The sequence below is a fragment of the Corallincola platygyrae genome (assembly GCF_039544265.1).
Lineage (GTDB): Bacteria > Pseudomonadota > Gammaproteobacteria > Enterobacterales > Neiellaceae > Corallincola > Corallincola platygyrae.
Genome location: NZ_BAABLI010000030.1, coordinates 1 through 57,671 on the forward strand (window position 1 = coordinate 1; position 57,671 = coordinate 57,671).

The 57,671-nt window shown below is 49.5% G+C and carries 53 protein-coding genes, 2 tRNA genes and 1 pseudogene (1 of these 56 running past the window's edge); 18 read left to right on the plus strand and 38 right to left on the minus strand.

Going from position 1 to position 57,671, the window contains the following annotated elements; genetic code table 11:
• Positions 1–176: 176 nt before the first annotated feature.
• The 7 genes from gmhB to pspA form a co-directional block, all read right to left on the minus strand.
• A complete protein-coding gene (gene gmhB, locus ABEA14_RS16925; protein WP_345341717.1) occupies positions 177–731 on the minus strand; it encodes a D-glycero-beta-D-manno-heptose 1,7-bisphosphate 7-phosphatase in 555 nt (184 codons plus the stop codon).
• A 61-nt stretch (positions 732–792) separates the two neighbouring features.
• Entirely contained in the window at positions 793–2,355 is a 1,563-nt protein-coding gene (tyrR, locus tag ABEA14_RS16930) for a transcriptional regulator TyrR (RefSeq protein WP_345341622.1), read from the minus strand.
• A gap of 203 nt (positions 2,356–2,558) precedes the next feature.
• Positions 2,559–3,581 carry a YcjF family protein gene (locus ABEA14_RS16935; protein WP_345341623.1) on the minus strand — a complete coding sequence of 341 codons (1,023 nt, stop codon included), beginning with the start codon at positions 3,579–3,581 and terminating at the stop codon, positions 2,559–2,561.
• A complete protein-coding gene (locus ABEA14_RS16940) occupies positions 3,578–4,996 on the minus strand; it encodes a YcjX family GTP-binding protein (RefSeq protein WP_345341624.1) in 1,419 nt (472 codons plus the stop codon). The genes ABEA14_RS16935 and ABEA14_RS16940 overlap by 4 nt, the downstream gene beginning before the upstream one ends.
• Positions 4,997–5,389 (minus strand): envelope stress response membrane protein PspC, encoded by a 393-nt coding sequence (pspC, locus tag ABEA14_RS16945; protein ID WP_345341625.1) that lies wholly within the window; start codon positions 5,387–5,389, stop codon positions 4,997–4,999.
• A gap of 3 nt (positions 5,390–5,392) precedes the next feature.
• Positions 5,393–5,632, minus strand: coding sequence for an envelope stress response membrane protein PspB (gene pspB / locus ABEA14_RS16950; protein WP_345341626.1), 240 nt, complete (start codon positions 5,630–5,632; stop codon positions 5,393–5,395).
• A 30-nt stretch (positions 5,633–5,662) separates the two neighbouring features.
• Complete coding sequence (gene pspA / locus ABEA14_RS16955; RefSeq protein ID WP_345341627.1) at positions 5,663–6,355, minus strand: phage shock protein PspA; 693 nt, start codon at positions 6,353–6,355, stop codon at positions 5,663–5,665.
• Positions 6,356–6,527: 172 nt separating this feature from the next.
• Here pspA and pspF point away from each other — a divergent pair, with 172 nt between their 5' ends.
• From pspF to ABEA14_RS16985, 6 genes are read left to right on the plus strand one after another with little or no spacing between them, the layout of a single operon-like run.
• Positions 6,528–7,619, plus strand: coding sequence for a phage shock protein operon transcriptional activator (pspF, locus tag ABEA14_RS16960; RefSeq protein WP_345341628.1), 1,092 nt, complete (start codon positions 6,528–6,530; stop codon positions 7,617–7,619).
• Positions 7,620–7,639: 20 nt separating this feature from the next.
• Entirely contained in the window at positions 7,640–9,286 is a 1,647-nt protein-coding gene (gene sapA / locus ABEA14_RS16965; protein ID WP_345341629.1) for an ABC transporter substrate-binding protein SapA, read from the plus strand.
• Positions 9,287–9,289: 3 nt separating this feature from the next.
• On the plus strand, positions 9,290–10,321 hold the full coding sequence (locus ABEA14_RS16970) for an ABC transporter permease (RefSeq protein WP_345341630.1): 1,032 nt from the start codon (positions 9,290–9,292) through the stop codon (positions 10,319–10,321).
• A complete protein-coding gene (locus tag ABEA14_RS16975) occupies positions 10,308–11,198 on the plus strand; it encodes an ABC transporter permease subunit (protein ID WP_345341631.1) in 891 nt (296 codons plus the stop codon). Before ABEA14_RS16970 ends, ABEA14_RS16975 begins: the two co-directional genes overlap by 14 nt.
• Complete coding sequence (locus ABEA14_RS16980) at positions 11,195–12,211, plus strand: oligopeptide/dipeptide ABC transporter ATP-binding protein (protein WP_345341632.1); 1,017 nt, start codon at positions 11,195–11,197, stop codon at positions 12,209–12,211. Before ABEA14_RS16975 ends, ABEA14_RS16980 begins: the two co-directional genes overlap by 4 nt.
• A 47-nt stretch (positions 12,212–12,258) precedes the next feature.
• Positions 12,259–12,963, plus strand: a complete 705-nt coding sequence (locus tag ABEA14_RS16985) for an ATP-binding cassette domain-containing protein (protein ID WP_345341634.1) — start codon at positions 12,259–12,261, stop codon at positions 12,961–12,963.
• Between the two features lie 104 nt (positions 12,964–13,067).
• On the opposite strand, the gene ABEA14_RS16990 is transcribed toward ABEA14_RS16985, so the two are convergent.
• The 8 genes from ABEA14_RS16990 to ABEA14_RS17025 all read right to left on the minus strand — a co-directional run bounded on the left by ABEA14_RS16990 (position 13,068) and on the right by ABEA14_RS17025 (position 21,811).
• The gene (locus tag ABEA14_RS16990; RefSeq protein ID WP_345341636.1) at positions 13,068–14,972 is read right to left on the minus strand and encodes a SurA N-terminal domain-containing protein; all 1,905 of its coding nucleotides are present in this window, start codon (positions 14,970–14,972) and stop codon (positions 13,068–13,070) included.
• Between the two features lie 79 nt (positions 14,973–15,051).
• Positions 15,052–15,128 (minus strand) — tRNA-Asp (locus tag ABEA14_RS16995).
• Between the two features lie 69 nt (positions 15,129–15,197).
• Positions 15,198–15,470 carry an HU family DNA-binding protein gene (locus ABEA14_RS17000; protein ID WP_345341638.1) on the minus strand — a complete coding sequence of 91 codons (273 nt, stop codon included), beginning with the start codon at positions 15,468–15,470 and terminating at the stop codon, positions 15,198–15,200.
• Between the two features lie 182 nt (positions 15,471–15,652).
• Positions 15,653–18,007: an endopeptidase La gene (lon, locus tag ABEA14_RS17005; protein WP_345341640.1), complete on the minus strand. Its 2,355-nt coding sequence runs from the start codon at positions 18,005–18,007 to the stop codon at positions 15,653–15,655.
• A gap of 124 nt (positions 18,008–18,131) precedes the next feature.
• The gene (gene clpX / locus ABEA14_RS17010; protein WP_345341642.1) at positions 18,132–19,412 is read right to left on the minus strand and encodes an ATP-dependent protease ATP-binding subunit ClpX; all 1,281 of its coding nucleotides are present in this window, start codon (positions 19,410–19,412) and stop codon (positions 18,132–18,134) included.
• 88 nt (positions 19,413–19,500) lie between these two features.
• Entirely contained in the window at positions 19,501–20,103 is a 603-nt protein-coding gene (clpP, locus tag ABEA14_RS17015) for an ATP-dependent Clp endopeptidase proteolytic subunit ClpP (protein ID WP_377776254.1), read from the minus strand.
• A gap of 113 nt (positions 20,104–20,216) precedes the next feature.
• Positions 20,217–21,527, minus strand: coding sequence for a trigger factor (gene tig / locus ABEA14_RS17020; RefSeq protein WP_345341646.1), 1,311 nt, complete (start codon positions 21,525–21,527; stop codon positions 20,217–20,219).
• A gap of 207 nt (positions 21,528–21,734) precedes the next feature.
• Positions 21,735–21,811, minus strand: a tRNA-Arg gene (locus ABEA14_RS17025).
• Positions 21,812–21,975: 164 nt separating this feature from the next.
• Here ABEA14_RS17025 and folD point away from each other — a divergent pair.
• Positions 21,976–22,836: a bifunctional methylenetetrahydrofolate dehydrogenase/methenyltetrahydrofolate cyclohydrolase FolD gene (gene folD / locus ABEA14_RS17030; protein WP_345341648.1), complete on the plus strand. Its 861-nt coding sequence runs from the start codon at positions 21,976–21,978 to the stop codon at positions 22,834–22,836.
• A gap of 64 nt (positions 22,837–22,900) precedes the next feature.
• Here the strand turns inward: folD and cysS are convergent, their stop codons facing one another.
• Positions 22,901–24,280 (minus strand): cysteine--tRNA ligase, encoded by a 1,380-nt coding sequence (gene cysS / locus ABEA14_RS17035; RefSeq protein WP_345341650.1) that lies wholly within the window; start codon positions 24,278–24,280, stop codon positions 22,901–22,903.
• Positions 24,281–24,444: 164 nt separating this feature from the next.
• Here cysS and ABEA14_RS17040 point away from each other — a divergent pair, with 164 nt between their 5' ends.
• Both ABEA14_RS17040 and lpxH read left to right on the plus strand, forming a co-directional pair.
• On the plus strand, positions 24,445–24,936 hold the full coding sequence (locus ABEA14_RS17040) for a peptidylprolyl isomerase (protein WP_345341652.1): 492 nt from the start codon (positions 24,445–24,447) through the stop codon (positions 24,934–24,936).
• A gap of 6 nt (positions 24,937–24,942) precedes the next feature.
• Positions 24,943–25,686 carry a UDP-2,3-diacylglucosamine diphosphatase gene (gene lpxH, locus ABEA14_RS17045; protein ID WP_345341654.1) on the plus strand — a complete coding sequence of 248 codons (744 nt, stop codon included), beginning with the start codon at positions 24,943–24,945 and terminating at the stop codon, positions 25,684–25,686.
• A 30-nt stretch (positions 25,687–25,716) separates the two neighbouring features.
• Here the strand turns inward: lpxH and miaE are convergent, their stop codons facing one another.
• A complete protein-coding gene (miaE, locus tag ABEA14_RS17050) occupies positions 25,717–26,496 on the minus strand; it encodes a tRNA isopentenyl-2-thiomethyl-A-37 hydroxylase MiaE (RefSeq protein WP_345341656.1) in 780 nt (259 codons plus the stop codon).
• A 276-nt stretch (positions 26,497–26,772) separates the two neighbouring features.
• Between miaE and ABEA14_RS17055 the strand changes: the two genes are divergently transcribed.
• Positions 26,773–27,372 (plus strand): Yip1 family protein, encoded by a 600-nt coding sequence (locus ABEA14_RS17055; RefSeq protein WP_345341658.1) that lies wholly within the window; start codon positions 26,773–26,775, stop codon positions 27,370–27,372.
• A 69-nt stretch (positions 27,373–27,441) separates the two neighbouring features.
• Here the strand turns inward: ABEA14_RS17055 and purF are convergent, their stop codons facing one another.
• The 9 genes from purF to fabB all read right to left on the minus strand — a co-directional run bounded on the left by purF (position 27,442) and on the right by fabB (position 39,666).
• Positions 27,442–28,965, minus strand: coding sequence for an amidophosphoribosyltransferase (gene purF / locus ABEA14_RS17060; RefSeq protein ID WP_345341660.1), 1,524 nt, complete (start codon positions 28,963–28,965; stop codon positions 27,442–27,444).
• An 18-nt stretch (positions 28,966–28,983) separates the two neighbouring features.
• Positions 28,984–29,487, minus strand: a complete 504-nt coding sequence (locus ABEA14_RS17065; RefSeq protein WP_345341662.1) for a CvpA family protein — start codon at positions 29,485–29,487, stop codon at positions 28,984–28,986.
• 67 nt (positions 29,488–29,554) lie between these two features.
• On the minus strand, positions 29,555–30,166 hold the full coding sequence (locus tag ABEA14_RS17070; protein WP_345341664.1) for an SPOR domain-containing protein: 612 nt from the start codon (positions 30,164–30,166) through the stop codon (positions 29,555–29,557).
• A gap of 4 nt (positions 30,167–30,170) precedes the next feature.
• Positions 30,171–31,436 carry a bifunctional tetrahydrofolate synthase/dihydrofolate synthase gene (gene folC, locus ABEA14_RS17075; protein ID WP_345341666.1) on the minus strand — a complete coding sequence of 422 codons (1,266 nt, stop codon included), beginning with the start codon at positions 31,434–31,436 and terminating at the stop codon, positions 30,171–30,173.
• 33 nt (positions 31,437–31,469) lie between these two features.
• The gene (accD, locus tag ABEA14_RS17080) at positions 31,470–32,345 is read right to left on the minus strand and encodes an acetyl-CoA carboxylase, carboxyltransferase subunit beta (RefSeq protein WP_345341668.1); all 876 of its coding nucleotides are present in this window, start codon (positions 32,343–32,345) and stop codon (positions 31,470–31,472) included.
• A 183-nt stretch (positions 32,346–32,528) separates the two neighbouring features.
• Positions 32,529–33,311: a tRNA pseudouridine(38-40) synthase TruA gene (gene truA / locus ABEA14_RS17085; RefSeq protein ID WP_345341670.1), complete on the minus strand. Its 783-nt coding sequence runs from the start codon at positions 33,309–33,311 to the stop codon at positions 32,529–32,531.
• Between the two features lie 67 nt (positions 33,312–33,378).
• On the minus strand, positions 33,379–36,810 hold the full coding sequence (locus ABEA14_RS17090) for a FimV/HubP family polar landmark protein (RefSeq protein ID WP_345341672.1): 3,432 nt from the start codon (positions 36,808–36,810) through the stop codon (positions 33,379–33,381).
• Between the two features lie 281 nt (positions 36,811–37,091).
• Positions 37,092–38,222, minus strand: a complete 1,131-nt coding sequence (locus ABEA14_RS17095; RefSeq protein WP_345341674.1) for a 4-phosphoerythronate dehydrogenase — start codon at positions 38,220–38,222, stop codon at positions 37,092–37,094.
• 229 nt (positions 38,223–38,451) lie between these two features.
• On the minus strand, positions 38,452–39,666 hold the full coding sequence (gene fabB, locus ABEA14_RS17100; RefSeq protein ID WP_345341676.1) for a beta-ketoacyl-ACP synthase I: 1,215 nt from the start codon (positions 39,664–39,666) through the stop codon (positions 38,452–38,454).
• Positions 39,667–39,814: 148 nt separating this feature from the next.
• Between fabB and mnmC the strand changes: the two genes are divergently transcribed.
• From mnmC to ABEA14_RS17120, 4 genes are all read left to right on the plus strand, one after another.
• Positions 39,815–41,848 (plus strand): bifunctional tRNA (5-methylaminomethyl-2-thiouridine)(34)-methyltransferase MnmC2/FAD-dependent 5-carboxymethylaminomethyl-2-thiouridine(34) oxidoreductase MnmC1, encoded by a 2,034-nt coding sequence (gene mnmC / locus ABEA14_RS17105; RefSeq protein WP_345341678.1) that lies wholly within the window; start codon positions 39,815–39,817, stop codon positions 41,846–41,848.
• Between the two features lie 104 nt (positions 41,849–41,952).
• Complete coding sequence (locus tag ABEA14_RS17110) at positions 41,953–44,316, plus strand: diguanylate cyclase domain-containing protein (protein ID WP_345341680.1); 2,364 nt, start codon at positions 41,953–41,955, stop codon at positions 44,314–44,316.
• 259 nt (positions 44,317–44,575) lie between these two features.
• Positions 44,576–46,063, plus strand: coding sequence for a glutamate-cysteine ligase family protein (locus ABEA14_RS17115; protein ID WP_345341682.1), 1,488 nt, complete (start codon positions 44,576–44,578; stop codon positions 46,061–46,063).
• The gene (locus ABEA14_RS17120; RefSeq protein ID WP_345341684.1) at positions 46,060–47,103 is read left to right on the plus strand and encodes a M14 family metallopeptidase; all 1,044 of its coding nucleotides are present in this window, start codon (positions 46,060–46,062) and stop codon (positions 47,101–47,103) included. Before ABEA14_RS17115 ends, ABEA14_RS17120 begins: the two co-directional genes overlap by 4 nt.
• 46 nt (positions 47,104–47,149) lie before the next feature.
• Here ABEA14_RS17120 and ABEA14_RS17125 read toward each other — a convergent pair whose 3' ends face one another.
• The 6 genes from ABEA14_RS17125 to ABEA14_RS17150 all read right to left on the minus strand — a co-directional run bounded on the left by ABEA14_RS17125 (position 47,150) and on the right by ABEA14_RS17150 (position 49,923).
• Positions 47,150–47,857 (minus strand): L,D-transpeptidase family protein, encoded by a 708-nt coding sequence (locus tag ABEA14_RS17125; protein ID WP_345341686.1) that lies wholly within the window; start codon positions 47,855–47,857, stop codon positions 47,150–47,152.
• Between the two features lie 46 nt (positions 47,858–47,903).
• On the minus strand, positions 47,904–48,269 hold the full coding sequence (locus ABEA14_RS17130) for a hypothetical protein (protein WP_345341688.1): 366 nt from the start codon (positions 48,267–48,269) through the stop codon (positions 47,904–47,906).
• Positions 48,259–48,645, minus strand: a complete 387-nt coding sequence (locus ABEA14_RS17135) for a VOC family protein (RefSeq protein ID WP_345341690.1) — start codon at positions 48,643–48,645, stop codon at positions 48,259–48,261. The genes ABEA14_RS17130 and ABEA14_RS17135 overlap by 11 nt, the downstream gene beginning before the upstream one ends.
• A gap of 41 nt (positions 48,646–48,686) precedes the next feature.
• Positions 48,687–49,073 (minus strand): SpoIIAA family protein, encoded by a 387-nt coding sequence (locus ABEA14_RS17140; RefSeq protein ID WP_345341691.1) that lies wholly within the window; start codon positions 49,071–49,073, stop codon positions 48,687–48,689.
• 190 nt (positions 49,074–49,263) lie between these two features.
• Positions 49,264–49,575: a cupin domain-containing protein gene (locus ABEA14_RS17145; protein ID WP_345341693.1), complete on the minus strand. Its 312-nt coding sequence runs from the start codon at positions 49,573–49,575 to the stop codon at positions 49,264–49,266.
• Positions 49,576–49,923, minus strand: coding sequence for a winged helix-turn-helix transcriptional regulator (locus ABEA14_RS17150; RefSeq protein WP_345341695.1), 348 nt, complete (start codon positions 49,921–49,923; stop codon positions 49,576–49,578).
• 99 nt (positions 49,924–50,022) lie between these two features.
• Here ABEA14_RS17150 and ABEA14_RS17155 point away from each other — a divergent pair, with 99 nt between their 5' ends.
• Positions 50,023–50,811, plus strand: coding sequence for an SDR family NAD(P)-dependent oxidoreductase (locus ABEA14_RS17155; RefSeq protein WP_345341697.1), 789 nt, complete (start codon positions 50,023–50,025; stop codon positions 50,809–50,811).
• A 70-nt stretch (positions 50,812–50,881) separates the two neighbouring features.
• Here ABEA14_RS17155 and ABEA14_RS17160 read toward each other — a convergent pair whose 3' ends face one another.
• Entirely contained in the window at positions 50,882–51,127 is a 246-nt protein-coding gene (locus ABEA14_RS17160) for a Rho-binding antiterminator (protein WP_345341699.1), read from the minus strand.
• A 213-nt stretch (positions 51,128–51,340) separates the two neighbouring features.
• Between ABEA14_RS17160 and ABEA14_RS17165 the strand changes: the two genes are divergently transcribed.
• Complete coding sequence (locus ABEA14_RS17165) at positions 51,341–52,450, plus strand: hypothetical protein (protein ID WP_345341701.1); 1,110 nt, start codon at positions 51,341–51,343, stop codon at positions 52,448–52,450.
• Between the two features lie 173 nt (positions 52,451–52,623).
• Positions 52,624–53,805 (plus strand): annotated as a pseudogene (locus ABEA14_RS17170) (IS4 family transposase); the annotation flags it as partial.
• A gap of 120 nt (positions 53,806–53,925) precedes the next feature.
• Here the strand turns inward: ABEA14_RS17170 and ABEA14_RS17175 are convergent.
• The 5 genes from ABEA14_RS17175 to ABEA14_RS17195 form a co-directional block, all read right to left on the minus strand.
• The gene (locus tag ABEA14_RS17175; protein ID WP_345341703.1) at positions 53,926–54,387 is read right to left on the minus strand and encodes a hypothetical protein; all 462 of its coding nucleotides are present in this window, start codon (positions 54,385–54,387) and stop codon (positions 53,926–53,928) included.
• Positions 54,388–54,481: 94 nt separating this feature from the next.
• Positions 54,482–54,955 (minus strand): DUF4410 domain-containing protein, encoded by a 474-nt coding sequence (locus ABEA14_RS17180; protein ID WP_345341705.1) that lies wholly within the window; start codon positions 54,953–54,955, stop codon positions 54,482–54,484.
• 76 nt (positions 54,956–55,031) lie between these two features.
• The gene (locus ABEA14_RS17185) at positions 55,032–55,301 is read right to left on the minus strand and encodes a hypothetical protein (protein WP_345341707.1); all 270 of its coding nucleotides are present in this window, start codon (positions 55,299–55,301) and stop codon (positions 55,032–55,034) included.
• A gap of 128 nt (positions 55,302–55,429) precedes the next feature.
• Positions 55,430–55,954 carry a hypothetical protein gene (locus tag ABEA14_RS17190; protein ID WP_345341709.1) on the minus strand — a complete coding sequence of 175 codons (525 nt, stop codon included), beginning with the start codon at positions 55,952–55,954 and terminating at the stop codon, positions 55,430–55,432.
• 101 nt (positions 55,955–56,055) lie between these two features.
• Positions 56,056–56,469: a hypothetical protein gene (locus tag ABEA14_RS17195; RefSeq protein ID WP_345341712.1), complete on the minus strand. Its 414-nt coding sequence runs from the start codon at positions 56,467–56,469 to the stop codon at positions 56,056–56,058.
• 484 nt (positions 56,470–56,953) lie between these two features.
• On the opposite strand from ABEA14_RS17195, the gene ABEA14_RS17200 reads away from it, so the two are divergent.
• Positions 56,954–57,671 carry the 5' portion of an IS110 family RNA-guided transposase gene (locus ABEA14_RS17200; protein WP_345341714.1) on the plus strand. It continues 437 nt past the right edge of the window, so the window shows 718 of its 1,155 coding nt (coding positions 1–718); its start codon is at positions 56,954–56,956; its stop codon lies beyond the right edge, outside the window.

A 57,671-nucleotide genomic window follows, 5' to 3' on the forward strand; every position in this document is an offset into this window, starting at 1 on the left:
CCAACTCAGGAGAAAGATAAAAACAAAACCTGTTATTTCTTTCCGCTGCCTCGCCCTGAGCGAGTGAGGCGGCATTATAGGGAGCTTTCTCACAAACGCAAGGGTCGGATCACATATTTTAGTTCAAGTGAACAGATTTTGCTCAAATACGTTTTATGGAAGCGGAAAACTCTTATCTACTGCGCTTTTGAGATAGCAGAGGGAACATCGGCCAGGCTATCGACCACCTCAGATGCCAGTTCTGCTCCCTCTTTAGTTACGCTCTTTCCGGTACGCACTAAAAACTGGCCTTTTAATCCGGCAGCAATTGCTGCGCGCATATCATCTGCTTTATCTCCTACCATGTAGGAGCTACCAAGCGAGATATTATGTTCATCTGCCGCGCGCTTGAGCATTCCCGGCTCGGGCTTACGACACTGGCATTCAATGGCATATTTGGCAATTTCACCCTTAGGATGATGCGGGCAGCAATATACGGCGGTTAATGGAGCGCCAGCTTTCTGGAACTCACTTTTCATCCATTCAGTAAGCTGGTGAAACTGGGACTCGTCGTAATAGCCGCGAGCTATACCAGACTGGTTGGTAACAACCACCAACAAATAACCCTGCTGATAAAGATTGCGGGCAGCATCTAATACACCCTCAACAAACTCGAACGAAGCGATCTCGTGAACATAGCCATGATCGACGTTAATCACGCCATCTCGATCTAAAAACACCGCTTTTTGCATCATCTATCTTTCCAATAACAAGAAGGGCCTGAAAAGGCCCTTCTATTCATTAGCATCTAAACTAGGTGTTATTGATACTTTTCTTATTAATTCCATACTCGCGAAGTTTATTCGCAATCGCAGTGTGCGATACCCCTAGCTTACGGGCCAGTTGGCGCGTACTAGGGTACGCTGGATACAGACGTCTCAACAGATTACTCTCGAAACGTTTGGTTGCTTCCTCAAGCGAGCCTTCGAAATTGTCGTCATAGTATCCAAAGCCACTGCTATATGAAGGTAACTGCAGATCTTCAGCATCTATCTCGTGACCTTCCAATAAGGACACCGCTTGGTAAACAGAGTTCTCCAGTTGTCTGACATTTCCCGGCCATGGGTACTGTTGAACAAAGTCCTGGCATTGCTTAGTCAGATTTGGCGTCGGTCTACCCAACTGCCTGCTATATCGAGCAACGAACAACTCAGCCAAAGGCACGATATCAGCTTTACGCTCACGCAGCGCCGGCACACGCAGGTTTAATACGTTAAGTCGGTAATATAAGTCTTCGCGGAACTCGCCCTGTTGCACCATAGCGGGAAGATCTTTCTGCGTCGCACAGATAACTCGCACGCTGACTTTGACCTCTTCCTCAGCTCCAACTCGACGGAACGATCCGTCCTGGAGAAATCTTAAGAACTTAACTTGCAGGCCTTCCGACATATCTCCGATTTCATCTAAGAAAACGGTACCACCATTAGCTTGTTCAAATACGCCTCGCTTACCCTCGCCCGCACCCTCAAATGCATTAGCGGAAAACCCGAACAGCTCATGCTCTGCAACATTATCAGGTAAAGAGGCACAATTAAGCGCGATAAAAGGGCGATCGCCGCGGAAGCTAAACTCATGACAAGCACGGGCCAACAGTTCTTTACCTGTTCCTGTCTCGCCATGGATTAAAAGAGGTGCATCAAGCTGAGCCATTTTGCGAGCCTGACTCAATACTCGTTTCATATGTGCGCTGTCAGCAAAGATACGTGAGAAGCCGTCATCACTCTGGCGCTGGAAAGCGGTAACCTGCTCACCGAGGCGGTCGACTGATTTGAGAACGACCACGGCACCCGCCAGGATTGACTGCCCTTCTAGATCTGGTACCCGGATGGGAAGAATGTCAGCCAGATAAGTCTTACCAGCCATGGTAATTTTTGCCGCCTGGGCGATCACTTCATCGCCTTCCATCCAGCGTTGAAAGCTAAACCCATGAACCCACTGATTCAGGCCACCGTGAACAATCTTTTCAGTTTTTAGTCGCAGAGCAATAGCAGCAGCTTCATTTGCGACAACAATACGGCATTTGAGATCAATAGAGAAAACCGGGTCAGGCAGGGTTCTAAGCAGTGTTTCCAGCTCATAGTGGCCACGCTCAGAAGGTGTATACGGAACGGTTCTTACATCTTCTACGCCATTAATAAGGCGCAGAGCAGGCATCAGCTTCTGGAGGTCCTCAAATGCCAAGCCTGGAAAATTCAGAAAAATATTACGCTTCTGGTCAGTCTCAATACTTTTCAGATTAATACCGTGCTTTACGAGTATTACCAGTACTTCTTGGGCAATGCCCAGGCGATCTTCGCAAACGACTTCTAAACGCATATCTCCCCACCCGCGGTTATTATCTTATTGTCATTATTCAGGGTGTAAAAATAATAATACAGAGAAAGGAAAGAAGCTAGAACAGAACGTAAAGCAGAGAAGCAAGAAGCATTAACCCTTTAAATACAGTGCGTTGCACACATAAGAGATAGTAAAGATTGAGCTACAGGCGGCATTCTCGTACAGGAATACCGCCTAACAGCTTAACCGATAGCTCTTTTTTTCAGTGTCGCAAAGATTTCTCCAGCCACATTTCTAACTTTCAAAGGTTTCGCTTCAACGTATGGCAAGGCTCGACACACCTGTACTGACTTTATGCCTAAACGTGCAGTTAACAAGCCTGCTCCCATACCTTGAGCAACTCTACCCGAGAGCTTACCAGTCATATCAGCACCGATAGCCTGCAAGCCAACATCACTTAGTGTTTCACTTACGCCAGCATAGATAACATTAAGCATCACTGTCTTGATAAGCAGCCAGCGACTGAAGACTCCCAACTCAATTCCATATACAGCGGCAACTTCATCGACCATGCGCATGTTTCGCCAGGCGATAAGCAGCATATCAATTGCAGCAAGCGGGCTAAGCGCAATCAGCACCGCCGCCTCTGAAGACCAACTCGCGATCACTCGCTTAGCTTTGTCATCCAGTTTCTGCATTACCTGTTGCTCAAACAAAGTAATGACCTCTTTATCAGAATGATGGTCCTCGATTGATTCTTTCCACTCCGAAATGGCCTGAGACAGCTCTTCGTCTGTTTTACTTGGCAGAAGGCGAACACAAAACTGGACTACGTCATCAGAACTCTCGCCATCGAGTATCCGCTCAGCGACTTCACGCCTTTTACCTATACGAGTCAGCTGCGCGCTGCGGCGCCACGCGGTAAAAATCGAGATCGCAGCCCAACCACCTACCAAGGCAAATAAACTGCCGTAAAGCACTGCTAAAGCTGGAGCCTGATGCCATTGGGCATTAAAGAATTCAACCGCCTCTATAAGCGCAATAACCGAAGTCAGGAACAACGCTGTCCATAACATTGGATGACTTTTCTTGGAAAGCGTCGGGGAGGAAGTCTCACTATCATCTATCTCAAGCTCTGACTCGATAGACTGCCAGTTATCGGTTTCTTCTAGAATGATCGCCTGTTCCAGTTTGGATGGTTCAGCGTCTGCTTCCACTTCAAAAAGCTGCTGTTGCTGATAATCACTCTTCTTTGCTTTGCTCATTGTAATTTGTCCCCGAGCAGAAATTGCAGCACACGATCCATTGCAATGTGCGGAATAATATTTCCCTCTTTACCTACCATGGGCGGTGCAAAAGGTACAAAGGAGAATTGGTGCTGTTCAAAGATCTGTGAAGAAGGCAGAGAAGTTGGTAACTCCCCTGGATAAAAAAGAAACGGTTTACGCTCATCGAGAGACGTTGCCTTAAGCATGGTTCGGGCAACTCCCTGATATTCATGGTTGCCAACAGTACTCGCTTTTATCGCTGCAAACGCACAGGTTTCAACCTGCACATCGGCAAAGCCCCAAGGGCTATCTTCAGTAATCACCATCTGTCTAACCAATTGTGAAAGCTGATCCTGCTGCGCAGGCAGGACATGATCCGCCTTCGATGCAGCCAGTACTACTTTGTCGATGCGCGGATTAAACAGCCGACGCAATAACGATCTTTGCCCGTACTTAAAGCTTCCCAATACCTGTAACAAAGCCTGCTTCAAATCCTGAAACTGTGCATGGCCTGCCGCCATCGCAGTCAGTGGGTCGACCAAGACGATCTGTCTATCAAATTTGGAAAAATACTCTTTGTAGAATTTCTCAACTACCTGGGATTTGTAGGCTTCAAATCGTTTTGTCAGGCAATAGCCCCAACTGTTTTTCTTATACTTGTCCTGCAAAGAATCCAACAGTATGTATGGAAAGAATTGAAGAAGCGGAGTGCCTTCGTATTCACCAGGTAGCAAAAAGCGGCCTGGTTGCAGCAGATAAGCGCCGGCGCCTCGAAGGGTATGGAGTAAATCGGCGTACTGCTTAGCCAAATCAGCCAGAAGTAGTTCGTCTACTGGTGCATTCAAGTCGATCGATGCGATAGTTTCTCGCCACAAAACGAACTCGGGCAATTCAGCGTAGCCGGTCATCAGATGGCTATTGAGCTGGCACCACTCATTGTAATCAAGCGCCAGTAACGGCAGATCCAGCAGCCACTCACCGGGATAATCGATTATATCGACTCTTAGCTTTGCTCTGTCCGTCAGGCTGGCAAGCGGCTGTTTCGCTGGTCGATACAAAAGCTCCAGGCTAACCGTACTCACACCTCTTGTTGGTGCTGGCCACTGAGGAACTTGCTCGGATAGTCCGGCCACCGCAGTTTCGTAAGGGTAGCGGATCCAGTCCAGTCGTTGCTGTGGCACTCTCCTGACCCCCAGCAGCCGTTGCTCACTGGTGGGCTTAAAGAAAGGTAGGGAAGCATCTCTGTAGTGAATCAGTTGATGTAGCAAGCTGGTGATAAAAGCGGATTTACCAGCCCCTGAAAGCCCCGTAACGGCGAGAGTGATATGACTATCTAACGAGCGAGAGAGCACGTGATGTGCTCTCTCTTTGATATTGCTTACGATTCGATTGACTGTAGAAGACTTCTTCATCTATAGCTTGCTGATCTCATGCTTGAGTGAGAATTCGTTCGATGTCACTTCCTGTTCCAGTTTACGCAATCTGAACTCCAACTTTTCAAAGCGCGTAACTACTTCCTTAAACGCTTGACGCGGTGGCTCTCCTGCCTGCCAAACATGTGACTTAACAGTATGCACCTGGCCTGCTGACTTACCTGAGGGGGCTTTGTCTAAGACCAGCCATAAGATAACGTAAGCTAGCAGTGGTAACCCGAATATACCGGTCAGAATAATCGCCGACGCTACTACCACGCGAACCAACCAGGTCTCAAAGCCGAAATAATCTGCTAACCCCGCGCAAACACCTGCCAGCTTCTGGCGATCGGTAGACCGATAAAGTGTTTTCTTTTGTGGTGTTTCGCTCATATGTTAGCCCTCTTGACGCTTGTGTTCAGTACCTAAGATCCGCTCAAGCGTATCCAAGCGTTCAGCCATCTTCTCGGCGCGCGCTGCCAAATCATTTAGCAGCGCCATCTCTTCTTCCGTTAAGCCTTGGCTAACTTGGCGCTTGCTGCGGTAATGAAGGAACAACCAAATAGGCGCCACAAAAATCATAAATACTATGAATGGTGCGGCAACAATGCCTGCTATCGCTTCGTAATCAGCCACGCTTACTCTCCTTATCTACCGCCAGCCAAGTTAGGCGTCCTGTTTATCGCTTTTATTATCTGCGTTAAGTTTTTGCTTGAGCGCTTCCAGCTCACTATTAACTTTCTCTTCGGCTTCCAGTTCTGCAAACTGGTCAGAGAGTGAGCGTTGTGCCTTCTCTGCCAAATCGTAGGACTCCACTTCAGCTTCAAGATTGTCAATCTTGCGCTCATACTGCTCAAAGCGCATCATGGCATCCTGTACCTTACCACTGTCAAGCTGCTTCTTTACTTCCAGTCGTGAAGAGACTGTCTCGCGGCGCAAAAGAATGCTTTGCTGACGAGCTTTCGCATCTTTTAACTTTTCCTGTAGTTGCGAGATTTCATCTTTCAAGCGATTAAGTTGCTCGTCATGCTGTTGCAGGTCTGTTTCAACAGCTGTAATCACATCACTCACTTTCTGCTTCTCGATCAAAGCGCCTTTGGCAAGATCTTCGCGGTCTTTACTCAAAGCCAGTTCAGCGCGCGCCTGCCAATCGTTTGCATCACTACGCAGGCGATCAATGCGACGCTCCAGGTCTTTCTTTTCTGCAATCACACGTGCAGAGTTTGAACGAACCTCAACTAAGGTATCTTCCATCTCTTGAATAATCAGGCGAACCATCTTTTCTGGATCTTCTGCGCGGTCAAGCAAGGAATTGATGTTTGCATTGACGATGTCTGAAAAGCGGGAAAAAATACCCATAACACACCTCTTTGGCTCAATTAAAATGTTCTTGTCCAATAGGAAGGCAAGATGCAAGCCAACTTAAAAATTATTATTTTATTCAATAAATACAGAAAGATAGGAATATCCCTTGTCAATGGGGAAATCTCCTATAGTATAAATCACACCAACTCTTGGTGAAATTAACCACATGTCATCATTCAGTGCCAGCAAAAAAGATAACCTGATTGGCCAGTCCAATAGCTTTCTTCAGGTATTAGAGCATGTTAGGCAAGTTGCCGCGCTCAACAAACCGGTTTTAATCATTGGTGAACGGGGAACAGGTAAAGAGCTAATCGCTGAACGCCTTCATTACCTGTCACAGCGGTGGGACAAAAACTACCTGACGCTGAATTGCGCCACGCTGAACGAAAACTTGCTGGAGAGCGAGCTTTTTGGCCATGAGAGTGGCGCGTTCACCGGAGCAAGCAAAAGGCATCAGGGGCGTTTTGAGCGAGCAGATGGCGGCACTCTGTTTCTGGATGAACTTGCGAATACTTCGGGTATCGTCCAGGAAAAACTGCTGCGCGTTATTGAGTATGGCGAGTTTGAGCGTGTTGGCGGCACCAAGTCAGTAAAGATAGACACCCGGTTGATCGCAGCAACAAATGAGGACCTTCCTGAACTTGCAGAGCGAGGAGAGTTTCGTGCGGACCTTTTGGACAGGCTCGCGTTCGACGTGATCACGCTTCCTCCGCTGAGAGAACGCCCTGAAGATATCATGACCCTTGCCGAGCACTTCGCCATTAATATGGCAAGGCAGTTGGAGATGGAGCTATTCAGTGGCTTTACCCGGGCTGCCCAGGAAACCCTGATGGAACATCACTGGCCCGGCAACGTGCGAGAACTCAAAAATGCTGTAGAGCGAAGTGTATATCGACACAACAACGCCCATTTACCACTGCATCAAATCATTTTGGACCCATTTGAATCACCGTATCGACCCAAATCGATAGTGCGCACTAACGATAGAATTAAAACCAGTGGTTCTGAGCAAACTGCGCCGCCTCAGCCAACGAACTCTGAAAAACTTGAACCACAGCAAGCTTCACATAATTCAGCGGTAATAGAATTCCCCATCCAGCTAAAAGACAAGCTACGTGATATCGAAGTTGAAATATTGCGCAGCGCTATGAAACAAAGTCAGTACAACCAAAGAAAAGCGGCTGATAAGCTGGGACTTACTTATCATCAGCTTCGGGGCATTTTGAAAAAGTATGCCTTGCTCGATGAATTTAGATAATCACCATGGAAAGTGGACGTATGCCCATTAGGCGTCGACAAAGTTTTAGAGTTCGCCTGCGTCTCGCAGTGCTTGGTTCAATAACTCTAGTTACTCTCACTCTGGCCTGGATGCTAAAAGATTACGGCGATAATGTTCGGCCGCATCAAGGTCTGGTTTATTGCTCTGAAGCCAGCCCCGAGACATTTAATCCACAGTTGGGAAATTCCAGCACCACAGTGGATGCCACAACCCACCAGATCTATGATCGACTGGTCGATGTAGATGCAGAGGGGAATGTGCGCCCCGGGTTGGCATACAAGTGGCAGATAAGCAGGGATAAAAAGAGTTATAAATTCAGCCTCCGGCAAGGTGTTAATTTTCACCACACAGACTTCTTTCGCCCCAGCAGAACAATGACATCAGAAGATGTCGTTTTCTCTTTCTCCCGTATTCTTGATCAAAACCATCCATACCATAGTATTGGCGGCGGTCAATATCCCTACTTCCAGGGCGTAGGCTTAGGCAATTTGATCCGTTCGGTCGTTGCCGTAGACCCATTTACCGTTCAATTTGATCTGCTGAGACCTGATGCCAGTTTTCTCACAACATTGGCGACAGATTTCGCCGTCATTTTGTCTGCAGAGTATGGAGACTGGCTCGAGCGTAGAAGACAAAAACCTCTCATTGATACAAAACCTATCGGCACAGGCCCATTCCATTTTGTCTCTTACCGGAAAGACTCGTACATCAAATATCGTCGCCACCCAGCCTATTGGGGCCCACCAGCAAAACTCGAGCGTTTGGTGTTTGATATCACGCCACCACCGTCCGCTCGACTCGGCAAGTTGTTAACCGGTGAATGTGATGTAATCGCCCTGCCCTCGGCAAGTGAGATGGCGCTGCTAAGAAAAAATGAAAATGTGCGTCTGAGCATTCAAACAGGTTTGAATGTTGGATACCTCGCCTTTAATACCCAGCATCCTCCTTTGGATAACGTCAAAGTTCGGCGAGCCATTGCACACGCCATTAACAGGGATCGAATTATGGCGGCGGTATATTTTGGCACGGCAACCTTGGCCAACTCAGTATTACCTCCGGTCTCATGGGCATTCAATGATAGCCTGCCATTCGTTGACTATGACCCCGAAACATCGAAGGCCCTGCTGGCCGAAGCAGGGCTGGCTGAAGGGTTTGAGTTCGAACTCTGGGCTCCGCCAATTCAAAGGGTGTATAACCCCAGTCCACTGAAAATGGCGCAACTGATTAAAGACGACTTGGCCAAGGTGGGGATTAAGACGCAGATCGTAACCTACGATTGGCAAACATTCCGACGAAACCTGCAAGCGGGCAAACATGACGCAACCTTGCTGGGTTGGATGGCGGATACGGCAGATCCCGATAATTTTTTCAGGCCCGTGCTAAGTTGCCAAGCATTGTCCCATGGCACTAACCGTGCCCAGTGGTGTGACTTTGAGTTTGACCGCCTTCTCAACGACGCTCTTTCTTCCTCTGACCGGAGTGTAAGAAAGCACTACTACGAAGATGTACAAGAGATAATCTCAAAACAGTTACCCGTGTTTCCGCTGGCCCATGCTCTCCGCTTCCAGGCGCACAGAAGCAATATTAAAGGTATGGGTCTGAATCCTTATGGCGGCATACGCTTTAGCGAGGCTGAGCGAGAATAATTCATGCTTATTTATACGCTAAGAAAGATAAACCTATTTATCTTCACTTTTGTGGGACTGTCTCTGCTCTCCTTCAGCTTGATTCATATCGTTCCAGGCGATCCTGTTTACCTCCTGACCGGTCTTGAAAACCTGTCAGAGGAGCAGTATCAGACGTTAAGTCACCAGCTCTATTTAGACCGTCCCTTTATTCTCCAGTACTTCCACTATCTGGGCAATATATTCAACGGTGAGTGGGGCTACTCACTGACATCTGGTGAAAGTGTCTGGGTCGAGATCAAACAGACATTTCCAGCCACACTTGAGTTGGTGTTTTATGCATTGGTGGTTGCCATGCTTGTCGGTTTACCGATTGGCTCACTGGCAGCTCTGAAGAAAGAGAGCATCACTGACCATACGGTAATGACACTCAGCCTTCTTGGCATCTCCATTCCGGTATTCTGGTGGGGACTATTGATGATCATGATCCTGGCACTGACCCTTGGGTGGTTACCTATGTCAGGCCGGTTGAGTCTTCTCTACGACATTGAGCCGGTCACCAACCTGATCCTGATTGATATCCTACTGTCCAATCAAGATTACAAAGAAGCCGCATTCCAAAACGCACTGGCTCACCTGGTGATGCCAACGCTTGTTCTGGCGACAGTGCCAACCACCCAGGTTATTCGTACCACGCGTGCCACCATGCTTACCCTGCTTAAGAAAAACTTTATTAAAGCTGCTCAAGCAAGGGGGATTGGTCGTTGGAACGTATTAAGGCGGCATGCCTTGCCCAACAGCCTGTTGCCGGTGTCCAGGCAGTTAGGGCTCCAGATCAGTACCTTGATGACAGGCGCGATGGTTACCGAGAACATTTTTTCTTGGCCAGGCATTGGCAAGTGGTTGGTCGCCAGCCTGTACCAACGGGACTACCCGGCAATTCAAGGCGGACTGCTGGCAGTATCGACCTTCATCATTTTAGCTACGGTCATCAATGACCTGCTGCACACTGCGTCAGATCCTATCGCGAGGAAAACATATAATGCTGCGTCATGAGATATACGACGACGCCAGAATGCCCTCGCCCCTGGCTAGGGCTCTGGTCGAGTTCAGAAAACACCCTGTCTATATGGCGGCCTTTTATTGGTTGATGTTGCTATTTGCACTGTCGATATTCGCACCATTTGTCGCTCCCTATACCCCTGATACCCAGCATCTGGGTGAACTTTTAGTGCCACCATCCTGGTACAAGAATGGTCAGGTGGAGTTCTTTTTCGGTACCGACGACCTGGGTCGAGATATTCTCACCCGCTTAATCTACGGTGCTCGCTACTCATTTGGCATGGCACTGTTGATTATGACGGTGTGCGCCTTGCTCGGCACTATTATTGGTGTTTTTGCAGGAATGACTCGCGGCTTAAAATCGAGCATCTTGCATCATGTGCTGGATACGGTGCTGTCCATTCCATCGCTGCTGTTAGCGATTGTTGTTATTGCCATTCTTGGGCCTGGGCTTGAGCAGGTGCTTATCGCTGTGGGTCTCGCCCAAGTACCTCAATTTGTACGTACGCTGAATAATGCGATACGTGAAGAGCTCAGTAAAACCTACGTCACCGCCGCCACGCTGGATGGTGAAAAAGGGCCTCGCCTGTTTATATTCACGCTGTTACCAAACCTGCTCGAACCCATACTCGTCCAATTCACAACGTCTCTGTCGACAGCCATTCTGGATATCGCAGCACTTGGCTTTCTCAAATTGGGAGCGCAGGCACCCACCCCGGAATGGGGCACCATGCTGTCAGGCGGGTTGGAATTGATTTACCGAGCACCATGGACCGTGGCATTCCCTGGGTTTGCCATCTTGATAAGTGTCCTGTCAGTGAATGTTGTGGGCGAAGGGCTGCGTAACTCCATAGGCAAGGTGAAGCAATGAGCTTGCTGGATATTAAAAACCTATCAATCACCCTGAAAACTGAAAACGGTGAGATAACAGCTGTTGACCGCGTCAGCTTGTCACTGGCTGATGGAGAAATACATGCGCTGGCAGGCGAGTCTGGTTCAGGCAAAAGTTTGTTGGCTAAGGCTATCAGCGGGCTGCTTTCTGACGATTGGAGTGTAATTGCCGACCGTATGTTCTACAACGGTGAAGATCTTCAGGCAATGGACTATCAGGATCGTCGGGAGCTAATGGGCAGCGAGATCGCAATGATTTTCCAGGATCCGGAGAACAGCCTGGACCCGATTATGCGAATAGAAGAGCAGTTAATAGAGACACTACCGAAGCCCGATAGCAAAGGACCGTTCAGTTTCTTTCGAGCCCATAAACGACTCAGACAATCAGCAATTTCCCTGCTTCATCAAGTAGGTGTGAAAGACCACGAGCGCTTGTTAAAGGCGTATCCTCATGATGTTTCAGAGGGGCTATGCCAAAAGGTCGTGATCGCAATGGCGATTGCCCACAGACCTCGGTTACTTATTGCAGACGAACCTACCGCAACCATGGAGCCAAGGGCGCAGGGACAATTGTTCAGGTTGCTAAGGAAGTTCAATCAGCTACATAACATGAGCATCCTGTTGCTCAGCCATGACCTCTATACCGCCGCACAATTGAGTAATCGAATAACCATGATGTATTGTGGCCATGTGGTTGAATCAGGTCTAACCAAGCGAATGATTGCACACCCGGTACACCCTTATACAGAAGCCATGGTTAACAGTACCCCGAGTTTTTCGGGGCAACTGATACATAAATCTTCGTTGCCTGAGCTACGGGGTGGTGTACCAACGTTGCAGCACCTTCCTATTGGCTGTCGACTGGGCCCACGTTGCCCTTACGCCCAAAAGGAGTGTGTAGAAGTCCCTGCGCTGAAACGCTTCAAGGGGCGCAGCTACCGATGCCATTTTCCATTGAACCTGGAAGCGTTGCGTAAGAAGGACAAACAATGATCCTTGCCGCCAGATATTTAACCAAAATCTACAAACCAAGATTTGCAATGCCTTGGACTCCCGAGCCCGCCCCGGCGATAGATCGCATCTGTTTTGAGTTGGGTGAAGGCGAAACACTGGCGATTATAGGCGCCGCAGGCTCGGGTAAAACTACGCTGGCCAGAGTCTTGGCTGGGGCCGAAACACTGACAGAGGGAACTCTGCTAATGGAAGGCCAACGCGTTGACGCTGTCACCAGCGATGATTACCACAAAAACATACGTATGGTGTTTCAAGATCCCAGCGCTTCACTAAACCCCAACATCTCCATCGGCAAGCAACTAGACAGTACTTTGCGACTCTCCAGCAAACTGAGTGATGCAGAGCGCAAAAAGCGAGTAATGCAAACTCTGCAGGATGTAGGCTTGATGGACGAACATGCTGAATTTTATCCTGACCAACTTTCTACGGGTTTGAAGCACCGTGTGGCGTTAGCCAGAGCGCTCATCACGGAACCTAAGGTTATTATTGCAGACGAATCGCTCTCGTCGGTCGATGTGTCAGTGCGTGCAAAGCTGATCAATCTGCTACTGAAACTGCAACGAGAGCGCAACCTCTCCTACATCATGATCACTCACGACCGTGAAATCATCGAGCATATGTGCGATAAAATGATGGTTCTTCAAAGCGGACGCACCATCGAGTACGGGCAGGTAGAACAGATCCTAAATCAGCCTAAAGAAGCCTATTCAAGGCAACTACTTGCGTTGTAAATACTAAAAAAACGCTACTACCAGCGATTGTTAGGTTGTAAAAATCTAAAATTTAGGGCAAAAAAAAAGAGAGGCGAAAGCCTCTCTTTTTTTTCTAAAGCCTACTATTGAACGTCATCACTCTGGTTAGCCGCTGCTGCCGGGTACTTAACCTCAGCACGCTCTCTAAGCATGGCGATAACGGGCTGGTAAGCCTGCTCAATCACCTGAGGCGCCAGCTGTGCATTCAATGCCTCAAGCTGAGACGCTTGAGGCTCTGCAGCAGGGTTAACCTTAACCAGCTCGACCACTGCATACTTGCCACCTGGAATGCGCGCTTGCTCAGCACTAACACGTTCAACAGATGGGGCAAGGCTGAAGGCAACATCACGTACACCCGGTGCAACTTCGTTACCGAAGCGTGTAATCGCCAGCTTTTCTTCGAAAGCCAGGCCATTGCTAGTGAGCACTTCTGTCAGCTCTTCACCAGCTTCGAGTTTAGCCACCAGTTCAGCACTCAATGCTTCTGCTTTCTCATTAGCCAGTCGCTGCTTAACCTGCGTTTCCAGCTGAGACTTAACATCTTCCAGTGTAAGTTGTGATGAAGGCTTATGCTCCTTCAGGCGAACAATAAACACTTGTTCAGCACCTACTTCAACTGGATCACTGTTCAGGCCTTCGATTAACACTGTATCGCCGAAAGCTGCAGTCAACAGGTCAGGGTTATTGAAAGGCGCTGGAGCAGCATTCTGACTGAAAAGCTCTGTTGACTTAACTTCAACACCCGCTGCATCAGCTGCATCGACCAGAGTGTCTGGAATCTCAAATGCCATGTTGGTCATAGCACTTTGCAATTCAACGAACTCTTCTTCGGCTTTCTGCTTTTTAATCTGCTGCGCAATGGCGTCTTTGACATCATCCAAAGGCTGTTTTTGGCCTTTCTCTAGTGCCAGTAGCTTGATCAGGTGGATGCCGTTTGATGTCTCAACGGGTGCGGAAACATCACCCACATTTGCCAGCTCGTAGGCTGCATCATCAAACTCTTCACCATAAGTTCCACGCTCAAACCAATCCAGCTCACCACCATTTTCACCACTGAAGGTGTCGATAGAGTTAGTCTTGGCAAGTTCGGCAAAATCGGCACCCGCAGTCAGCTCAGACAACAGCTGTGCAGCTTTTTCACTTTCGCCTGCTGGCAGCAGAATATGTGCGACCTTACGTCTCTCTGACAGCTGATAGAGTGCGCCATTCTCTTCGTAATAAGCCAGCACTTCGTCGTCAGACGCAACTTTATCCTTTGCCAACTCAGCGACATTCAGCTCGACATATTCCAGAGCTACCTGCTCTGGATTAACGAAGCGGTCAGCCTGCTGGACATAGGTCTCTTGCAGAAGCTCTTCTGTCACCTCGACGCTATCCAGGAAACTGGCTGAGTCGACGGTAAGCAAACGAATATCGCGAGTTTCATTATCCAGTGCGTAGCGTGTTTTCAACTCTGCATCGGTAACAAAATCGGTACCGATAAGTGCCTGAAGCAACTGGCGACGAGTCATTTCGCGGCGCAGATACTCACGGAACTGAGAAGTAGACATGTTCTGGCGACGAACCACACTCAGGTACACATCATTTGAAAACTGACCATTCACCTGGAATTCAGGCATGCTGGTGATAGCATCTTTAATTGCTTCATCACTGACACGCAATCCAAGCTCATGTGCGGTCTGGTCTGTCAGCACTTCGTCAACCAAGCGGTCAAGTACGCTGCTGCGAAAACGCTGCATATAGGCACTGTCGCTTGCCAGTTGACCAAACAGTTGGCCGAACTGACGCTCCATACGCGCACGTTCGTTTTGGTATGCGGCCTCAAATGCCTGAGGGCTAATCTCTTCGCCGTTCACAACAGCAGCGGGCTGAATGTTGCTACCGCCGATATAACTACCTACACCGGCCAGGGCGAATGACAAAATAATCAGGCCCAGAACAATCTTGGCGGCGGTGCCGTGAACTCCTTCACGGATCGTATCAAGCATTTTCTCGTCTCTCGTTAGCGCTAAAACAAAAATTCAAAATAAAAGGCGCATCTGATGTTAGATGCGCCTTTCGATAATTTGGCGGAGTGGACGGGACTCGAACCCGCGACCCCCGGCGTGACAGGCCGGTATTCTAACCAACTGAACTACCACTCCTTGACTGCAGGCGAACACCCGCAGTGATTTTAACGCGCAAAACCGATTAAGCCGCCTTAGCGGCTTAAATTAGTTTACAGCGTCTTTCAGAGCCTTACCGGCTTTGAATGCTGGCACTTTGGCAGCAGCAATATCGATAGTTGCACCCGTTTGTGGGTTGCGACCAGTGCGAGCAGCACGCTCACGTACAACAAAAGAACCGAAACCAACCAGAGCAACCTGGTCGCCTTCTTTCAGTGCAGCAGAAATAGCGTCAACAAAGCTATCCAGCGCACGGCCAGCAGACGCCTTAGAAATGTCTGCTCCTTCAGCAATTTTATCAATAAGTTGAGACTTATTCACGGTGTCATCCCCTTTCTTATTTTAATCATCTGCCACGGTTTGTTTAGGTATGTACACCGTAGCTGCGACGTTTTATATCAGGCTTGAAATCGTCACGCAAGGCGCGAAGCCTTGTTTTATGCGGGATTCAGCGAGATCCGCGGGCTCGATCACCGAACCCGTATTATTTTCGTTACCAAGATCTAATTCTTGGCAATCGCAAAACCTTCTGCAGGCTCCTGCAACGCCAGTTCAAGTACATCTTCAATCCAGCGAACCGCATGGATCTCCATGTCCTGTTTTACGTTTTCAGGGATCTCTTCGAGGTCTCTTTCGTTTTCATGAGGGATCACAACACGTTTAATACCGCCCCGGTGTGCTGCAAGTAATTTCTCTTTCAGACCACCAATGGGAAGTACTTCACCACGAAGCGTGATCTCACCGGTCATGGCAACGTCAGCTCGCACAGGATTACCCGTGAGCGCAGAAACCAATGCCGTGGTCATTGCGATACCGGCACTCGGACCATCTTTAGGTGTTGCACCTTCAGGAACGTGGACGTGAATATCACGTTTCTCGTGAAAGTCCTGATTGATTCGCCACTTGTCGGCACGGCTGCGAACAACAGTCATCGCCGCTTGAATCGACTCCTGCATCACCTCGCCCAGCGAGCCGGTGAAAGACAACTTACCTTTGCCCGGTACAGACATAGCTTCAACAGTTAGCAGATCGCCGCCGACTTCGGTCCAGGCCAAACCGTTCACAAGGCCGATACGGTTGCTCTCTTCGGCTTTACCAAAGTCAAAACGCTGGACACCCAGGAACTCTTTCAGGTTGTCCTGAGAAATCTTAATAGGTGCTTTCTTTTCACCCAGCAGCAGTTGCTTAACGGCCTTCCGGCATAACTTTGAAATCTCTCGCTCAAGATTACGCACGCCAGCTTCACGAGTGTAGTAACGAATAATGCCGATAATTGCACTGTCTTCGATCTCTACTTCGCTCGCTTTCAGACCGTTGCGGCTAATCTGCTTATTCAGCAGGTGATTACGCGCAATGTTGAGCTTCTCGTCCTCGGTGTAACCCGCTAGGCGGATCACTTCCATACGGTCGAGCAATGGGCCAGGAATGTTCATCGAGTTTGAGGTCGCCACAAACATCACATCGGAAAGGTCATAATCCACTTCCAGATAATGGTCGTTGAAGCTATTGTTCTGCTCAGGATCAAGCACCTCCAGCAGTGCTGAGGCTGGATCACCGCGCATATCGCTGCCCATTTTGTCAATCTCATCGAGCAGGAACAGTGGGTTCTTCACGCCGACTTTGCTCATTTTCTGCAGCAACTTACCCGGCATTGAACCGATATAAGTACGGCGGTGACCACGGATCTCAGCTTCATCACGAACGCCACCTAATGCCATACGCGTATACTTACGCCCCGTCGCCTTCGCAATAGATTGTCCCAGTGACGTTTTACCAACGCCCGGCGGTCCAACTAAGCAAAGGATTGGCCCCTTGAGCTTGCGCACACGGTTCTGTACGGCGAGATACTCGAGAATACGCTCTTTGACTTTTTCCAGGCCAAAGTGGTCTTTATCCAAGGTCTCTTGAGCGCCAGAGAGGTTCTTTTTAACCTTGCTGCGTTTGTGCCAAGGCAGACCTACCATCCAGTCAATATAGCCACGAACAACCGTTGCCTCTGCTGACATTGGCGACATCATGCGCAGCTTCTGAAGCTCGGCTTCTGTCTTCTCTTTGGCCTCTTCAGGCATTTTCGCCTCTTCGATACGCTGCTTGAGCATCTCGAATTCATCAGGTCCCTCTTCCAGCTCACCCAGTTCTTTCTGAATCGCTTTCATCTGCTCGTTCAGATAGTACTCGCGCTGGCTTTTTTCCATCTGCTTCTTAACACGGCCACGGATCCGTTTTTCAACCTGCAGCAGATCAACTTCAGACTCCATCATCGCCATCAAAAACTCGATGCGGTCACTGACGCTGATGACTTCCAGCACACGCTGTTTGTCTTCGAGCTTCAATGGCATATGCGCCGCCATGGTGTCGGCCAGGCGTGTAGGTTCTTCAATGCCCTGCAGTGATGTGAGAACTTCAGGTGGGATCTTTTTATTCAGCTTGATGTAACTTTCAAACTGAGAGATCGCTGAACGAACCAACACATCCAGCTCACGCTCTTCCATCTCAACTTGCGTCGCCAGGTACTGAACCTGTGCTTCGAAGTAATCTTCAGAGCCGGTGAACTGTTCGATACGAGCGCGCTGACTACCTTCAACCAGCACTTTGACTGTGCCATCTGGGAGCTTAAGCAGCTGCAGAATGGTCGCCACTGTACCGACGTCATAAACATCGTCAGTACCCGGTTCTTCGACAGACGCGTCTTTCTGTGCGACCAGGAAAATCTGCTTGTCATTTTCCATCGCCGCTTCAAGGCATTGGATAGATTTTTCTCTTCCGACAAACAGGGGGATCACCATGTGCGGATACACAACAACGTCGCGCAGTGGCAATACGGGGATCTCAATGCGTTCTAAACGCTCTTCGGCCATGTAGGGTGCTCCGTGGGAGGACTGACATATATCACCAGTATATGGGGGCACAAATTACTGATTCAATCGACAAATACGCAAAAAGGGGCCGAAGCCCCTTTGCATGTTCATTATCTGACCGATTCTAGTCGCCAGAAGCGACTTGTGGCTCGTTTCCACGATAAATCAGGATAGGATCTGACTCACCGGTCACTACGGTTTCATCAACCACAACTTTGGAAACGTTATCCATTGATGGAAGATCATACATGGTATCTAGAAGGATCTGCTCAACAATAGAGCGCAAACCACGAGCACCGGTTTTACGTTCCATGGCACGACGAGCAATCGCTCGCAACGCATCATCACGGAATTCAAGGTCAACCTCTTCCAACCGGAACAATGCACCATATTGCTTGGTTAACGCATTCTTCGGCTCTTGCAGGATCTCAACCAATGCGTCTTCGTCCAGCTCGTCCAAGGTCGCTACCACAGGTAGACGGCCGATGAACTCTGGGATAAGACCGTATTTAACCAGATCCTCAGGCTCTACCTGGCGGAACATGTCGCTGATAGACGCATCTGCGTCCACCGAACGTACTTTGGCACCAAAACCGATACCAGTACCGATGTTAACCCGCTGCTCGACCACTTTATCCAAGCCAGCAAATGCACCACCACAGATAAACAGGATCTTGGAGGTATCAACCTGCAGAAACTCCTGCTGTGGATGTTTACGTCCACCTTGAGGAGGAACTGAAGCAACAGTACCTTCAATTAGCTTCAATAGCGCCTGCTGAACACCCTCACCACTCACGTCACGTGTAATGCTCGGGTTGTCAGACTTACGTGAAATCTTATCGATCTCATCGATGTAAACAATGCCGCGCTGCGCTTTATCCGTATCGTAGTCGCACTTCTGTAGCAACTTCTGAATGATATTTTCGACGTCTTCACCCACATAACCGGCTTCGGTTAACGTAGTGGCATCAGCCATAGTAAATGGCACATCGAGGAAGCGAGCCAGGGTCTCAGCCAACAGTGTTTTACCACTACCAGTGGGACCAATAAGCAGGATATTACTCTTGCCTAACTCAACATCATCGCTAACGTCAGCATTTCTCAAACGCTTGTAATGGTTGTATACCGCAACCGATAACACTTTCTTGGCGTGTTCCTGCCCAATCACATAATTTTCCAGGTGTTCCCGGATCTCATGCGGTGTCGGCAATCTGGAGCCGTCACGCTTGCTAGGCAGATCTTTAATCTCTTCACGAATAATATCGTTGCAGAGCTCTACGCACTCATCACAAATAAAAACCGATGGCCCTGCTATCAGTTTGCGCACTTCATGCTGGCTCTTGCCGCAAAAAGAGCAGTACAACAATTTGTTGTCGCTATCCCCGCCCTTTCGGTGATCAGTCATGCACAATCCTCACTATTTCTCTGTCGTTCGCCCAGTTCACTTTTTGGGGCATATACAGCCAGTATAAGCCGAACTTGGGAAAACGTTATCACACATCCAGTCTACTTGTCAGAACATCATCTACCAAGCCGTATTCTTTGGCCTCTGCCGCGCTCATGAAATTATCGCGATCAGTGTCCTGAGAAACCTTCTCTAAAGGCTGGCCGGTGTGCTCTGCCATCAAGCGATTCATCTTCTCTTTAATAGACAGGATCTCTTTGGCATGAATTTCAAAATCCGATGCCTGGCCCTGGAATCCGCCCAGCGGCTGGTGGATCATTACCCGACTGTTGGGCAAGCAGTAACGTTTGCCTTTAGCACCACCAGACAACAGAAATGCCCCCATACTCGCAGCCTGGCCAATACAAACAGTACTCACATCAGGCTTGATGAAGTTCATCGTATCGTAGATCGCCATACCCGCGGTGACAGATCCGCCCGGAGAGTTGATATAAAGGAATATATCTTTATCAGGGCTTTCAGACTCTAGGAACAACATTTGCGCAACGATCAGGTTTGCCATGTGGTCTTCCACTGGCCCAACCATAAAGATCACGCGCTCCTTGAGCAGTCGAGAATAGATGTCATAAGCGCGCTCACCCTTGGCGGTCTGCTCTACGACCATGGGAACCAGTGAGGCTAGCGGATCCATTGCTGAAGGAATTTCGATATTAGACATGTGTTTCCTAGATATAAAAATGGCTCGAGTGAATTTAATCAGTCGAGCCATTATATGCGGCACAAAGCCGCTTAAGTCAACGCTGTTTAGGCGTTATTAGGAGCTGGGTTCATTACTTCGTCGAAGCTTTTAGCAACTTCAGTAACTTTTGCCTTTTCCAGAACGAACTCAATCGCTTGATCTTCCAGAGCCAGATTACGCATCTGCTGCATCATCTCTTCGTTGCCCTGGTAGTACTTGATGACTTCAGAAGGATCTTCGTAAGCAGTCGCCAGAGAGTTGATCTGGTCCATTACGCGATCTTCATCAGCTTTCAGTTCGTTGCCTTTGATCAGCTCGCCCAATACCAAGCCGATGCTTACACGACGCTCAGCTTGCTCTTGGAACAATTCAGCTGGCAGCTCAGGCATGTTCTGCTGTTGAGCACCACCGAAGCGCTGCAGCGCCTGCTGACGCAGTTGGTCAATCTCTTGCTCAACCAGTGCTTTAGGCAGGTCAACCTTGTTGCTTTCCAGCAGACCGTTGATCACTTGCTCTTTCACGCTGTTTTTCAGCGCTTGCTCCAGCTCGCGTTCCATATTCTTGGTAACTTCAGCTTTGAATGACTCAACAGTACCGTCACCTACACCGAACTTGGCAGCAAACTCTTCATTTACTTCTGGCAGTTCCTGACCTTCAATCTTGTTGATTGTGATCTTGAACTCAGCAGCTTTACCTTTCAGGTTTTCTGCGTGGTAATCTTCAGGGAAAGTTACGTTAGCAACCACTTCTTCGCCCGCTTTCTTACCTACAACAGCATCTTCGAAACCTGGGATCATGCGGCCTGCGCCGATAACCAGTTCAAAGTTTTCAGCTTTACCGCCGTCGAACTCTTCACCGTCTACTGTGCCAACGAAATCGATGAAGGTTTTGTCACCCTCTTCTGCGCCACGGTCAACTTCTGCGTAAGTTGCGTGTTGCTTACGCAGTGTTTCGATCATGTTAGCCAGATCTTCGTCAGTCACTTCAGCGCTTGGTTTTTCAACTTCAACAGCGTCCAGGCCAGTCACTTCAAACTCTGGGTAAACTTCAATCGTTGCAGTGAACTCCAGGTCAGCACCCGCTTCGTTCTTAACGATATCCAGGTCAGGACGACCTGCTGGAGCGATCTTTTCGGCCATGATGGCTTCGAAATAGTTACGCTGAGCAAGTTCACCGGCTACTTCGTAACGAACCGCGTCGCCATAGCGCTTACGGATCACTGATACAGGAACTTTACCTGGACGGAAGCCGTCAATACGCTGAGTCTTTGACAGGCGACGGAGACGATTCTCCACTTCTTTATCTACCTGCTCAGCAGGAACAGAAATGGTCAGGCGACGCTCCAGACCACTAGTAGTCTCAACAGACACTTGCATCTTGCTACCTCAATATCGAGAGTCTCTTACTCTCTTTGCTCTTACGGTTTCAGGGCAATGCTTTGCACAGGGCGGCATTGCAACCAATTGGAATTCGGTATTTTCAACACGCTGTGACACAACGAAATCAAGAGTTCTGCTGCGGCGTAGTGAAAAATGACGCGGCATTATAGCGGGGTTGTTTGACTTAGTCGAGCGAAGAAGAGATGGCGCGCCCGGCAGGATTCGAACCTGCGACCATCCGCTTAGAAGGCGGATGCTCTATCCAACTGAGCTACGGGCGCTTATTTAGTTTTCAGACAGAGAATCGATATTCCCCCCCTGAAAAGGCGGCGGAATAATAACGACATTAAAACATTGGGTCAATCGGCGTTTTCCTAGTTGGAAGCATAGGCACATTCTGAGACAATACGCGCCCTAAAGAATATGTCTAAGTGCAAGGGTATACATGGCAGCTCAGCTTATTGATGGCAAAGCGATTGCTAAGCAGGTAAAGGAATACGTCGCCGAACGTGTGAACGTGCGATTGGACCAGGGCAAACGTGCGCCGGGTCTGGCGGTTGTGATGGTGGGGGACGATCCCGCCTCTGCAGTTTATGTAGGTAGTAAACGTCGTTCTTGTGATGAAGTGGGCTTCGTTTCTGTTTCTCATGATTTGCCTGGCTCAACCACAGAAGCACAACTACTGACGCTGATCGATGAGCTGAATGAAGAATCTACGATTGATGGTATTTTGGTGCAGCTTCCTTTGCCTGAACACATCAACTCCGAAACCGTGCTGGAGCGTATTCGTCCTGACAAAGATGTCGATGGCTTTCACCCATACAATATTGGTCGCTTAGCCCAGCGCATCCCAGCACTTCGCCCATGTACACCTAAAGGTGTGATTACCCTGCTCGACTCAACAGGCATTAAATTCCATGGCAAGCATGCGGTGATTGTTGGTGCATCCAATATCGTCGGTCGCCCTATGATCCTTGAATTGCTTCTGGCGGGTTGCACCACCACCTGTTGCCACCGATTCACAGAAGACCTCGAAGCCGAGGTACGTCGCGCAGATATCCTGGTTGTTGCCGTGGGCAAGCCTGAATTCATTCCTGGTGACTGGGTGAAAGAAGGCGCTTACGTTATCGATGTAGGTATCAACCGCGTTGATGATGGCCGCTTGGTGGGTGACGTAGAGTTTGCGCCAGCCAAAGAAAAAGCCGCATTCATCACACCTGTACCCGGTGGTGTAGGCCCGATGACGGTTGCCAGCTTAATTGAGAATACGCTGGAAGCGTGCGAGCTATACCACGACAACGACTAACAAATCGTTTGATTAAAAAAGCCCGCATAAAGCGGGCTTTTTTGTTTTTGGCTTGCAGTGCTGGCTAGCCTTTACGCCATGTAGTCCCTTCGGGGCCATCTTCCAAAACAATCTTCATTGCATTAAGTTTGTCTCGGGCTTCATCCGCTGCAGCCCAATCTTTGGCTGCTCGGGCTTCATTGCGCTGCTTAATCAGCTGCTCAATCACTGCCACCTCTTCGTCGTCCTCTCCACCTTGGAAGAACTCCGCAGGGCTTTGCTGGAGAACACCCAGCACGCCACCCAGGGTGATCAACTCAGCAGCAAGCTTGGCGGCCTTTTCCGGTTGCTCTGTGCGGCACCGATTAAGCTCTTTCGCCAATTCAAACAGCACAGACAGCGCTTCTGGCACATTAAAGTCATCATCCATCGCCTGACGGAAGCGAGCAGTCGTCTCGGTAGACAGATCCAACTCAGTAGATGGCTCTACATCACGCAGCGCTGTGTATAGACGCTCTAGCCCTGCGCGAGCCTGAGTTAAATTGTCCTGAGAGTAGTTCAACTGACTTCGATAGTGTCCAGACAACAGAAAGAAACGGATAGTCTCTGCATCAAACTGCTCCAGTACATCACGGATCAGGAAAAAGTTACCCAAGCTTTTGGACATCTTCTCACTGTCCACCTGTACCATGCCGCTGTGCATCCAGGTGTTTACATATGGCGTATCAAAGGCGCAGCAGGACTGTGCGATCTCATTTTCATGATGTGGGAAGGTAAGATCTGAACCACCACAGTGGATATCGAAATGCTCACCGAGATGCTTCGCATTCATGGCTGAACACTCGATGTGCCAACCTGGACGTCCTTCGCCCCAAGGGGAAGACCAGCTTGGCTCACCCTGCTTAGCCATCTTCCAAAGTACAAAATCCAGTGGACTGCGTTTGCTCTGCTCTACTTCAACACGGGCGCCCGCTTGCAGCATCTCCAGATCCTGACCGCCTAGGCGGCCATATTCGTCAAAGCTACTGACTTCGAACATCACATCGCCATTATCAGCAACGTAAGCATGTTCTTTGTCCAACAGACGCTGCACCAATGCAATGATCTCGTCCATGTGTGTGGTCACACGTGGCTCGATATCCGGACGCAAAATGTTCAGCTTGTCGTAATCCTCATGCATACGCGCCACTGTGCGAGCGGTCAGCTCATCACAGGATTCGCCATTTTCCAGCGCCCGCTTGATGATCTTGTCGTCAACATCTGTGATATTACGAACGAAGTCGACGTCATAACCGGAAAAACGCAGGTAACGGACCACGACATCAAAACTCACCGCCGTTCTGGCATGACCAATGTGACAGTCATCATACGCAGTCACCCCACACAGATAGAGCCCGACTTTACCGGGTTTTATCGGTTGAAACGCCTTCTTTTCGCGGGTGAGAGTGTTGTAGATCTGCAGCATTGAAGCCTTCTTCCTTCGCTGGTGAATTAACAAGTGAAGGCGAATTCTAACATTGCGATGGGCATCACGCATCGGCCTTTTTTCACTCTATCTCCCTATCTCCCTTTCGAGCTGGCGTGGCTTCCGCTAGAATCCAGCCAACCAACCTACTGGAGAAGAACAACATGGTTATTTTGCATACCAATTTTGGTGACATAAAAATTGAGCTGAACGAAGAAAAAGCACCAAATACAGTGGCGAACTTCCTGGAGTACGTGAAGTCAGGCTTTTACGACAACACCATCTTCCACCGTGTTATCAATAACTTCATGATTCAGGGTGGCGGTTTTGAACCAGGCATGGAACAAAAGCCAACCAACAAGCCTATCAAGAACGAAGCCAACAACGGCCTGAGCAACAAAGTCGGCACGCTAGCCATGGCGCGTACCAACGATCCGCATTCAGCGACCTGTCAGTTCTTTATCAACGTTGCTAACAACACCTTCTTAGACTTCACCTCTGAATCTCCTTCAGGCTGGGGCTACTGCGTATTTGCAGAGGTCGTTGAAGGAATGGACGTGGTTGAAAAGATCAAAGAAGTGAGCACAGGTAATTACGCCGGTCACGGCGACGTACCACGTGAAGATGTCATCATTGAATCAGCTGAACTGGTCTAGGCCAGCGTGAGCACACTTTTTATCTCAGATCTTCATCTGAGCACAGAGCGGCCGGATATCACGGCCGCTTTCATCGAGTTCGTGGAAACCAAAGCGAAACAGGCCGACGCGCTTTACGTGCTTGGTGACCTGTTTGATGCCTGGTTTGGTGACGACTTCGAGGATGAATGTGTTGTTCAGGTAAAACAGGCATTTCGAAATCTGGTCGATAACGATGTGCCCGTTTATTTTATTCACGGCAACCGCGATTTCCTGATCAAGAAACGTTTTGCTCGGGAAAGTGGTGTCACCCTACTCCCTGAACACGCTGTGGTTGAACTGTATGGTCAACCGGTGCTGCTGATGCACGGCGATACGCTTTGCACGCGGGATCTCGATTACCAAAAGTTCCGGCGTAAAAGTCGCACCTGGTGGTGGCAGGGCTTTATGCTGTCTCTCCCCCAGCGACTGCGTAAAAAAATTGCTGATGACTACCGCGCCAAAAGCAAAGCGGCAACGGCGATGAAGAGAGCCGATATCATGGACGTCACCCCATCTGAGGTGGAAAAAGTGATGAATGACGCTGGCGTAAAACTTCTGATCCATGGTCACACCCACCGGCCCAACGTACATCAGGTAGAGTTAAGCCAAGGTCAGGGCCAACGTGTCGTGCTCGGAGATTGGTATACCCAATCTAGCTATCTGACGTTGGATAGCGATGGTTTTGATCTGCACTACGCTCCACTGCCCACCGCAGACGCAACTTCATAGTCAGGTTTTTACAACCTGACTAGCGCCGCCCTAGGCGGCCTTTTCAGGCACGCCTGAATGAAAACGAAATTGCGGATCAGGTGTCGAGATCAACGATGCTTCAACCCCGGCAAAGAATTTCACTCGTTCGTCTAACGCTTCTTGGCTATCTGACAATGCACCGGCCAGTTTTAGGTAATCTTGGTAGTGTCTGGCTTCTGAACGCAGCAGAGAAACGTAGAACTTTTCCAGCTCTTCATCAAGATAAGGCGACAACTTGGCAAATCGCTCGCAACTTCTCGCTTCAATGAACGCACCAATAATCAGCTTATCGATCGCTGCGGCAGGTTCATAAGTACGTACGTGGCTCATGAGTCCTTTGGCATAACGGGCAGCGGTTAACTGCTGGTAGCCTATATCACGGGATTCCATGATCTCCAGAACCTGTTCAAAATGATGCAGCTCCTCTTTAATCAGGCGCACCATTTTATCGATCAACTCCTTGGTTTCAGGCGCATCATTTTTAGGCAGGATCTCACCAGTTAATGCGTTTTTACGACTGCCTTTAACGGTCAGCGCCTGGCCGCGATAGACAAAATCCTCGTAAGGTTTAAGCCAGGACAACAACGTTGGACCACTCGCCTTGCTTATGCCATAGCGTCGAATTAACAAAGCTGCACTTTGAGCGGCCTTCAGTTCACAGTTGGCATGGTCAATCAACAGGGTAGAAAGGTGTTCAGGCTTTGTGGCTTCTTCAATCCATTGGTCTGGTGTTTCGCACTTCAGGAACTGATAAATGGGTGCCAACAACTCTCTATGTTCCGCGTTCATTCTGGTCACTCTTGCCATGGGGATATTGTACTTCTTCAAAGCACGCTATTGCGCCGCGTATGCTAACGCTATCAGCACAAAAATGCAGCTGGGAAACACGCTCTGTTTTAAATCACGTTATGCCGCTGACAGAGAGCTGGATCATAGAAAGCTGCCCCAAATTGGTGAGCAAACTTGCGGAAATGCCATCACTGGTCAATAAATGTTCATTAGGCGATGCAAAAACATAATAACGCACGCCATATATGTTATGGGGAAAAGCAAAAGGGCAACGATATGATATTGAACCACCTCTGGGGCATATACGCCCACCCTCGCGAAGAGTGGCGCGACATTGATGCCAAACATGAAGGCATGACCTACAGCCTCTCACACATTTTACTGACCGCCCTGATACCATCCATATGTAGCTACTATGCAGCGGCACACATTGGATGGAGTATAGGCACAGGCGATCCGATCATGCTCACTCAAGCGAGTGCACTGAAAATGTCTGTGGCTATGTACTTTGGCTTGATCGCCGGAGTATTCGGACTGGCATGGTTAACCCAATGGATGGCCAAAACATTTGGCGCAGATACGTCATTTACCCATGCACTTGAACTGGCGGCTTATACCGCAACACCTCTATTCATGGTTGGATTTGCAGCGCTGTTCCCAGTGCTGTGGTTTGTAATGCTGGTCGGTTTGGCCGGTGTTGCCTATAGCGTCTACCTGCTATACAGCGGCGTGCCGATCATGATGCATATCCCAGAAGAGCGCGGCTTTATCTACGCCAGCTCAGTAGTGACCTGCGGATTGGTGTTATTGGTTGCTTTGATGGCAGGCTCGGTGATCATGTGGAATCTAGGGTTTGGTCCCGAATATATGCATTAGATTTATCACACATGCAGATCAAAAAAGGCGCCTCAGGCGCCTTTTTTATTTCAGAGATAAACGACTGGCTTATGGATGCCCTTCGTTGTGCATCTCCATGTTAGAGCTGTTCTGGAAGAACTCTTCGTCTGCCTTGGCATCATCATTACGTAGCTTATCCAGATGCTCCAGATACTCCTGGGTAACATCGCCTGTCACGTAATGACCCGTAAACACCGAGGTCTCAAAGTTCTTGATGTCCGTATTGCCATCACGCACTGCAGCTTCCAGATCTTCCAAGTCCTGGAAGATAAGACCATCAGCACCAATGATGTCACAGATCTCGTCCAGCTCGCGGCCATGGCCAATCAACTCATTGGCTGATGGCATGTCGATACCATATACGTTAGGGAAGCGAATCTCTGGCGCAGCAGAAGCAAAGTAAACTTTCTTTGCACCGGCTTCACGTGCCATCTCGATAATCTGGTTAGATGTCGTTCCACGAACAATAGAGTCATCAACCAGAAGTACGTTCTTGCCTTTAAACTCGGTACCAATCGCGTTCAATTTGCGACGTACTGACTTCACTCGTTCCGTTTGGCCCGGCATGATAAAGGTACGACCGATATAACGGTTTTTCACAAAGCCCTGACGGTAAGGAAGATCCAAGTTGTTGGCGATCTCCAACGCAATATCACAAGAGGTTTCAGGGATAGGGATAACAACGTCGATATCCAAATCCGCCCACTCTTTGGCGATCTTCTTACCCAAACGCTGTCCCATACGCACTCGAGACGCATAAACAGAGATACCGTCAATTTTGCTGTCCGGGCGCGCAAAATAAACGTATTCGAAGATACAGGGACAGTTTTCAGGTTGCTCGGCACATTGTTGCGAGAACAGCTGGCCTTCATCAGTGATGTAGACAGCCTCACCCGGCGCAAGGTCGCGAACGAATTGGAAACCTACCGCATCCAGCGCAACGCTCTCAGAAGCAACCATGTACTCAAAGCTTCCGTCAGCAGCCTCACGCTTACCCAATACAATAGGACGGATACCATACTTGTCGCGAAACGCCACCATGCCCTGACCGATAATCATGGCAATGGCTGCGTAACCACCACGGCAGAGCTCATGAACCTTTGAGATAGCTGAGAAGACAGCGTCAGGCGTTAACTCCAAATCTCGTTTGATGCAAAGCTCGTGGGCCAGAATATTCAACAGGACTTCGGAATCTGAGGTCGTATTGATGTGACGGCGCGCGGTGTTAAACAGCATCTCTTTCAACTCATCGGCATTGGTCAAGTTACCGTTATGAGCCAGCGAGATACCGTAAGGACTGTTGACATAGAATGGCTGTGCTTCAGCTGAACTGGAGCTACCCGCAGTCGGATAACGAACATGACCCAGCCCAATATTGCCGCGCAAACGAAGCATGTGTTTAGATTCAAACACATCACGAACAAGTCCATTGGCTTTACGAAGACGAAAATTACCTTCGTAGATAGTCATGATGCCAGCCGCATCCTGACCGCGGTGCTGGAGCACTGTGAGCGCATCATAAATAGATTGGTTTACAGGCGTTTTAGCCACGATCCCAACAATGCCACACATAGCGAAATATACCTCGTTTTAAACTGCGCTAGCAGCCTGGTCGACTATCTCTTGCGTTTCGTCCAGGTGTTCAAAGAACCAGTCGATAATCACCTCAAAATGGGGGATAAGCTCGGAGGCTTGCCACCAGGGGCGATCGGCAAACTGGAAAAATTTTGTCATCAAGAAAATCATGGCACATATCACCAATCCCCCCCTGACAGCGCCAAAGCATATACCAAGCACCCGGTCGGTGCCTGACAAGCCGGTCTTCTGTACAAGCTGAGAGATAATGTAGTTGATAAGTGCACCGAGGATCAGCGTGCAGATAAACAGCAACAAGGCCGATACGCCGTCTCGGATTAATGCGTCTTCAATGCTATCAGCGAGAATAGCTGACAGGTCGCGATAGAAGGTACTGGAGATAAAAAAGGCGGCGATCCAGCTGACCAGCGACATTGCCTCTTTGACAAAACCGCGGACCAAACTGATTAGCGCGGAAAGCGCTATGACACCCAGTATGAGGAAGTCAATCCAAATCATCTACAACGCACCTATATCGGGACGGCGCGAATTCTAACAAAGCATTCACGATTTTCCTATCCTGAAACTACTGCTCTAATGGATTGTATGCGGTTAGTCGCCCTTTCAACCCCGTCAGCTTTGTCAGGGGGCTCAGTTTTGCTTCCAATGCTTGTTTATCAAGACTGGGGCCAACATAGACTCGGGTGATCATGCCGTCACGAGGTTTCTTGGGTCGGGTGTATACGGTGTAACCGCCCTGCTCCAGTTTGTTCACTAATCCCATTACGTTCTTGGCGTTTTTGAAGCCACCCAGTTGAATGGACCAGGCTTTATCTGCAAAACCTTCAGGCTCTGGCGCCGAAGGGACATCAATAACTTCAGGCTCTGGCTCAACCGCTACGGGTTGCTCACCTTCAGCAGGTTGGGTAACAACGGTTGCTTCACCGTCATCAATGTTGACCACCGGGGGCTGATTGGCAGCCAACAGTTCGGCAGCACCATCCTGTTGTTCGGGAAGCGCCATCGCTCGGTCCAATCCACTTTGATCTGTCTCTTCAAACTCTGGCTTAAGCGGGATCACCGCGAAATCGTCTTTTCTCGACTGCTTTTCACCATCCAACAGATCTGGCAAAACAATAATGCCCACAGCCAACAGGGCAACTGTGCCAACCAGTCGATTTGTCAATTGATTCGCCAAGAGTTCACTCCGCTTCGCCCATCATGTCGGCGACAGTGTAAAACGAGCCAAATACGATTACCACATCACCGGGTAGGGCTTGCTTCAAGGCGTGATCCGAGGCGGCTTTCACACTCTCAAATTGCTCACTTTCTGTGTTCAGCCCCGCCAACTCGGCTGATAACACGTCGGAAGTGGCGCCTCTCGGCACATCAAGCGTGGCGGTATACCAGTGGTCGACTACCGAAAGCAGTGGCTGCAGCGTGCCAGCGACATCTTTGTCCGCCAACATACCCACCACGGCATAAACGCGCCCCTGACCTTTAACATCAGTCAGCCGTTTTGCTAGATAACTGGATGCATGTGGGTTATGCCCTACGTCCAGGATCACCCGTGGTGATTCCTGGATGGTTTGGAAGCGGCCAGGTACCTGAGTATTGCGCAAAATCGCCTTGGTATCCTCAACGGAAGGAAGCAGACTCAGCGCTTTGAGAGCCGCAAGAGCAGTCGCAGCATTCGGCAGAGGAATATGAGGCAGCGGCAGTTCTGCATAGCGTTCTGAGGCTGGCTCAGCGTCATCGTGCCACGACCAACAGGCGGCCTGCTGCTGGTAGTTGAACTCCTTCCCCACTCGAACGGGCTTCGCACCTACTTTTTGTAACTGCTCAATCATGGTTGAGGGAATATCCGGCTCACCCACTACGGCAGGTTTATGGGCTCTGAAAATACCTGCTTTTTCAAATGCCACAGATTCTCGTGTATCGCCAAGGAAAGCCTGATGGTCAATACCAATGCTGGTAACCACGCTGACATCCGGCTCCACAACATTGGTTGCATCAAGCCTGCCGCCCAGCCCCACTTCAATCAACGCCACATCCAGATTGGCTTGTTTCATCAACCACAATGCTGCAAGGGTGCCGAACTCGAAATAAGTGAGCTGAATATCACCGCGGGCCTGCTCCACCGCAGCAAAGGCCTCACAATGGGCACTATCAGACAATTCATCGCCGTTGACTCTCACCCTTTCGTTATATCTGATTAGGTGCGGAGACGCGTAAACGCCAACACGCTTGTTCTGCACAAGGCAAGCGCTTTCAAGCATCGCAGCCGTGGAACCCTTGCCGTTGGTCCCACCAATCAGAACGACCTGTTTTGCGGGTTTCAACAAGTTTAATGTGTTGGCAATCGCGGCCACCCGCTCCAGCCCCATATCGATATCTGCGGGGTGAAGGCGCTCTAAATAACAAAGCCAGTCCGCAAGGGACTGGCTTTCAAAAGGTTTGTTACCCATTAACTCTTCCGGTATGGAACAGGGCACCAGACATTATTCGCTGGCTTCTGTTTCCGTCGTTGGACGATTGGTCAGTTTGGCCAGCACTCTGGCCAAGGTGTCGCGCATTTCACGACGGTCAACAATCATGTCGACAGCACCATGCTCTACCAAGAACTCGCTGCGCTGGAAACCTTCAGGCAGTTTTTCGCGCACGGTTTGTTCGATAACACGGGGACCTGCAAAACCAATAAGTGCCTTAGGCTCTGCGACATTCAAATCACCCAGCATCGCTAAACTGGCAGAAACACCACCCATGGTCGGGTCGGTCAATACTGAGATAAATGGCAGACCTTTTTCACTCATCTTGGCCAATGCTGCGCTGGTTTTAGCCATCTGCATCAGTGAGAACAGGGCTTCCTGCATACGCGCACCGCCACTGGCAGAGAAACAGATAAGCGGACGGTCTTCAGCTAGACAAGCTTCCACTGCTTTTACGAAGCGAGCACCTACCACGGACGCCATAGAGCCGCCCATGAAGGAGAACTCGAACGAAGCAGCAACAACAGGGATACCTTTCAGCTCACCTTTCATCGCAACCAAAGCATCATTTTCGCCGGTAGACTTCTGAGCTGCAGCGATCCTCTCTTTGTAACGCTTGGAGTCTTTAAACTTGAGCACATCTTTCGGCTCAAGTTCCGCACCCAACTCTTCGCGTTCACCCTGATCAAGAAACTGGTCCAATCTAGCGCGAGCATGAATGCGCATGTGATGGCCACATTTAGGGCAGACTTCCTGGTTGCGCTCTAATTCAGCACGGTACAGCACCTGTTCGCACGAAGTACATTTGGTCCAAATGCCTTCTGGAATATTGCGACGTTTGGTCGAACTGCTCTTACTTTTGGGAAGAATCTTCTCAATCCAGCTCATTGTTTCCCTCTGTGTGTCCGCTACTACTGCTGCTATGACAGTTTCAGCGTAACAAAATTCATTGCAAAACACCGGGTTCCGGCAAAACTGCCCAATTTAATCACATCCTCGCCCCTAAACATAAGGGAAAACTGGTCATACCCCGTTACGCAATTCAAATTTCCGTTAATTTTTTGCCAGGATTTACTCTAGGAACAGCGGTCCCATTGGCCTGGTGGGTAAAGTGTAGTCGTCCGGGTAGCTTACATCGACCAGATAAAGGCCATTTGGCTTAGCAGTGGCTCCAGCCTGGCATCTGTCTTTGAGATGAAGAACATGTTCCATCCAAGTCCATGGCTCTTCACCCTCCCCCACCACAATCAAACTACCGACAATATTTCTTACCATGTGATGCAGGAAAGCATTGGCTTTCACATCAACAAAAATATAGCTGCCGCGACGCTCCACCGTAATGTGGTGGAGATTACGCATTGGGGAGTTAGACTGGCAATGCACTGCACGAAATGAGGTAAAGTCGTTTTCACCCACCAGACACTGTGCCGCTTTGTGCATCAACTCAGCATCCAGCGGCAAATGATAGTGACTCACACCACGGCGCAGGATGCCGGGTCGAAGAGACTCGTTATAGATGATGTAACGATAGCGGCGGGCAAAAGCGGTGAAGCGGGCATGAAACTGATCACTTACCTCTTTACCCCAGACGACCGCAATATCATCAGGCAACTTAGAGTTAACGCCGAGCGTCCAGGCGCCCATATCCCGCACCGCATTGGTGTCAAAGTGCACCACCTGGCCAGTGGCATGAACACCTGCATCGGTCCGACCGGCGCAAACCAACTCGATCGGTTCATTGGCAATGCTGCTGATCGCCTCTTCCAGCACCTGCTGAATCCCCAACGAGTGCTTCTGTCGTTGCCAACCGTTGTAGTGCGAGCCATCGTATTCTATGCCTAATGCCAACCGCATAAATTTCAGTCACCCAAAAATGAAAAAGGCCAGCATTATACTGGCCTTTAAAAATTCCGCGAATCTATCAGTCGTTAAGACGGGAGAGCAACAATTGTGCCTCCACTTTCTGATCGTCGGATCCGTTATCTATCACTTCCTTCAGGATAGCGGTCGCACCTTCCGGGTCATCGATCTCAATGTACGCTCTGGCTAAATCCAATTTCGCGGTAAAACCATTGTCGTCGTCGACATCAACATCCTTCGCCTCTGGCACAATGTCAGCGAATCCCTTAAGCGCTTTAGCAACGCCGCCTGAATGATAAGGTTCACTCCCAGCTTGAGGCGCCTCGGCTTCTGGTGTATCCATCAGACTGTCAATATCGATGAACTCCTCTTTGGCCTCTTCCGCTGGGGCTTCAGCCGGAACTTCACCAGCCTCAGCTGATGGGGCGTCATCGGCGAGAGCCAGTCCCAGGTCCTCTTCTAGTGAGGGCTCCGCAGACTCGTCTTCTTGGATATCCGGCTCAGCGACGGATTCAAGCTCACCTTCTGGAGCCACTTCATCAGCGAGGCTTAACTCATCTTCAAGTGACAGTTCTGGTTCAGCCTGAGGCGTGTCAGTGACTTCGTCTTCCAGCGCTAACGTCAAACCTTCTGTGTCATCAACTTTATCGGCCTCGGCCAATAAAGCGTCTAGGTCATCCTGGTCCTCTACTGCTGGCGCGCTCTCTTCGCCTTCCAGACTCAACTCGTCACCAGCAAGTGAAAGCTCGTCTCCCCCAAGCTCTGTAGGCTGCGCCTCCAGATCGTCGAGGGACAGCGCTTCATCAGTCAGCGTTTCATCATCGACAAGATCGTCATCACTGACCAAAGCTTCCAGTGGTTCTTCGTCGAGTGACAGATCAACGCTATCGACACCTAACTCATCATCCCCCTCCAAAGACAGAGTCTCGTCAAGACTAAGCTCTTCTGCTTCAGCAGAGGCTGTGCCATCGTCCTCCGAGAGATCGTCCAAGTCAGTTTCGATTACAGGCTCTGCAGCGTCTTCCAGTAACGCATCAAGATCTTCAACCTCAGGCAAAGAATCTTCTAGATCTAATGCATCCTCAGTCTCGACCGTTTCGAGTGTGTCTGCACTCTCTGGTGCTCCTGCAGCCTCTGCCAGCAATGCATCTAGGTCATCCAACTCAGCAGGTGATTCATCTTCTGCCAGCTCCATTGAGAGCTCAGGCGCTTCAGCTTCAAGCTCAAGAGATTCACCTTCCGCTTGCTCTAGCAACGCGTCCAGGTCATCAATATCAGCCACGTCAGAAACATCTTCGCCAGCTTCTTCAGCTAACTCAGGCGCTTCACCTTCAAGCTCAAGGGACTCACCTTCCGCCTGCTCCAGCAACGCGTCCAGGTCATCCACATCCACAATGTCAGAAACATCTTCGCCAGCTTCTTCAGCTAACTCAGGCGCTTCACCTTCAAGCTCAAGGGACTCACCTTCCGCCTCCTCCAGCAACGCGTCCAAATCATCCACATCGGTTGCTTCGGCAAGTGTTTCGCTGCTTTCATTTTGCGCTTCGGTTACCTGTTCTGCCTGTGCCTCAGCCAGTAGGGCATCCAAATCGTCAACATCAGCAATCTCTGACTCAGGCTCCGCTAGCTCCTCCGTAGGTTTTTCGGGAGTTTCCGGTTCAGCTTCGCCCTGAGCTTCAGCAAGCAAAGCATCTAAATCATCAACATCTACCGTTTCTGACGCTGGTTCCTCAACTTCAGGCTCCGCCGCTACGTCAGTCTCATCCAGAGCTTCAGTCCCGTCCTGAGCTTCAGCCAGGAGCGCATCAATATCATCTACGCTATCGCTTTCCGCTGGCTCCCCTTCGAGTTCAACCTCTTCAGTGGGGGCCTCATCGGCTTCAGCGGTTTCACCTGCTTCTGCAAGTAACGCGTCGATGTCGTCAGCATCCAACATGCCGCCAGAGGTTTCTTCTGCCGGCTCATCCACAGCCAACGCAGCAACGTCATCAATCTCAGTATCTACAACATCAAGGGCTTCCTCTGATGTTGTTTCGTCTTGCTCCGATTCAGTAGAGATGGCCTGAGCCGAAGCATCAGCTTTTCCCTCGCCTTCCTGATCAAAATCAGCAAGCAAACTATCAATGTCATCCAGGCCTAGTTCATCTTCATCAATAACAGGCTCTGGCTCTTTCGCCTCATCGTCAGAAAGCTCGATAACATCTTCAAGCCCTTCCTCAAGCATGTCGTGGCTTTCATCACCGAACAGCTCTTCAGCCTCAGCTTCGCCCAAATCAGCTAACAAATCGTCATCGGCGTCATCGTCTTCAACCAACAGGGCCTGCTCGACATCTTCGCCTAGATCCAATACGGGCTCGTCGGTCTCAGCCAAGGCAACTTCTTCCTCGTCAAGAGGTTCAGGGGCTCCCATGTCAGCGGCTGCGACACCTGCTGCGGCACTAGCCGCAGCTGCACCAGCCATTGCCGTGGTGGTTGCCCCCTCTTCAGCTTCTGCGCCTTTCTTGTCGGTCTTGTTCTTACGGAACAACCAGAATGCCAGCAAACAGATCAATAAAATGGTGGGTACAGTGGTCAGAATCGCGAGCAAACCCTGACGCTGCATCAACCATTGGTCCCAGCTTTGATCAGCGACTTGTTGCTGATGCTGCTGGCTAAGCTCACCAACTTTACGCTGCGCTTCCAGCAAGTCTGCCAACTTCTTCTGCAAAGCGGCTTCTTTACCTACCTGCTCTTTGAGCAAAGCCAGCTCTTTGTTGGCATTTTCCAATTGCAGACGCAGACGTTCGTTCTCTGCGCGCAGTGTCGTCAGCGCGTCTTGAGATTGGCTCAGCTCTGAGGAGAGTGCACCAGTGCGCAAATCCTCGACCTGCTCCATCTTTTCAACTTGCGCCTCTAACGCCAGTTTTTCCTCTTTCAGACGCTCTCTTTCAGCGGCTTCTGCAGCGCGCTGCTCTTCCAGCTCTGCGAGTTCCGCTTCAACTTTTTCCTGCTTGGCCTGCTGCTGTTTCTTCTGTGGACCGCGCTGCGCCCATTCGTTAAACCGCTGCTGCGCTTCAGCGGCATCCAACTGAAGAATCTGATCCATGGGAGGCACCATCAAGGTACTGCCATTGCGCAGTTTATGCAGATCGCCATCTTCAAATGCGGAGGGGTTGGCATCAAAAATTGCCATCATGGTTTGATAGATGGACACACTGCTGTCAGGGCGCATCTTGGTGGCAATCGACCACATAGTGTCTGCCGGTACCACGGGACCAAAATAGCGAACCTCATAGGCATCTGGCTGATCAGGCGCTTTTTCGCCACCCTGTCCTTTAATCTCAACCTGAGCATAAAGGTCTTCAGATGCAGCGATAGGCTCTGGAGCCACGCCTAACTGGATAACGTCGTGATTTGGCCCATCGGCGGTGGTTGTCGCGTTACTAAGCGACACATAAGAGAATGCTGATCCCATTACTAGGGTTGTCAGCAGCACCCGCGGTATAAATTTCATACAACAATCCTGATCAGATAACCGGCCCATATAGGGTGTCGGCACATCTCCCTGTTAACTTAAGGTAAACCCCAGGTAACAAAATGGAGAGAGCCTGACTATAAGATAGTGTTTAGCCATTATCGATCAACGGCCAACACAATTAATGTGGGGATCGTCAAGCATTTAGCGCTGAATTGCGTTGTTATTCGCCGTTTTCTGAAAAGGAAGTGACGCGAGAAGTGATTGGGTTGATAAATCAGGGGCTCATCAGAAATAAACCCCTGCGACTAATTTTGCTTTTAAGGACGAGAAAAACCCAGTTGATAAAGAGGTTCCAGCTGACTTGCCGATACCGAAGGCTCGCCAAGAATTCTCGCCGAAGAAAACTCACGCCGTTCTGGATAATAGCGTCGTAACCAATCAAACCCATTGCCACTAACGGCATGCTGACGAAACAGCTTATCGTCACGACGAACATCGTAAACAGCATGAACTAATCGGTGAATGATTTCAGGCGTTGGTGGTTGCCCCAAATGGAAAGCTGAGATATCCGGCTGTGGCAGAAAGTCATCAAGATGCTGGCTTGGACGACGCCCAACATGCTCAGCAAAAGCTTGGTAAATCATTGAGGTACCACGAGCCTTCCCTTCCAGAGAATAACCCGCAATGTGGGCTGTAGCTATCTCTACCTGGGGAACCAAAGTGGGCAGCACATGGGGCTCGTTTTCCCACACATCCAACACGGTCGGCATAGGCTTACCAGCAGAAAGCAACTGATCAAGCGCGTCGTTATCGATCACCTCTCCACGGCTCGCATTTATCACGATAGTGCCGTCGGCCAAATTATCGAGAAAGGCCTTATCGGCCATGTGATAAGTCGGGTGTTTACCGTCTGAGGTGAGCGGCACGTGAAATGTCAGAATGTCTGCCTTAGCAACCTCTGCCAATGACACATATTCACGGAACGCATCGGCTGGCGCTTTGAATGGGTCACAAAGCAGGTAGTTGATGCCCAAAGCCTCGCACTTGTCGATAACCCGCGTACCGATATTGCCCACACCGATAATACCCACGGTTTTGTCGCGCAAATTGAAACCATGTCGCTGGGCAAGTACAAACAGGGAGCTGATAACATAATCCGCCACCCCCATCGCGTTGCAGCCCGGCGCATTTACAAAACTGATATCGCGAGACATCAATAGTGACTTATCGACATGATCGGTGCCAATCGTTGCCGAGCCAACAAAAGAGAGTCTGTCTGCGTGCTCCAATAATGCATCGTTCACTTTGGTAACTGAGCGGATCATCAGGCCATCGACGCCTTTCATCTGGGCTGGGGTCAAATCTCTACCTGAGACAGCCTCCACTTCTCCAAATTCGCTAAATAGCTGGCGTGCATAAGGCATATTCTCATCAACCAGGATCCGCATTATTGTCTTGTCTCCACAAAAAATCTGTCGTCTCGTTTATCGCAGACTAGTCTACCGTCGAGGTTACGGCTAACTCAATTTAGCGTAAGAAATATTTGCCGATTTAAATGGCAATCAGTTAGGTAGGATCGGTTTCTCGATCAGAGAAAAGGCCGCTTTGTGCATTCAATGAAGAAAACAAAAAAGGGCCATAAGGCCCTTTTCTCATGCAAAATCACCGGTGAGGTGATTAGCCTTCATACTTCTTGAAAATAAGAGTGGCATTGGTACCACCGAAACCAAAGCTGTTTGACATAACAGTCTTCAGTTCTGCTTCTTTCATTTCGGTGACCACAGGCAGCCCTTCAGCTTCTGGGTCAAGGTTGTCAACGTTGATAGATGGCGCAACAAAGCCATTCTCAAGCATCAACAGAGAATAAACCGCTTCGTTTACACCCGCAGCACCCAGCGCATGGCCTGTCATTGACTTACTGGCACTGATCGCTGGCGCGTTGTCACCGAATACCTCTTTAATTGCACCCAGCTCTTTTACGTCACCCACTGGGGTACTGGTACCGTGAGTGTTGAGGTAATCAATCGGGGCATCACATGTTGCCATAGCCTGACGCATACAGCGCACGGCACCTTCACCTGAAGGCGCTACCATGTCATAGCCGTCAGAGGTCGCACCATAGCCAACAATTTCAGCATAGATCTTGGCACCACGCGCCAGAGCATGTTCAAGTTCTTCAACGATCACCATGCCGCCACCACCAGAGATAACAAAACCATCACGGTCTGCATCATAGGTACGCGAAGCTTTGTCCGGAGTGTCATTGTACTTAGTAGACAGCGCGCCCATGGCATCGAACTGCATCGCCAGCGACCAGTGAACCTCTTCACCACCACCAGCAAATACCACGTCCTGTTTACCCAGTTGGATCAGTTCCAGTGCGTGGCCAATACAGTGCGCAGAAGTTGCACAGGCTGAACTCATTGAGTAGTTAACACCTTTGATTTTGAATGGTGTTGCCAGACAGGCAGACGTGGTGCTGCCCATGGTGCGAGGCACCATATAAGGGCCTACGCGGCGAACGCCTTTTTCACGCAGAATGTCGGCCGCCAGCACCTGGTTTTCAGAACTGGCGCCGCCAGAGCCTGCTACCAGACCGGTACGCTCATTTGATACAACGTCTTCGCCAATGCCTGCATCGTCAATCGCCTGCTGCATTGCAATGTATGCATACGCAGCGGCATCGCCCATAAAGCGCATCTGCTTACGGTCAATAAACTCACTTGGGTCAAGCTTCACATCACCCCAAACGTGGCTGCGCAGCCCCATCTCTTCGAACGATTCTGCCTTGGTGATGCCGGAGCGCCCGGCCTTAAGTGATGCTAAAACTTCTTCAGCGTTGTTACCAATACTGGAAACAATACCGATACCTGTGATTACCGCTCGTTTCATTGCAAAAACCTTGATTTTTATTCCAATCGCGGATGATAGCCGCAAAGAATGAGCCAAGTGGTCGGTTCTCCGCGGCACCCGTAGTACTTCTAACCTGCATACAATGCAGTAGAATAGCGCGTCACGCCAGCGATAGGAGCAATTTTTCATGACACTGTTGTTCAAACTCAAACATGCCGAGTTGGATTGGTCAGATCCAACGACGCCCGTAGCCACAGAGTTTGATGATGTCTACTTCTCCCGCGCAAGCGGACTGGAAGAAAGTGCCTACGTTTTTATGGCGCAAAACCAGCTGCCGGAACGCTGGAATAGGGACAGTGAAAGATTCGTTATCGCAGAGACTGGCTTCGGCACCGGCCTGAATTTTTTACTGACCTGGTCTAAGTTCAACCAGTCGCTCGCTGAAGCGAAAACCAGTGCTCGGCCCCACGCAAAGCGGCTGCATTTCATCTCATTTGAAAAGTTCCCACTGCGGAAGCAGGATCTGGAAAAAGCCCTTACAGTCTGGCCACAGCTCTCCGAACTCGCCGGACAACTGGTTGATGCCTATCCACCCGCTACCGCGGGCTGCCACCGATTGACCTTTGCCAACGGACAAATCACCCTGGATCTCTGGCTAGGCGATGTGAATCATTGGCTGCCACAGATCAATGCCGCTACCGACTCAAATACCCAAATTGTTGATGCCTGGTATCTGGATGGCTTCGCTCCGGCCAAAAATCCGGAGATGTGGCAACCGACGCTGTTTCAAAACATGGCGCGCCTGTCGAAAACGGGAACCACTGTTGCAACCTTCACTGCCGCAGGTCTGGTAAGACGTTCTCTGATCGAGGTCGGCTTTGAGATGGCCAAAGTCAAAGGGTTTGGCCGTAAAAGAGAGATGCTGGCAGGACAATTCAAGCAACACGAAAACGATACCGATAGTGCCGATGAACCAGCCAAAACTCTTATCTCGGCAGATAGCCAAGTCACTATCATCGGAAGTGGCATCGCTGCGGCAGCCACACTTTACAGCCTGACAAGCCGGGGAGTCCCATGCCGGGTAGTCAGCCAGGATCCCGAGCCGGGCTCGCAGGCATCAGGCAACAAACAAGGGGCTATCTACCCCCTGCTCCACGTAGAAATAGACAGCATCAGCCGATTCTTCAGTCCGGCTTCAGCCTATGCCATTCAGCAGATCCGTCAGATATCAAAACTTAAACCAGATTTGCCACACGCACTCGATGGCGTGATCCAACTGGCATTCAATGAGCGAAGCCAAATAAGGCGGAGTAAGTTGATAGAAGCTGACAACTACCCCGATACACTGCTGCAAGGGATCAGCGCAGAAAGCGCCTCGGATCAGGCGGGATTAGAAGTTCCTCACGATGCCCTGTTTTATCCATTAGCGGGCTGGGTTTCGCCGCGGGAATTGTGCCGCACACTGTTCAATCTCGCCTGCGAACTTGCACCTGTCGAGCAAGTCACGGCGCGCGTAGACGGCATCGAACCCAAAGAATCTGGCTGGCAGTTGTCTCTGAAACAGGCTGATGACCAAAAGACTGAGCTGCAATGTGAACACCTTATCGTATGCGCTGGCCACCAAAGCCAGCTGGGCCCATTAGCAGAGGTCCCCATGCACACCATCCGTGGACAGGTCAGCCATGTTGATGCAAACGAACAATCACGGGGCCTGAAGCGCGTGCTCTGTTACGAAGGCTATATGACTCCCGCAGAAAATGGCGAGCACTGCATCGGGTCCAGTTTTATCAGAGCAGATCTCAACGAGGAACTTCGCAGCGAAGAGACCCAGGAAAACCTGGCGAAGCTAACCCGATGTTTATCACCAGCAATATGGCCATCTCAGCTCGCAGCCAAAGACAAAGGCAAAGTGGGTTTCCGATGTGCCGCACCAGACCACCTGCCCATTGTTGGCGCCGTTGTAGATAGCGCAACGACAGAACAAGCAGCCGAAAAAGCCGAGGGGCCTCAATCATTGCCCAGTCATAAACAGCTATGGACATTGACTGCGTTAGGTTCCAGAGGCTTAACCTCCGCCTTTTTATGTGCAGAGCAACTGGTAGCAAGAATGAGAGGGGAAGCTGAACCACTACCACTGAGTCTGTCAGATGCTTTATGCTCTCAGCGGTTTCGCTGGCGAGCAGCGCTCAAGGCAAGTAAATCCAAACAAACCGACACCTGAATTAGTGCAAACCATACAAGCAATAACATACTGCTAACATTTAACCTTTGCTGTACGATTGCTGTACGGTCAAAGTGATACGGCTAACGTCCGAGGAGTGATAGTTGCGCCGACTACTGTGCTTGTTTCTGATCTGCTTCACTTTCTTGCCTTACGCATATAGCACTGGGCAAGAAGAGGCATTGACCATAAAACAACTGGTTGAGCTGTCCCGCAAGGAACCAAAACAAGCCATTGTTGTTGGTGAAAAGATGCTGATTGAAGCCCAGTCAGCGCCAGACAGCGCGAGGATTAAATTGGCGATCGCCTGGGCCCAGCTGTTGCAGGGTGAATACGATAAAACCGACGACCTGGCGAAACAGGCGCTAATAACCGCAGAGCAATATCAACTTGCCAAGCTACGCGCCGAGGCGATCAATATTCAGGGTGCAGTCGCCTACCGAAAAGGCAGGTACAGCGAAGCTGAAACCTTCTTCCATAAATCTCTGGCCATTGCCGAACAGTACCAACTGCTTGACCGCCAATTGGGTGCGCATTCGAATTTAGGCAATGTTTATCGCAATATGGGTGAGCCGGTATTGGCACTCGATAACCTTTACAAAGCGCTCCAACTCGGCGAGAAAATTCAAGACCCATGGCGAATGGGAGTGACTCAAGTTAGCCTTGGCTTAATCTACAAGGAAAATGGCCAATACAGCAGCGCACTCAGTCGCTTTGATCAGGCTCGCTCGCTATTCCGCCAAGCAGGTAACGAACTTTCACAAACCTTTCCTCTCGGCTATGCAGCTGAAATCTATCAGCTACAGGGCAAGTACGAACAAGCGCTGAAAAGTGCAAACAAAGCTCACCAGATATGGCTTCAGCACAACGCAAAAGATTCAACCGCCAGAAGCCTTTTGACGTTAGCCAAACTACATCGCCTATTGCTGCACAAAGACCAGGCACAGCAATATCTTGAGGATGCAAAGCAGATTTACGAAGCGCTGGAGAATGGTACAGGCATGGCCAACTATCATTTGGAAGCGGGCCAGTTAGCGTTAGATCTGAGAGAAACTAAAAAAGCGCAGCAGCACTTCCGTAACGCGCTCACCTACTACAGCAACCAAGGCCAGCAGACCGCCCAAATAGAAACCCTGAATCTAATCGCGGAGAGCTGGCTGAGATTGTCGCAGCCCGCACAAGCTGAAAAATTCTTGCTACTGGCAGGTGACTACGCCCTAGAAAACGCCCCGGTACCACTTCTTGTTCAACATGACTTATTGATGGCAAAAAGTCGTTTTGCACTGGGAAGACGCGCATCCGCACTGCCACTGGCTGAGCGCGCCGCCATACGCGCTACAGAGATCAAGAAACTGGACGAAGCACGCCAAAGCTACCTTTTGCTAAGCGATATCTATCAGCAACAGGGCGAGTACAAAAAAGCGTTGGAGCACTACCAGCTATCCCAGGCATTCGCCAATCAATTAAGGGAGCGAGACCAGAACAAGAACCTGCAACTGCTCAGAGCTGAGCACCAATTGGCACTGCAGGCGCAACAGTTGGAAAAAGTGAATGCAGGAAAGATCCAAGCAGAACTCGCTCTGGCGCAACAAAAATGGCAGAAGAAAACCCTGCAGGGCACCATCGCCGTGCTTTGTATCCTACTCTGCCTGATCAGTGCGCTTGTGTATCAAAGCCGTCGCCTCGCCAGATTCCACGAAGAGCGCAGCCTGCATGACCCATTAACCAAGCTGGGCAACAGACGCTTCCTGGAGCAGTGGTTGGGCTTGCAGCTGCCCATCATGCAGAGACGGTGGTTTCAAAAGCAGTCGACCAATGAGAAGTGCGCCGACACCTACTTCCTGATGATCGACCTTGACCATTTCAAACAGGTCAACGATAGCTTGGGCCATGCTGCCGGAGATGAAGTGCTTGCCCAATTCAGTCAGTTATGCAACCACCTGCTGCGAGACAGCGACCAGTTAGTTCGAATTGGCGGAGAAGAGTTTCTTTTGGTCGCACAACAGATAGATGGTCAGGGTGCCGCACAGCTGGCAGAGAAAATCCGTCGTGTCGTGGCTCGCCACAGCTTTATTATCGACGGGCAACGTCCACTGAACATCAGCTGCACTTTGGGTTTTGCTCCCTTCCCTCTGGCAGACCAGCAGCCAGAGCAACAGGCTATCGAAGGCTCGATCATGCTCGCTGACCGACTTCTTTATGAGGCCAAGTCGATGAATCGCAATGCATGGCTGGGGCTCAGTCACAGCCATAGCTGGAAAGCGAATGAACTTATAGATGCTGATATGGACGAGCTATACAGTGCGCAGGCACGAGGGGAAGTCGTCCTAATAAGCCGCCATGGTATTGGCTCTCGAAACGAAGCAGAGAGTGAGCAGGAGCCTGTAAAGTCTGAGTCAACAACAACAACTCCCAACGAAGGGCTTGCGGACAATCCAGAACAGCCGCAGGGTGATGGCAACCCGTGACGTAATTGCTCCCACGAGCGGTCAAGTCTATGAGTTGGTGTAAGCACGAGAGCCTCCTCAGCTAAACCCTCTCCCCCGGAGAGGAGATCAGAATTTGTCTTGTTGTTTCTGTACATAGCCGCTCCTGCGCGTCCATGCGCCCGCGACATACCGTACTTCCTGTACATAAAACTGAAGCGGATCAAATATTTCGTATCCGATCGGGCAAGGTGCTCCCCCTGTCTTACACTGAGATTATCCCCTAATCGGAACGTGTTTTATGGGACAGGCGGTCGACACTCATGATTTCAGCCCTGAGGCGTTTGCGCGGTTTTCAGATAAGCTGGAGCAAAATCTCAATGTATTGGAACAGCTCCTCGACACCCCCTCCTTTGGTGTTGGCGAGACATCCATAGGTGCAGAGCTTGAGCTGTACCTCGTAGACCATTGTGGCCATCCCCAACCCTTTAATAAGCACTTTCAACTGCAAGCTAATGACCCCCAGCTGACCCTTGAGCTCAATCGATTTAATCTCGAATACAATCTTTCTCCGGTGCCAGCGCAAGGCACACCCTTTACCGCAATCCACAGCGAGATGAACCTCAAACTGGCCACCCTGAGGAGAATTGCCGCAGCCAATGATACTCGAGCAGTTGCCATCGGTATTTTGCCAACATTAAGAGAAACAGACTTTGGGCTAGCCAATATGACTGACGAGCCCAGATATCACGCTCTCTCTAAGCGGCTGGACCAGCTGCGGGATGAACCTTTCCATATCAACATAGATGGACCCGAGCCACTCAAGCTCAACACAGATTTTCTTACGTTGGAAGGTGCCAACACCTCCTTTCAATTGCATCTCCGGGTAAACCCAAACGAATATGCTGATATCTACAATGCCGTACAACTGGTCACACCAATAGCCTTAGCGCTTGCAGCTAACTCCCCGACACTACTGGGCCACAAGCTATGGCACGAAACGCGGATCACCCTATTCAAGCAATCTATCGATTACCGCGACCGCGACAAAGGTGACTGGCAACCACCGGCACGTGTCGGATTTGGTATGGGGTGGGCAAGAAAAGGCGCCCTTGAGCTCTTTGAAGCCGGTGCCAGGCAGTTCCCAGTTATGATGCCAGTGGACGATGATGAAGACCCCCACGCACTTTTAGCACAGGGTAAAACGCCACAGCTAAAAGCGCTGAGACTGCATCAGGGAACGATCTGGTATTGGAACCGCCCCGTATATGACCCTGTGTGTGACGGACATTTGCGCATCGAACTCAGGTCGCTGCCCGCTGGGCCCACCCCTCTCGATATGATGGCCAATGCCGCATTTGCACTTGGTATGGCATTTGGGCTGCAAGAGGAAATTAATCACTTGGTCACCGCACTGCCTTTCGAACACTGTCGATATAACTTTTATCGCGCGGCCCAGCACGGTATGGCAGCAAAACTTGTGTGGCCCGATGCAAACCATGGTCAGCTACATGAATGTGATGTCACCGAACTGGCAAAACAGATGTTGCCCATCGCGCGGCGCGGGCTCTCCTGTTTAGGCATCTCGGAGCAAGAAGCGATGACTTACCTTGCCCCTATCGAAGCACGCTTGGCCAACCATCAAAATGGTGCGCTTTGGCAGCTAGCCATGCTGGATATCCTGGAGCAAAACATGCTCCGACATGAAGCACTGCATGAACTTGTTTGGCGTTACTACGAGCAGCAACTTACCGACTTACCGGTGTCGGATTGGAGTCTTGCGTTATGACAGCACCGCGGCTCAACAAGGTGACGATAGCCCGCGGAGAGCGCCTGGATAAAGCACTTCTGGGCCCAGATGTGATCAGCTGGCTCAAGAACTTGAGTGGCCCGACATGGATAGAATGGCAAGGAGAGTCATCTGTTCGCCAGCGCGTAATTGTAACGCTATTGCACGGCAATGAACCCTCCGGGATCGAAGCGCTTCATGCCTGGCTCAGTTCAGGACTCACACCCGCAATGACCTGTCATCTGATTATTGGCGTGATTGGCACCGCACTGACAAAACCCTATTTCAGTCACCGCCATTTACCTGAACTACGGGACTTGAACCGATGCTTTGACGGGCCAACCGATGATCTGCCCGGCCAATTGGCACAACAGATTTGGCAAACCATAGAACAGCTACAACCCGAAGCCGTGCTGGACCTGCACAATACATCCGGCTCGGGTCCCGCCTTTGCTGTCAGTGTGTCAGATAGCAGTGAACATCAGGCGCTTGCCAGCCTGTTTTGCCAACGCATGATAGTCACCGATGTCTTTCTGGGCGCGCTGATGGAGAAAACCCGCCCATCACAGCCCATCGTAACCATTGAGTGTGGCGGAGCTATCGACCCAGAATCAAAAGAGGTTGCAAAGGAAGGGCTCTACCAGTTCTTAACGGCACCGAAAGTTACCACCTATCAGCATTACGACTGGGATATTGAGCTACTCAGCCACCCCAAACGTGTAGTACTTAGCGCAGATATGAGCATCGCCATGGCTGAGCGCGCTGTGAAAGGCGCTGACCTGACACTGGTAATGGGTATCGAGCATTTTAACTTTGGCGAGGTCACCCCTGACAACCGACTGGCATGGATAGGGCCATCGGGCATAGACACCATACAGGTGGTTAACGGACAGGGAGACAACCTCTGTCGACACTACTTTCAGGTGATTGACGGCGCACTCTACCCTAAACGGCCACTCAAGTTATTTATGATCACACCCAATCTGACAATTGCCCAGGAAGACTGTCTGTTCTATCTGGTGGATGCGAGCATCGATTAGTCCGTTAGCCAAGCAGTACCCCCTGTTGTAGTTCTGCTCAATCCCACTAGCCGGCCGTATCATGTTCAAACACATACCGCCCGCTTTTTACTTCCGTGTTGGGCGGTCGTCGATAGTGTTCAAAATAATCATATCCCTGTTTTAAGTTGACCCAGAAAGCGTGCCAGCGATGGTCTTTTTTGTCGTCCAAGGCCTCGGATGTCATAGGGAAAGGAAACGCATGTACCCGCACGTATGGCTGACCATTTTCCAGCGCAGACACCATCAGGGTATATATCTCATCGATGTAAGGATCTGTCATCGCGTAGCAGCCGATGGAAACGCAGTCACCATGTACCATGAGTGCACTGCCGGTTCGGCCATAATGACGGTCATAGCGATTGGGGTAACCCAGATTGAACGAAAGATGAAACTGGCTCCAGGGGTTCAGGCGCTGTGGGGTAACAAAGTAAAAACCTTCCGGGCTTTGCATATCTCCCATTTGTTGTTTTGGCCCCAGTTCGCCGGAGAAAGCGCAAATGGGGTAGCGCTTAAACAGTCTGAACTGCGCGTCCTCATGCTCCAGCCAGACTTCTAATTCTGCCGGCTGCTTGAAGATGCGAATAAAGACGGGAGCACCTAACTCCAGTCCCATTGCTTTTAGTGCCTTGTCCAGCTTGGGAGTAGCCGTTTCAATAGCCCGCTCAGACCGCTTGCTGGAGGGCAACGCAGGCTTGCTATCACCCGCCAGGCAAGTTCCACAGTTGAATAGCATGAAAACAAGCCCAATCAATGGCAGAAAATTAGCGTTTCTTACACCGCTAACCATTGATATCTTTGGCCCGCTGCAACATCACACCATCGACCTGCATCCACCAGTCATCTCCCTCTTGGTGAGGCGGTACGTCCACCATAAACTTGGTAGTAAAACCCAACACGCCCACCACGAAACCACCCTCTTCAAACTGCTTTAATGGTGCGTTAATGGTTGTCTCGCGGGGACCTTGTTTTCTGTAGTAATTAACGATGCCATCAGCATTGATCACCAACTTCATATTGTCAGCACGCCAGTCACCTACATAGGCGAAACGTTCAGGCGGAATAGGATCAACACACGCCACCAGCATTAACGAAACCAGCGTTAGGCAAACTAACCTCAAACGACGAAACATCGGTTTAATCATCATCTCTGATCTCCACTCTCCATGGCGGATTCCTGCGGCTTTCGCCTGCCCAATACAGTTTGATTTTGTTACCTGAAGGGTCGTATAGCACCGCCTCACGCCATAGGTAGCGCTGATCAGTAGGCATCTGTTCAAACTGGATACCTTTTTCCACCAAACGATCTACCCAGTCATCCAATTCGGGATGCTCAAAGTAGATGATGGCACCATTGGAAAAGTCACCCAGCTCCAAACTCAACGAGAACGTGGCATTACCCATGGGCGACTCAAACCGAGCGTAGTGTGGGGTATCAACAATCTGGGTAAATCCCAATTTGCGATAAAACATTGCAGCCGCTGCCATATCTTTCACCGGCAACGTTATCTGATTTAAATCCAAGTGCACTCTCCCTGCAGTTTGCTACGCCTTATCCAAGGCGCTCACTCATCTGACGAAGCCAATAACCAATGCATCGCTTCATCCCTGTCTTCAAAATATTCACACTGGCCCGCAACAAACCAGTTGCCTACCTTGGCTGCCAACTGTTGCCAATGGCGGTTACCTAAAATAGCCACTCTTTCAAATTCCCGGCCATGGCGCAGGCCCAGTTTGAAGTCGTCCCATGCCGCTCTGAGCTCCCAACCTTTCAGTTCAGTCGCATCCAGGAACGCATTGATTTTAGGCTGTGTCACCTCAGCCAGCGCATTCTCCAGCATTGGCGTGATCTTCTCATAGTCTTCGTGGGTCAACGTGCCTATCGCTTTTAGGCTGAGGAAAAACACATTGTCCACACGTTCGATCCCCATGGAAAAACCATGACGTTCCATTTCATGTCTCCTTAAGCAAAGTGCCTACACCTTAACTTTAGGAACCTCTGCCCCAACAGCAACCAGCCACTCACACCAGAATTGACTATGCGCATAAAACGGCTCTGAACTGATTTCAGGGCATCTGTCTTGGTAAAAAAGTGCAACCTTGGTAAAAAGTACAACCAAGAGCTGCCGAAGCTGAAAACGTCTAAACGCTACCTTCTGATTCAATCACGAGTACCCGGGCTTCGCCCTGTGGATGTGCCACATGTTCGGTGCCTTCAGACGCATAAAAGATATCACCGGGATAGAGCAAGGTGGCGAACTCCTCGCCTTGTTGTCGGTAGCGCATCTCCACCACGCCATCAATCACCACAAACACTTCCTGGCCATCATTGACGTGCCACTTGTAAGCTTGATCGGTCCAATGCAATCGCGTAGTAATACCGCCCATATTGGCGATGTCCAGCGCGCCCCACGCGCGATCGGCTTTGAACTCCCTGCCCCTAATAATCTTCATCTAGTTCGCTTCCTGCGCGTCAATTTCATCCTGAAGCTGCTCCAACTGGTCCAGTATGCGGATGAACTTATTGCCAAAATCCGTCACTTTATACTCCACGCGTGGAGGGATCTCATTGAAGCTGATCTTCTCCAGGATGCCAAACTGCGTGTTCCGTCTCAGGCATTCGTTAAGCACCTTGGTGCTCAGCCCATCGACATTGCGCACCATCTCCCCCGGTCGGTTGACGCCATCAGCCAGCAGTTGATACACGGTCAAAGACCATTTGCAGCCATAAATGGTTTCCACCATACGGGCACTCTTATCCGGTGGCGATTTCCGTGAAATTTTCTTTTCTTGGTTTTTCATAAAGATGTACCAAAAAGTACTTATAGCACCGATTTGTACCTACTTTTCAATAAGCTATCGTCAGAAATATGCTGAGTCCACCACTTAAGGAGACTCAACATGAACATTTCAACATCTAACAGCAATAACGCAGCCCAAGCCATCGCTCTGATTATTGGCGGCTCCAGTGGCATGGGGTTGGCCACAGCTAAACAACTTCTCAACCAAGGTATCACGCCCCTGATTGTCGGCCGGGATGAATCTAAACTCGCTCAGGCCCAACAGATGTTGTCAAAACTGGGGCTGGTGGAAACGCTTCGCGCCGATCTTTACCAACCTCAGGACATAGAGGGTTTAATCAGCACCATACAAGCGGAACAACGCCATATTAAATTTCTGGTGAATGCCGCTGGCTACTTCAAACCGACAGCGTTTCTTGACCATAGCAAAGATGACTACCACGCCTATCAGGCGCTTAACGAAGCGACGTTTTTCATTACCCAAGCAGTTGCCAATAACATGGTAAAACATGGCGGTGGCAACATGGTTAATATCGGCTCAATGTGGGCAAAACAAGCAGTGAAAGCAACGCCCTCTTCCGCATATTCGATGGCAAAAGCGGGTCTGCATGCATTAACTCAGCACCTTGCGATGGAGCTGGCCGAGCACAATATTCGGGTCAACGCGGTGGCTCCGGCCGTGGTAAAAACCCCAATTTACGGCGCATTTATCGAACCCGATGCAATCGATGAGACCCTGGCTGGATTCGATAGTTTTCATCCGATTGGCCGTATCGGTACCGCCGACGATGTCGCTCAAACCATTAGTTTTTTGCTAAGCGACCAAGCCAACTGGATCACAGGCGCGATCTGGGATGTGGATGGCGGAGTCATGGCAGGAAGAAACTAAATGATTTTTGGAAGTGTTATGCTACTAGGACGGGGCTGGGACTATGCGAATATAGTCCTGCTTCAGCCCCCTAATCAAATATCACCCGCTTGAAATGCGGGTTCTCGACCGTCACTTCCATGGCAACCAGCTCATCAAGTACCACCAGGTGTTTACCCTGCTTTTGCTCCACCAAAATACACTCCTGCTTGGCACTATTGCGCTGAGTATCAATGGCAACGCCAGACAGCACTTCACCTGATTTCAAAGTCAGCTCAACCGGGTAGCGGTACATGCAGGCGATCTCGATATAGTCGTACTGGGCACAGGTGATCATTAGCTCACGCTCACAGTCGTATTCAAAACTCCATCTTGGCGCCCCAACATAGAGCATCCAGATCAAAAATAGGGAAACGTAGATATTCTACGGCGACAAAACTGTTAGAATCGCTGCCCTGTAGAGGCTAACAGCCATGGAATAACAGTAGAATCTGATTTTCTAAGACGTTAGCAGCTTTTGTAGCTTATTCATCGAAAAGTGGACATTAAGATGGCATTTGAGACGCGCCTAAAATCAGATCAGCCGGGACAGTTGGATATCGAGTACAGTATCAACGGCGAACATCACCAGATCTTCTTTAAGAGCGATTCAATAGATTTTTGCTGGGATGCTTCAACGCAACTTTGCGGCACCCTTCTCCCATCTCTGATAAAAACCGGGCACGCACACCTCGCCAGTGACATCGATCCCTCACTGCAGGATAACGTCGAGAAGCTTTGCGCCATTTATGGGCAATGGTTGGATAAAGAGATGACGCTTACTCGGGCAGGAAGCGCAGAGAGCCAGAAAGTAGAGCCATTACCAGCAGAGCGAGGAACCGGCTGTTTCTTTACCGGTGGCGTAGATTCTTTCTACACCTACCTGAAAAACGCCAAGGAGATTACTCACATCATCTATGTCCATGGATTTGATGTAAAACTTGATCAAACAGAAGTTCGGCAACAGGTCAGTGAAAACCTCGCGGCCATTGCCAATGCATTTGATGTCAAACTGATTGAAATTGAAACGAACTTCAGAGAAATATGGGACCTAACCGGGCCATGGGGCGAGCTGACGCACGGCCCCGCACTGGCAACAATCGCTCATTTGCTTAAAAGGCACATATCGAAGGTCATCATCCCAGCTTCATATACATACAACGATCTTTTTATGTGGGGCTCTCACCCCATCACAGATCCTTTGTGGGGTGATTCTCAACTCAGTTTCGTTCATGACGGTTGTGAAGCACGCAGAACCGAAAAGGTTGCCGCTATCGCAAACTCAGATATTGCTCTGAAGCACCTGCGAGTCTGCTACATGACTAACACCACCGAGTTTAACTGTGGGCGTTGCCAGAAATGCCAAAGAACCATGATCAACCTGCTAGCGGCAGGTGCGCTTGAGAGATGCACGACGTTTCCAGGTGCCAAACTTAACTTTAGAAAGCTCAAGTACATCACCGGAACGGAGCTCAACACCCGAACCTTTTTGAAGGACAATATCATCGCGCTTAGCGAGCGAAAGGATCCACTTTCTTTAAAAGTGCGAAATGCATTGGAACGTTCGTTCAATAGACCCGTGTTGCTCAGAAAAGCGATTAGAATGGTGCAAATGCGCTAAAAAACGGTAATTACAGGAGTCAACACAACGGGAAGTGTTGGCTCTCTTATGTCTGCTTCTAGCGAATCCCCTCATTCCTTGGGAATTCAGAAAAGTAGACGCGCATCCCGTGGTTTGATCTAATTAATTTCGCCAAAAACAAATCCAATCAACCCTGCACGGAGGCAGTTGGGATGCGCGAAATTCAAATACTACAGCAAATGCTCGTTGAGCAATGTCCACAAATTCACAAAAAACGCCTTAGTTCCCTGATGGTTGCCACACAGTCGTTGCTTGATGGCGACAGCTTGTCATTGACCGAGTTGGGGCGTCATATACAAGGGCGTGTCTCGCCTAAGCACAACATCAAACGCATCGACCGGTTGTTGGGTAACACCCATCTGAATATTGAGCGATTAGCGATATATCGTTGGCGAGCAAAGTTACTATGTGGCTCTAATCCCATGCCTGTTGTTTTGGTCGACTGGGCGGATGTACGAGAGCAATTGCGAATGATGACACTGCGCGCTTCCGTGTCAGTGAAGGGTCACTCTGTCACACTCTATGAGCGCACATTTGAGTTTAAGAATTACAACTCACCTCGCAGCCATAGTCAGTTCTTAAAAGAGCTTTCGAGTGTTCTGCCCGAAGGTTGTGTACCGTTGGTTGTCACTGACGCGGGGTACCGTAACACCTGGTTTAGAGAGGTCGCGTCTTATGGCTGGTATTGGTTAGGCCGCTTACGCGGCGAGGTGTGTTATCAGCTCAATAAGCACTGGGTACTAACCAAAGCCCTGTATGACTCGGCGTGCAGCAAAGCCCGCTATATCGGTGCCGTGCAAATAGCCCGTAAGAAGCCGATGCCCTGTCATTTATACCTATTCAAACCCCAAGACAAACAGCGCAAAGACAAGCGCTCTCGGCGCTCTGGCACCAATCACTCGGCAAAGAAGCTATATCATCGCTCAGCCAAAGAGCCTTGGGTACTGGCAACCAACCTACCGCCAGCGCTATTCAACGCAGTGCAAGTAACCCAGCTATATGCCAAACGGATGCAAATCGAAGAAACCTTCCGCGACCTGAAAAGCCCGCAATACGACTTCGGCCTCAGACACAGTCGTTCGCGCTGTCCACGGCGTTACGATGTTCTGCTATTAATCGCTATGCTAGCGGAGATGACCTTGTGGTGGTTAGGACTGGTTGCACAACAAATAGGTTGGCAGCGTCACTTCCAGGCTAACACCATAAAAACCAGAGCAGTGCTATCGATGGTGAGACTGGGGAAAGAGGTTCGGCGACGACCAGACCTTGTCATTACAGAGCAGCGAATATGCTGGGCAATCTTTGAGTTTACTCGCTTGGTTCACTCTGCAGGGCTGGAGGATTTAAGAGGGGATCCTCCAGCGCCCCGCATAAGGGGCACAAAACTGTTGGCTAAAATGAGCGACGGAGTAGCACAAGCCAACAGATTTGTTTCCAATGCCTTTATGCATTTGTTATGTGTTGTGCTTAACCATGTTCTCTACAGCTCGCAAATTCACTTTGTTTAACCTGATAAAGTCTTTGTGTTTAGTAAAAATTGGTCCAATCCAACCATCTTCATGTGTGAATGCCATGCACCAAGCGTAATTTTTGGGGAATACAAAGAAATCAGAAATACCTACTCCTTTCTCTGGCTTCTCTCGAGCCAGATAGAGTGAGTCATAAGTCAATTTATAATCATTGGGCAGGATATAATACGATGGTGCAGCAACATCCTGGTACTGTTCAATTGCAGCGTCACATTGGTAGTGGCATCTCATACCAGCTTCTCCACCCCATAGGTACTCACTATTTGGCCTCGTAGGGTTCCAGCCTTTGCGATCCGGACAAAATATCGAGAGCCACTTTTTAAACACCCGCTCAGAGGTAGGCTTATCCAAAGCTACCATAGGAAAACTTTCCATATACCCTTTCATCCTAGCTCCGCGTCAAAGATATATACCGCCCGCATTGAGCGGCGCGAAGGTTTTTTGTCCAAGCAGTTTTTTCAGCTGCGACTTGATGCGAGAGTTATGACTTGCCGGTTCTAATGAAGCTTATGATTTTATCGGCATGCTGTTCAATTAACCCTTTTGCTGAACCAGTAGCCGTAGGGTTCTCTGAAACCACGGTTATTTTTCCTAGAACTTTTCCATCCTTACTATCTTTAATGACCACAGTACTGGTTATGTTATCTGAGCCAGCCATAATTCCCGCAAGAGCACGGGCTGCGCCATGCCGCATATAGTATTTAGTAAAGGTTATTTCAACTTCTCTTGTTGCTTCATTGGCAGAGGAGTCTCCGAGTTGACTCAACTGAGAATCAAGTCTGGTTTCGAATATCTCCATTCCTTTATCAGTTACATTTGCATGGTCAATAATTTCACGCTCAAACTTGTCTGAATGATTCAGAACATAGGCTTGTTCAACCACCACTTTAGTACCAGCACAACCAGCCAAAAAAGCAACCAATAAACTAATTAAACCAAACTTCACTGCATGCATTTAAAAATCTCCTTGAAAATGTGAAATAAAAGTCATAGTGCCGGGCCTACGGCGACCCCAAAAATTAAGTAACTTGTTAGTTTTTAGCTGAAAAATAGTGTTGTTGAGATAGCTGTTCGGTTAACCACTTCCTAAAATCCTCTTCTGAAACCGGGTCTTCCGCTAAACCCCATTCATTCCAATGCCTAGTTATCATGCCTAGCCACTCCTCAGCGATTTCGAGATAGGCAGGGCTTCCTTGGATAGCTAGTGCCTTGGTTTTAAGTGCGTTCGCAATCCCGCTTAGCTCGTGAATTGATGACTCTCCTTGTAAGTACAAATCGCCGATTCTCAGAAGCGCTTTCAATTCGGCTACCTTGCTAATGGGGACGTATGCCATAAAAACTAACGCTTAATTTTTGAGGCAGGCACATAGTATCTGTCGTCCATTACTTTGCTTTTTCAAGCAACTTACAAAATGTTTTTGTAACCAGCCTAAACAGGACCGGCGAAACCACTTTGGCATGTCTTTTCGGGTTCAGAGTAACTTACTGTTACACCAGTAGCATCATTGCTGCCTGTATCAAATTCTCTTATTCGTAAGTAGCATTGCTCATTGTCGTGAGAAAACATCATGACATAACTCGCCTTCTTGCGAGGAATGAAAGAAGTGGACACGAGACACTCTCGATTTCCAACATAGCCTTTGAAAGACGTTTGAAACGATTCTCCGGCTGGAATTCTTTTCTCAAAGTATGAGGAGCTATTTAGAGCGGTGTCAGGTATTGCTTCGACTTGAGGATCAGACTCAATGGTTTTTATGCTGCTTACATAACCTAATATTTCTGGGTTACTGCAGTCAGCTCCTGGGTAATAGACAACCCTCGCTCCAGTTGATGTTACAAACTGAGGAGCTTCAACTCTTAACGAGACCAAAGATTTACCAGTTGGCGGGATGTAAGTCGTCGCACATCCCGCAATAGCTAAAAGAGTAAGAGTTATCGTACAGGTATATTTCATAGCCATTCCATAATTATGATAAATAGGCTGCTAACGTCGCAAACAGGGAGCAAGATCGCGGAATCCCCACGCTGTTTAACTTGTCCCAACGGTTTTGCCTGTTATATGCCTTCAATAGAACCTACATAAAATTTCAAAAGGTGTGCCTCTATTGGGACTGTAATACTGCCAGCTAATTCCTTGGTTTCCAGCTTTCCCAAATTCATTTCTATTCTTTCTGAGTTCACAACAGGGAAAGTATCATGCCCCTCAGACTGTGGCTTTTGGTAATAAGCGATCACTCTGACAAAAACCGATTTTTTAATCTTTCTTTTATTCTTTATTGTTATTCTATAATCACATGAATTAAGATTGCACACATACCATTCAGAAACTATTTCAATGTCATTGTTTTGGCTGTTGAAATAATCTATCACTAGAAAAGCAATAAATGTCGCCAGCACACCAGAGATAAAGGCTTTTCCTATCAGCCTTTTTATTCTAACTTTTCTTCTGTGCTCTTCACGTGTGACCATATTTTCCTGTGCATGTAATGCCCAAAACAGAGGCGAACAGAGCGAATCCTTGTAGCCAAAGGCTGCGCTGTTTCTTATTTTGCTAATGCTCCCGCTCTTTCGCACCACTCGATGCGGGCATCAGCGAGCAACTTCACAACACTTAAATTCGTATCCGAAATGGAAGAGGGAAAGAGAGTAACTAATGGAGAGCGCCACTTCCTTTCGGCGATTGGGATTCAATATACCCTGCCAAAACATCTTAAAACACTGTTTTAGCCACACTTTATGAACCTGAATCAAGTTTTGCTGCTGCGGAATTGACGGCTTTGAAAGAAGTGATGGACACTCGGGGTGAAGTGGAACCCGGAAAGGACTAGCACCCTAACCAATTGGACGCATAGACAATATGACTCCCACAAAAGGTGCTGACCTCCGCCTTCGTGGGTTAGCTGAAAAGCCAGAGCCATAATGTATTTGCAAACAATACAAGCTGGAGGTCAGCATGAATTACAGTAGCATACTTTTTGTCTCACTAGACACGCACAAAACCTTCTCTGAAGTCGCCTATTGTGAGGATCGTCAACGTACTGAAATTAAACATTTTGGTCGTGTGAACAGCACCAAGGCCGCCATCACCAAACTGGCCCGGCAATTCGCCTCTAAATATCCCAACCACACCCTTCACTTTGTTTATGAAGCTGGCCCTTGCGGTTACTGGATCTACCGTCTGCTAACCAGCCTTGGCCACTGCTGCTATGTCATTGCCCCTTCGCTTATTCCCAAGAAACCTGGAGACCGTGTCAAAACTGATCGTCGTGATGCTATCAAGCTCGCCAGTTGTATCCGTAATGGTGATCTCACGCCTATCTACGTGCCAGAGCCTGAAGATGAAGCGATACGGGATCTGTCTCGCGCCAGAGAAGCCTGTATGAAAGATCTCAAAGCCGCTAAATATCAGCTCAAGGCACTGTTGCTCCGAAATCATATTCAGTGCGCCGTCAAAGATAACTGGTCACCGAAACATCTCCGATGGCTGACCGAATTAGTGCTTCCTCATCCCGCACAACAGATCGTGTTGCAGGAATCTATTCAAACCGTTTCAGAGCGCATGCGACGGCTTGAACGACTCGATAATGAGCTCGTGCATCATGTTAAACGTTGGCGTTACTACCCAGTCGTTAAAGCGGTACAGGCGATGCGAGGTGTGCGTTTACTGGTCG

Coding starts and splice junctions, on each gene's coding strand:
- gmhB (WP_345341717.1), bottom strand. CDS start 731: ATGCAAAAAGCGGTGTTTTTAGATCGAGATGGCGTGATTAACGTCGAT.
- tyrR (WP_345341622.1), bottom strand. CDS start 2,355: ATGCGTTTAGAAGTCGTTTGCGAAGATCGCCTGGGCATTGCCCAAGAA.
- ABEA14_RS16935 (WP_345341623.1), bottom strand. CDS start 3,581: ATGAGCAAAGCAAAGAAGAGTGATTATCAGCAACAGCAGCTTTTTGAA.
- ABEA14_RS16940 (WP_345341624.1), bottom strand. CDS start 4,996: ATGAAGAAGTCTTCTACAGTCAATCGAATCGTAAGCAATATCAAAGAG.
- pspC (WP_345341625.1), bottom strand. CDS start 5,389: ATGAGCGAAACACCACAAAAGAAAACACTTTATCGGTCTACCGATCGC.
- pspA (WP_345341627.1), bottom strand. CDS start 6,355: ATGGGTATTTTTTCCCGCTTTTCAGACATCGTCAATGCAAACATCAAT.
- pspF (WP_345341628.1), top strand. CDS start 6,528: ATGTCATCATTCAGTGCCAGCAAAAAAGATAACCTGATTGGCCAGTCC.
- sapA (WP_345341629.1), top strand. CDS start 7,640: ATGCCCATTAGGCGTCGACAAAGTTTTAGAGTTCGCCTGCGTCTCGCA.
- ABEA14_RS16970 (WP_345341630.1), top strand. CDS start 9,290: ATGCTTATTTATACGCTAAGAAAGATAAACCTATTTATCTTCACTTTT.
- ABEA14_RS16975 (WP_345341631.1), top strand. CDS start 10,308: ATGCTGCGTCATGAGATATACGACGACGCCAGAATGCCCTCGCCCCTG.
- ABEA14_RS16980 (WP_345341632.1), top strand. CDS start 11,195: ATGAGCTTGCTGGATATTAAAAACCTATCAATCACCCTGAAAACTGAA.
- ABEA14_RS16985 (WP_345341634.1), top strand. CDS start 12,259: ATGCCTTGGACTCCCGAGCCCGCCCCGGCGATAGATCGCATCTGTTTT.
- ABEA14_RS16990 (WP_345341636.1), bottom strand. CDS start 14,972: ATGCTTGATACGATCCGTGAAGGAGTTCACGGCACCGCCGCCAAGATT.
- lon (WP_345341640.1), bottom strand. CDS start 18,007: ATGGCCGAAGAGCGTTTAGAACGCATTGAGATCCCCGTATTGCCACTG.
- clpX (WP_345341642.1), bottom strand. CDS start 19,412: ATGACTGATCACCGAAAGGGCGGGGATAGCGACAACAAATTGTTGTAC.
- clpP (WP_377776254.1), bottom strand. CDS start 20,103: ATGGATCCGCTAGCCTCACTGGTTCCCATGGTCGTAGAGCAGACCGCC.
- tig (WP_345341646.1), bottom strand. CDS start 21,527: ATGCAAGTGTCTGTTGAGACTACTAGTGGTCTGGAGCGTCGCCTGACC.
- folD (WP_345341648.1), top strand. CDS start 21,976: ATGGCAGCTCAGCTTATTGATGGCAAAGCGATTGCTAAGCAGGTAAAG.
- cysS (WP_345341650.1), bottom strand. CDS start 24,280: ATGCTGCAGATCTACAACACTCTCACCCGCGAAAAGAAGGCGTTTCAA.
- ABEA14_RS17040 (WP_345341652.1), top strand. CDS start 24,445: ATGGTTATTTTGCATACCAATTTTGGTGACATAAAAATTGAGCTGAAC.
- miaE (WP_345341656.1), bottom strand. CDS start 26,496: ATGAACGCGGAACATAGAGAGTTGTTGGCACCCATTTATCAGTTCCTG.
- ABEA14_RS17055 (WP_345341658.1), top strand. CDS start 26,773: ATGATATTGAACCACCTCTGGGGCATATACGCCCACCCTCGCGAAGAG.
- purF (WP_345341660.1), bottom strand. CDS start 28,965: ATGTGTGGCATTGTTGGGATCGTGGCTAAAACGCCTGTAAACCAATCT.
- ABEA14_RS17065 (WP_345341662.1), bottom strand. CDS start 29,487: ATGATTTGGATTGACTTCCTCATACTGGGTGTCATAGCGCTTTCCGCG.
- folC (WP_345341666.1), bottom strand. CDS start 31,436: ATGGGTAACAAACCTTTTGAAAGCCAGTCCCTTGCGGACTGGCTTTGT.
- accD (WP_345341668.1), bottom strand. CDS start 32,345: ATGAGCTGGATTGAGAAGATTCTTCCCAAAAGTAAGAGCAGTTCGACC.
- truA (WP_345341670.1), bottom strand. CDS start 33,311: ATGCGGTTGGCATTAGGCATAGAATACGATGGCTCGCACTACAACGGT.
- ABEA14_RS17090 (WP_345341672.1), bottom strand. CDS start 36,810: ATGAAATTTATACCGCGGGTGCTGCTGACAACCCTAGTAATGGGATCA.
- ABEA14_RS17095 (WP_345341674.1), bottom strand. CDS start 38,222: ATGCGGATCCTGGTTGATGAGAATATGCCTTATGCACGCCAGCTATTT.
- fabB (WP_345341676.1), bottom strand. CDS start 39,666: ATGAAACGAGCGGTAATCACAGGTATCGGTATTGTTTCCAGTATTGGT.
- mnmC (WP_345341678.1), top strand. CDS start 39,815: ATGACACTGTTGTTCAAACTCAAACATGCCGAGTTGGATTGGTCAGAT.
- ABEA14_RS17115 (WP_345341682.1), top strand. CDS start 44,576: ATGGGACAGGCGGTCGACACTCATGATTTCAGCCCTGAGGCGTTTGCG.
- ABEA14_RS17120 (WP_345341684.1), top strand. CDS start 46,060: ATGACAGCACCGCGGCTCAACAAGGTGACGATAGCCCGCGGAGAGCGC.
- ABEA14_RS17125 (WP_345341686.1), bottom strand. CDS start 47,857: ATGCTATTCAACTGTGGAACTTGCCTGGCGGGTGATAGCAAGCCTGCG.
- ABEA14_RS17130 (WP_345341688.1), bottom strand. CDS start 48,269: ATGATGATTAAACCGATGTTTCGTCGTTTGAGGTTAGTTTGCCTAACG.
- ABEA14_RS17140 (WP_345341691.1), bottom strand. CDS start 49,073: ATGGAACGTCATGGTTTTTCCATGGGGATCGAACGTGTGGACAATGTG.
- ABEA14_RS17145 (WP_345341693.1), bottom strand. CDS start 49,575: ATGAAGATTATTAGGGGCAGGGAGTTCAAAGCCGATCGCGCGTGGGGC.
- ABEA14_RS17150 (WP_345341695.1), bottom strand. CDS start 49,923: ATGAAAAACCAAGAAAAGAAAATTTCACGGAAATCGCCACCGGATAAG.
- ABEA14_RS17155 (WP_345341697.1), top strand. CDS start 50,023: ATGAACATTTCAACATCTAACAGCAATAACGCAGCCCAAGCCATCGCT.
- ABEA14_RS17160 (WP_345341699.1), bottom strand. CDS start 51,127: ATGATCACCTGTGCCCAGTACGACTATATCGAGATCGCCTGCATGTAC.
- ABEA14_RS17165 (WP_345341701.1), top strand. CDS start 51,341: ATGGCATTTGAGACGCGCCTAAAATCAGATCAGCCGGGACAGTTGGAT.
- ABEA14_RS17175 (WP_345341703.1), bottom strand. CDS start 54,387: ATGAAAGGGTATATGGAAAGTTTTCCTATGGTAGCTTTGGATAAGCCT.
- ABEA14_RS17180 (WP_345341705.1), bottom strand. CDS start 54,955: ATGCATGCAGTGAAGTTTGGTTTAATTAGTTTATTGGTTGCTTTTTTG.
- ABEA14_RS17190 (WP_345341709.1), bottom strand. CDS start 55,954: ATGAAATATACCTGTACGATAACTCTTACTCTTTTAGCTATTGCGGGA.
- ABEA14_RS17195 (WP_345341712.1), bottom strand. CDS start 56,469: ATGGTCACACGTGAAGAGCACAGAAGAAAAGTTAGAATAAAAAGGCTG.